The following is a 56,877-nucleotide window of genomic DNA, read 5'->3' as shown; positions in this document are numbered from 1 at the left end:
TCGGCATTCCGTCGTCCGAGGGCCGGTGGCCGTAGCCGTCGTACCCGTCGTTGTGCTGCCGCTCGTCGTGCTGCGGTCCCTGGTAGCGATGCTGCTGCGGCTGCTGGGACTGGTGCATCGGCGGGGCCGGCGGGTTCGGCGGTTCGCCCGCGGAGTCGTCGACCGTGATCGCGATCCGGATCGGCCGGCCGCACTCGCGGCTCAGCGTCTCGCTGATGAGCGGGGCGAGCCGGCCCTCCAGGACGCGCTTGCCCCATTCATTGGGGACGGCGAGCAGGGCGGTGTCGGCGACCAGTGCGAGCGGCTGGCAGCGCTCGATCCACTGCTTGTCCTTCGGCTCGATGCCCTGCTGGCCCTCCCCGAGGAGTTGCTCAAGCACTCGTGGCCACACTGCGGCAAGATCGGCAGGTACGTCAGCCACAAGGCACGCTCTCTCGCTGGTCCCACGAATGTGTGTTTCTCGGGACGTATGGGTCGGGATGGGTGAGGACCGGCAGGCGGGAAGAAAAAGAACCGGGGTTCAGCCACGGTAGGCGGGCCGACCCGTGCGGTTCAAGTCGTTGTCCACAGGCTGTGCACAATGGGGGGTCCGACAGGGTCGGTTTGACCGGATGGCGTAGCCGCGCGTACCGTGACCAGGTCGAGTTGTCGATGGCTGCTGCCGCCTGCCTCCGATGGGCAAAGATCACGATCTGTGATTGTGAAGCGGTGCAACTAGGGCGTTTACGCGAGTCTCTCGTGGGCGCACGGTGACAGCCAGGCGATGTCCCGCCAATACACGATCATTACTGGAGCCCCCGAGTGAGCAAGCGCACCTTCCAGCCGAACAACCGTCGTCGCGCGAAGACCCACGGTTTCCGCCTGCGTATGCGGACCCGTGCCGGCCGCGCGATCCTCGCGTCCCGCCGTGGCAAGGGCCGCGCCAGCCTGTCCGCCTGATCGCGTACAGGTCGTCATGACGTGCTGCCTACCGAGAATCGGCTGAGGCGGCGCGAGGACTTCGCGACCGCGGTACGACGAGGACGCAGGGCCGGCCGCCCGCTGCTCGTCGTCCATCTGCGTAGCGGTGCAACGGACCCGCACGTGACTGGGGAGACTGCTCCCCCGCCGCGTGCGGGTTTCGTTGTCAGCAAAGCAGTGGGTGGTGCGGTCGTCCGCACAGCGGTGAAGCGCAGGCTTCGCCATCTGGTCCGCGAACGGCTCGCCCTGCTGCCCCCCGGTAGCCTGGTTGTCGTACGTGCGTTGCCCGGTTCGGGTGACGCCGACCATGAACAGCTGGCCCGAGACCTGGATGCCGCTCTTCAGCGGCTGCTGGGAGGGGGCGCGCGATGAAGTACCCGCTGCTGGCTCTCATCAAGCTGTACCAGTGGACGATCAGCCCACTTCTCGGGCCTGTCTGCCGTTACTACCCGTCGTGTTCCCACTATGGATATACGGCGATCGACCGGCACGGAGCGATCAAGGGAACGGCGCTGACAGCCTGGCGCATCCTGCGGTGCAATCCGTGGTCACCCGGCGGCGTGGATCACGTTCCCCCACGCAAACGTCCGCGTTGGCACGAACTGCTGCGCAGTGCCATGCGCGGCAGCAAGGGCGGGGACTCCGCCGCTGATGTGCCTCCCGGGGGATCGGTCAACGATCTCCCGAGCTCGGCCGCAGAGACTTCGCCCAATGCTCAAGGAGCCTGATTAGTGGACACGATTGCCAGTCTGTTCAGCTTCATCACGTGGCCCGTTTCCTGGGTCATCGTCCAGTTCCACAAGTTGTACGGGGCGATCTTCGGCCCTGACACGGGATGGGCCTGGGGTCTTTCCATCGTGTCCCTCGTGGTGCTGATCCGTATCTGTCTGATCCCGCTGTTCGTCAAGCAGATCAAGTCGACGCGGAACATGCAGGTGCTCCAGCCGAAGATGAAGGCGATCCAGGAGCGCTACAAGAGCGACAAGCAGCGTCAGTCCGAAGAGATGATGAAGCTGTACAAGGAGACGGGTACCAACCCGCTCTCCTCGTGCCTGCCGATCATCGCGCAGTCGCCGTTCTTCTTCGCCCTGTACCACGTGCTCTCGGCCATCGCGTCGAACAAGAAGATCGGCGTCATCGACCAGTCGCTGCTGGACAGCGCGCGTCAGGCGCACATCTTCGGTGCTCCGCTGGCCGCCAAGTTCATGGACAGCGCGGACAAGGTCGAAGCCCTGGGCGCTTCGCTCACGGATGTGCGGGTCGTCACCGCGGTCATGATCGTGATGATGTCGGCCTCGCAGTTCTTCACGCAGCGCCAGCTGATGACGAAGAACGTCGACCTGACGGTCAAGACGCCGTACATGCAGCAGCAGAAGATGCTCATGTACATCTTCCCGCTGATCTTCGCCGTCATGGGCATCAACTTCCCCGTCGGTGTCCTCGTCTACTGGCTGACCACGAACGTCTGGACCATGGGTCAGCAGATGTACGTGATCAACCAGAACCCCACCCCGGGCAGCAAGGCGCAGGAGCAGTACCTCGGCCGTCTACTGAAGAGCGTCACCACGCACGGCGAGGTGCGCGGCCGGACCCGGCGCAACACCGTCAAGCGGATCGTGTCCAAGGGCCCGGACCGCAATGACATCGAGCGGAAGTTCGTCACGAGCCTCGCCAAGCTCGGCCTCGCTCCCCAGGAGGACGGCTCGGTGGTCAAGAGCGACACCGCCGTGGCCGAGGCCGAGGGTGGAGCGGCCCAGCGCCGTCAGCAGCCCAAGCGCCAGACCAAGGCGAAGCGCCAGACCGGTGCGGGCCACCAGGGCGGAGCCAAGGACGCCGACTCCAGCGAGTCGGAGTCCAAGACCTCCCTGGAGAAGAGCGCCCCCCAGGACGACAAGCCCAAGCCGGCGGCCAAGCCCGCGTCCGGCTCCTCACGCCAAGCCAAGTCCGGACAGCGCAAGGGCCCGCAGCGGCCCAAGCACCCGTCCAAGAAGTAAGAAGGAGTCCATCCGTGACGGAAGGCACCACCTCCACGGCCGCTGAGGGCAGCGACACCTTGACCCGCCTCGAGCAGGAAGGGGAGATCGCAGCGGACTACCTTGAGGGCCTGCTCGACATCGCCGACCTGGACGGCGACATCGACATGGACGTCGAGGCGGACCGGGCCGCGGTCTCGATCATCAGTGAATCGGCACGTGAACTGCAGAAGCTCGTGGGCCGCGACGGTGAGGTGCTGGAGGCACTCCAGGAGCTGACGCGGCTGGCCGTCCACCGGGAGACCGGTGACAGGAGCCGTCTGATGCTCGACATCGGGGGCTTCCGGGCGCAGAAGCGCACGGAGCTCGCGGAGCTGGGTGCCAAGGCCGCGGACGAGGTCAAGAGCACCGGTGAGCCGGTGAAGCTGGACCCGATGACGCCGTTCGAACGCAAGGTTGTGCACGACGCGGTCGCGGCCGCGGGTCTGCGCAGCGAATCGGAGGGCGAGGAGCCGCAGCGCTTCGTCGTCGTCCTGCCGGCCTGACCGGATCCTCTCCAGTCGGCCCCGTCTGTTCGCAGGCGGGGCCGATCTTTGTCAGCCTGATAGTCAGCCACCCATGGTGCGGTAATGCGGTATGGAAGGACGGTTCCCGTGACGGAGGAAGTAGCGCTTCCCCAGGCGCCCGACGAGGCCCGGGAGGTGTTCGGTGAGTGCTTTCCCGAAGCCGTCCGGTACGCGGAACTGCTGGCAGATGCGGGGGTCAAGCGAGGGCTGATCGGCCCGCGGGAGGTCCCTCGGCTGTGGGAGCGGCACCTGCTGAACTGTGCGGTGCTCTCCGAGGTCGTGCCCGAGGGGGTCACGGTCTGCGATGTGGGTTCCGGCGCGGGGCTTCCGGGGATTCCGCTGGCGCTGGTGCGCCCGGATCTGAAGATCACCCTGCTTGAGCCGCTGCTGCGACGGACCAACTTCCTCCAGGAGGTCGTCGAGCTGCTGGGCCTGGAGCATGTGACGGTCGTCCGCGGCCGGGCCGAGGAGGTTCTGGGGACACTTCAGCCGGTGCACGTGGTGACGGCTCGCGCGGTGGCCCCGCTGGACCGCCTGGCGGGCTGGGGAGTGCCGCTGCTGCGTCCCTACGGGGAGATGCTGGCGCTCAAGGGTGATACCGCCGAGGAGGAGATCAACGGCGCACGAGCGGCCCTCAGCAAGCTCGGGGTCGTGGAGACCGAGGTGCTCCACGTGGGCGAAGGCGTCGTCGACCCGCTGTCCACCGTGGTGCGTGTGGTGGTGGGTGAGAGCCCCGGCGGAGTGAGGTTCGCGACGAAGCGAGCCAGGGCCGCGAGGGTCAGCCGGACCCGTCGTCGCCGCTGAGTGACGCGATGACGCTGCGCATCTGACCGTTACGCACCGTTTAGTCCCGGTCTCGGCCATGTGTCAACCAACGAGCTGTACGTACCCCGTGCGGAGTGTCGTGCCCCTGTAGCTACGCTGCAGGGGCATCGTGTTTCACGTGAAACGTCGCTCTCTGCTGCATGGAATCATCGGCCGCGGTCGTGCGGCCGCCACCCCTCGCCATCGCAGGCCCGTTAGGGCTACGGAGTTGTCCACAGAAGTGGATTCATCCACAGAAGAGCGGGCCTCGCTGGTTCACGACCCCGAAACCATGGCAGGCTCTGTTCATTGCGAGCCTGAAGTCGAGGAGAGTGAATCCTTGCGGTCCGACGCCAACATCGCGGGACCGATGACCGATCCGGTCCCCGGTCCCCGATCCGAATCGGCGGGGGACGGTGTTTCACGTGAAACACCGCCGCCGATGGATGACACACCTATTGGCCGTGCGGCCCAGCTGGCGGTGGAGGCCCTCGGCCGTGCCGGTGAGGGGCTGCCGCGGCCTGACCAGACGCGGGTCATGGTGGTGGCCAACCAGAAGGGTGGGGTGGGTAAGACCACCTCGACGGTCAACCTTGCCGCGTCGCTTGCACTCCACGGTGCCCGCGTTCTGGTGGTCGACCTCGACCCGCAGGGGAACGCCTCTACGGCGCTGGGCATCGACCACCATGCCGAAGTCCCCTCTATCTATGACGTCCTGGTGGAGAGCAAGCCGCTCTCCGACGTGGTTCAGCCCGTTCCGGACGTCGAAGGTCTCTTCTGCGCCCCGGCGACCATCGATCTCGCCGGTGCGGAGATCGAGCTGGTGTCGCTGGTGGCGCGGGAGAGTCGACTGCAGCGAGCGATTCAGGCGTACGAGCAGCCTCTCGACTACATCCTGATCGACTGCCCGCCCTCGCTCGGCCTGCTGACGGTGAATGCTCTGGTGGCCGGCGCGGAGGTGCTGATCCCTATCCAGTGCGAGTACTACGCGCTGGAAGGGCTGGGCCAGCTGTTGCGCAACGTCGACCTGGTGCGGGGACATCTCAACCCCGATCTCCATGTGTCGACGATCCTGCTCACCATGTACGACGGCCGGACCAGGCTCGCGTCGCAGGTCGCCGAGGAGGTGCGCAGCCACTTCGGCAAGGAGGTGCTGCGGACCAGCATTCCCCGTTCGGTGCGGATCTCCGAGGCTCCCAGCTACGGGCAGACCGTACTGACCTACGACCCGGGTTCGAGCGGGTCCCTGTCGTACCTCGAAGCGGCTCGCGAGATCGCGCTGCGCGGGGTCGGGGTCCAGTACGAGGCCCAGCATGCCCACACGGGCAGTCGGAACAGCCAGCAGAATACTTCGGAGGGGATCCAGTGAGTGAGCGTCGTAGAGGGTTGGGGCGTGGGCTCGGTGCCCTGATCCCCGCCGCTCCGCAGGAGAAGCAGGTGCCGTCGGCCGGGATGGGTACGTCCACGCCCGGAACACGACCGGTGCTGACGTCCGAGCGGGGCGTGGCCGTCGCGAAGGTGACCACCCTCGGCTCGGGCCCTGTGGTGCCGGAGCCGAGCAGCCCTGTGTCGGTGTCCGACGGGACCGATGGGCCGGCCGAGGTGGCGGGAGCCTATTTCGCCGAGCTGCCCATCGACTCGATCACACCGAACCCTCGTCAGCCCCGCGAGGTGTTCGATGAGGACGCGCTCGCCGAGCTGGTCACCTCCATCAAGGAGGTCGGTCTTCTCCAGCCCGTCGTGGTCCGGAAGTCGGGGACCGGACGCTTTGAGCTCATCATGGGTGAGCGGCGCTGGAGGGCCTGCCGGGAGGCCGAGCTCAAGCAGATCCCTGCGATCGTCCGGGCCACGGACGACGAGAAGCTCCTTCTGGACGCGCTCCTGGAGAACCTTCACCGGGCTCAGCTGAACCCCTTGGAGGAGGCGGCCGCGTACGACCAGCTCCTCAAGGACTTCAAGTGCACCCACGACCAGCTGGCCGACCGGATCGGGCGTTCGCGGCCGCAGGTGTCCAACACCTTGCGTCTGCTGCGGCTGTCGCCGCCGGTCCAGCGCAGGGTCGCGGCCGGGGTGCTGTCCGCGGGACATGCGCGGGCGCTGCTGTCGGTGGATGACTCCGAGGAGCAGGACAAGCTGGCGCACCGCATCGTGGCCGAAGGGCTTTCGGTGCGTGCGGTCGAGGAGATCGTGACGCTCATGGGCTCCAGGCCCACGAGCACCACACGGTCCAAGGGTCCTCGGGCCGGTGGCCGGCTGTCGCCGGCGCTGACCGACCTGGCGTCGCGGCTCTCCGACCGGTTCGAGACCAGGGTGAAGGTCGACCTCGGGCAGAAGAAGGGGAAGATCGTCGTCGAGTTCGCCTCGATGGAGGATCTGGACCGCATCCTCAACAGCCTCGCGCCGGGTGAGGGCCGTGTCTTGGACCGTGCCCCGTCGGAGGAGGAAGCGTCCGAGGACGACGAGAGCTGACGCTCTGAGCGCTGAGGGCGGGTTGTGTTCCGGTCGGTGACGGAGGACAGCCCGCTCTTTGCGTTCCCCCGGTCGCCCTTTGCTTTCTCTCGGTGTCGGCTTGATCCCCGGGTGGATACGATGCGTTCTGGTAGGGCACACCCAATTGATCCACCTCCGTGATCGGAGTGCACCGGCCGTCGCGCGATGCGGTGGGTGAGGGAAGTGAGGAACAGCCTTCATGGGGCGTCGGCTCGTACCGCTCACGTTGGACAACCTGACTGATCTCCCCCGGCGCTGCCGCTCGTGTGTGTTCTGGGAGCTTGACCCGGTGCGTGGAGAGGCCGCGGTCAAGGGCGGGAAGCCCGAGGTGGAGAAGGAGGCCTGGATCTCCGCGGTCCTGCTGGAGTGGGGTTCCTGCGGACGCGTGGTTTACGTCGACGATGTGCCGGTCGGCTTCGTCCTCTACGCTCCGCCCGCCTATGTGCCGCGGTCCACGGCCTTCCCGACGAGCCCCGTCTCCCCCGATGCCGTCCAGTTGATGACCGCCCTGATCCTTCCGGGCTACCAGGGCCAGGGGCTGGGCCGGGTCATGGTGCAGACGGTGGCCAAGGACCTGCTCCAGCGGGGGTTCAAGGCGATCGAGGCATTCGGGGACGCCCGCTGGAAGGAGCCTGCCTGTGTGCTGCCTGCGGACCATCTGCTGGCGGTGGGATTCAAGACCGTACGGCCCCACCCGGTGCATCCGCGGCTGAGGCTTGAGCTGCGTACGACGCTTTCGTGGAAGGAAGATGTCGAGATGGCCCTGGACCGTTTGCTCGGGGCCGTACAGAAGGAGCCCGCGCTCCGGCCGCTGTGAGCCCGAACGTGAAACGGGCCCACCCCCTGCGAGGGGGGGTGCGCCCGTTTCACGTGAAACAACAGGACTGCGGTCCTGACTTATTCGCTGATGAAGCCTTCGAGGTCGCGGAGGATCGCGGCCTTCGGCTTGGCGCCGACGATCGTCTTGGCGACCTCGCCGCCCTGGTAGACGTTCAGCGTCGGGATGGACATGACGCCGTACTTGGCAGCGGTGGCCGGGTTCTCGTCGATGTTGAGCTTGACGATCTCGATCTCGCCGTGCTCGGCCGCGATCGCCTCCAGGGAGGGGGCGATCTGACGGCACGGGCCGCACCAGGCAGCCCAGAAGTCCACCAGTACGGGCTTGTCACTCTTCAGGACGACCTCGTCGAACGAGTCGTCGGTCACGTTCTTCAGGGCGCCGGCCACGGCGGCCTCCTTAACTTCGCGGGGTGTGGGGTAAGGCGTGGATCAGACGGCGGCCGCAGCGGCCTTCTCGTTGTCGGCGAGCGCGGCCAGGAAGCGCTCGGCGTCGAGAGCGGCGGAGCAGCCGGTGCCGGCAGCGGTGATGGCCTGCCGGTAGGTGTGGTCGACGACGTCGCCGGCGCCGAAGACCCCCGTGAGGTTGGTGCGCGTCGACGGAGCGGCGACCTTGAGGTAGCCCTCGTCGTCGAGGTCGAGCTGGCCCTTGAAGAGCTCCGTGCGCGGGTCGTGGCCGACGGCGATGAACAGGCCGGTCACGGGGAGCTCGGAGGTCTCGCCGGTCTTGGTGTTGCGCAGGGTCAGACCGGAGAGCTTCTGCTCACCGTGGACACCGGCGACCTCGCTGTCCCAGGCGAACTTGATCTTGGGGTCGGCGAACGCGCGCTCCTGCATGGCCTTGGAGGCACGCAGGGAGTCACGGCGGTGGACGATGGTGACCGACTTGGCGAAGCGGGAGAGGAACGTGGCCTCTTCCATCGCGGTGTCGCCACCGCCGACCACGGCGATGTCCTGGTCCTTGAAGAAGAACCCGTCACACGTCGCACACCAGGAGACGCCGCGTCCGGAGAGGGCGTCCTCGTTGGGCAGACCGAGCTTGCGGTGCTGCGAGCCGGTGGTGACGATGACGGCCTTGGCGCGGTGCACCGTGCCGACTGTGTCGGTGACCGTCTTGATGTCACCGGTGAGGTCCACGGCGACCACGTCGTCCGGAATGAGCTCCGCGCCGAAGCGCTCGGCCTGGGCGCGCATGTTGTCCATGAGCTCCGGGCCCATGATCCCGTCCTGGAAACCGGGGAAGTTCTCCACGTCGGTGGTGTTCATCAGCGCACCGCCGGCGGTGACGGCGCCCTCGAAGACCAGCGGCTTCAGTGAGGCGCGCGCGGTGTACAGGGCGGCTGTGTAGCCCGCGGGGCCGGAGCCGATGATGATCACATTACGCACGTCACTCACGGGATTCTTCCTCGTCTCTGCAGACTGCCTACTGTCCACGCCTACTGGGGTCGGTTCAACGACTCTCACCCCACCCAACGGATCCTACGGGGGATGCATTCCCGACGTGCCGGGCGGCATCCGGCGTGGTCCTCAGGGGCGTGCGTACGTGTGTGTCAGCAGGAGCTTCCCCTTGGCCGGGGGCTCGGCACCGACACATGCCGCGTCGACGACATAGGCCTGGACCCGGCCGGCGTCCGTGGGGTGGGGCAGCACGACGAGGAAGGCATCAGCACCTTCATACGTGCCGCGCTCCAGGGCGAGGGCGCCGGTGTTCCGGCCGATTCCCTGCTCCACACAGGAAGGGACGCTCACGGAGGGCGCCCGGAGCGGGGACTGCGGCGATGCGGACGTCGTCGACGTGCTCTTCGGCGAGGACTTCGTGCCGAGGGAAGGAGCCTCCTTGTCGCCGCTGCTGTCCTGCGGGCTGGCAGCGTCCGTGTGGGAGCCCAGGAGGTCGTAGACCTGCTCTTCGAGCGTGGACTGCGAGAACGTGTCCGTGCCGGTCTCCGAGAGGGAAGACCCGCGGTCCATGACGGTGTTGTCGTCACTGCTCTGGGACAACTGGACGTTCTGCAGCAGGAAGATGCTCACGCCGACCACGGCAGCGCCGAGGGCTGCACCGAGCACTGCGGTGCGCCGCCGTCGCCGTGCCGGACGACGGCCGGGACCTGTCGCAGCGCGCGGGTGTCCGGCGGGGCGGTCTGTGACCTCCGGGGAGGCAATGGCGGCAGAGGGCTCGGTTTCACGTGAAACATCGGTGGCCGCTTCCGGCACCGCTGTATGTATGGATTGGGCTTCCAGAGCGAGCGCGGCGTCGATGCGGTCTGCGATGTCGGAGGGCATGGGCTCCGGGGCGGGCAGAGCGCCGAGAAGATCGCGGATCTCCACGAGCGATGTGTGCACCTCGGCGCAGAGCTCGCAGCCTTCCACGTGATGCTGGACATGAGCCGTGCGGGACGGGGAGAGCAGACCTTCGGTGAGATCGGAGATCTCCGAGACGTCCGGGTGCCGGGTCGTGTCGGTCGTCGATGTCATGCGTGTCCACCTCCGCCCTTCGCTGCTGCTGGATCAGTCGTCTCTGCGTCTCTCGGTGCCGCTGCCGGTGGGACGGATGTTCTCGGCGTCCGGTTCCCTGCCGTCTCCTGGCCCTGTTCCTGCCCCGGGCTATCGCCGGTTCCGCTTCTGTCGCTGTTTCCGCCGCGGAGATGGGTGAGCAGAGGAGCCAGCCTGGCGCGGCCCCTCGCGCAGCGGCTCTTCACGGTGCCGACAGGCACATCGAGTACGTCGGCGGCCTCGGCCACCGGGTATCCCTGCATATCGACGAGGACGAGCGCGGCGCGCTGTTCGACGGGGAGAGTGGCGAGGGCAGCGAACAGCTCGCGGTGGAGGTCCTGACGCTCGGCCGGCGCCTCGGCGGACTCGTGCGGCTCCATGAGCTGGTCGAGCCGTTCCGGGTCGTCGACCGGTGCGGTCTTCCGGGAGGAGGCCTTGCGGACCCGGTCCAGGCAGGCATTGACCGTGATGCGGTGCAGCCAGGTGGTGACGGCGGACTGGCCGCGGAAGGTGTGGGCGGCGCGGAAGGCGGAGATCAGGGCGTCCTGCACGGCATCGGCCGCTTCCTCGCGGTCGCCCAGGGTGCGCAGCGCCACGGCCCACAGCCGGTCGCGATGACGTCGTACGAGCTCGCCGAAGGCATCGGGTTCACCGGCTACGTGGCGAGCGAGGAGGTCTGAGTCGCTGAGTTGTCCCGACGGCTCGGCGGCCACCTCCCCCTCCCTCCCTCGCTGAATCAAGGTCCGCATGTCTATCACGGTTCAGGTGGGCAGGGGGAGGGCCGGTCAGCCGAGAACGGAGATCTCCGAAATTCCTCCGCGATAGCCACTCCCGGTGTCGTCCTGAGGGAGTTCCGTGACGTGGATCAGGACGTAGCGGGTCCGTACCGGCTTGGCGAGGGATTCCTTGAGACTGCTTCCCGCCGTGGCGAGCGGGGTGAGGCGCTGCGGGAAGTCCGACAGGGACGAGGGTGCGGAGGCGTTCTCGTCGGCTGCCAGCACCTCCGTCTTCTGCCCGCTGCGGTACATGGTGACGTCGATGCCCGAGACGTCCTTCACGCTGCCCAGGTCAACGACTATCCCGCTGCCGTCCTTGCGGGCCACGATGTTGCCGAAGTTCGGGTAGCCCTGGTACCGCGGGGTGACCCACGAGGTGCCCGGCTTGCCGTCGATCGTGTTCGGTACCTGCTCCTGCTTGATCCCTGAACCGCTGGGCATGAACTCCGCGGCGTCGGTGATCTTCAGAGGGGTGGCGGGCGGCTTGGGCTTCGGCTCGTCGCCGTTCTCCGGGTTGGTCTGGGTGGTTCCCGGGTCGCTGGAGCCGTTGTCGCGGTCGAGGAGCGTCTCGGCGAGCTGCCAGCTGCCGAGCCCCAGCGCCGCGATGAGCAGCGCGGACACGGCCCACTTGAGGGCCTTTCCGGTGCGGCTCTGGAGAGGGGCGGGAGGTGTGGCGAGCACGGGCTGAGGGACGCTGCCGCCGGGCCCGGCCGGGCGTCCGTAGGTGCCCTGCTGGTACGTGGTCCGCTGGTAGTCGGGCGGAGCCGTGAACGTGGGCTCGGGCGGGCGGATGCGCGGCATCGCAGCGACGGCCTTCGCGAGCTCGTCCGGTGTGGTGCACGGCTGCTCCTGACGGGAGGCCGTGGCTCCGTCGTTGGCGAGCGCCCGCATGGCGATCTCGGAGAGCCCGCGGTGGACTCCGGCCCGCACCTGGTCGGGTGCGATCAGGCCCACACCCTTGGGGAGCCCGGTGAGGCCGTAGGCATCGCTCTCGTACGGCCAGCGCCGGGTCAGCGCCGCGTACAGAAGGGCGCCGATCGCCTCGGTGTCGGCCCGCTGGGGTCCGTCGGAGGTGATGCCCCGCAGTGCGGCGTTCACCGCAAGACCACGGATGCGGTACTGGCCGGAGGAACTGCGCAGCACCGCTCCGGGCGTGAGCCTCAGATGGGCCAGGCCCTCGCGGTGCGCTGCTGCCATGGCCTGGGAGAGCTGGCTGACGAGCTGATAGGCGTCGTGGGCGTCCATCGGGCCGGCGCCCAGGAGAGCGGTGAGCTCTACGGCGTCCGGAAGCCACTCGTGGACGACGTAGACGAGGTCGTTCTCCTCGACCGCGTCGAGGACCTGCACGAAGCGGGGGTCGCCGAGGAGCGCCGAGGAACGGGCCGCAGCCAGCACCGAGCGGGCCCGTGGATGGTCGGCGGGCAGGAGATGGACGCCCACAGCGCGCCGCAGTTTCTCGTCGACAGCGCGCCAGCTGCTGAATCCGTCCAGACGGGTGACGCACTCCTCCAGCCGGTAGCGGCCGGCGAGTTTGTGCCCGCTGTGGAGATCAGGCGAGGACATGGAGACATCGGAGCCGCCCGGCTCCTCCTCCGCTTCCTCATGGCCTGTGCTCGTCGAATCCTGAGCTTCTGCCGTGCCGTCGGTCGTGGCCTCGTCCGCCTTGGCGGCCAGCGGTTCGTCCCCGCTGTTGTCGGCCACGTCGACGGCAGCCGTGCTACGTTCCGCCACGGTCGTTCCTGCCTCCCCATCCGTTGCGCGATGCCAGCCAGCTCTGCACAGTCACGCCAATTGTGCCCATACTCCGGCACCATGCACGACACGCGGAGACCGGCGATGGTTGTGCGGGCCGGCCATCCTCAGCGGCCGAGCCGTCCTCGGACCATGCCGACCATGCCGTTGATCTCCTCGATCCGCATGCGCTTCGCCGCGACGAAGAACACTCCCAGCAGCATGGCACCACCGCAGATCAGCGCGACGAGCGAGCTGAAGGCTCCGTCGCCCAGCACGTGGAGCAGACCGAATCCCACGACGCCGCCGAGCACGGTGGCGGGGAGAGCGGCGAGACAGAGCCGGGCGTAGGTGCGCACGACATGGGCGCCGTCCAGATCGCCACCGAGGCGGTTGCGAAGCCGCCGCCAGGCGATACCGACGCCGACGGCGTAGGCGAGCCCGTAGGAGGCTGCCATGCCCACCACGGCCCACTGGGCGGGCAGCACGACGTAGCAGATCGCCGAGGCCGCCGCGTTGACCAGGGCGACGATCACGGTGTTGTAGAAGGGGGTGCGGGTGTCCTCGTACGCGTAGAACCCGCGCAGCACCACGTACTGCACCGAGTAGGGGATCAGGCCGAGACCGAAGGCCATCAGGATGAATCCCATGGAGCGGGCTGCCTCGGGGCCGCTGGAGGCGTAGAGCAGGGTGCACATCGGCACGCCCAGGGCGAGGAAGCCGAAGGCGACCGGCACGATGGCCACGGCGGAGTTGCGCAGGCCCTGGGAGATGTCGTCGCGGACCGCGCCCGGGTCGTTGTCGTGGGCGGCACGGGAGATGCGCGGCAGCAGCGCGGCCATGACCGACACGGTGATGATCGCCTGCGGCATGCCCCAGATCAGCTGGGCGTTGGAGTAGGCGAGGAAGCCCGCCCCGTTCTGGCCGGACGCCTTGCCCGCGGAAGTGGCGAGCTGGGTGACGACCAGCACACCGGCCTGGTTGGCGAGGACGAACAGCACCGTCCACTTCGCCAGCCTGACCGTCTTGCCGAGCCCGTGGCCCCTCCAGTCGAAGCGCGGACGGAAGCGGAACCCGGCCTCGCGCAGGTACGGGATCATGGCCAGGGCCTGGACGACCAGGCCGAGCAGCGTACCGATGCCCAGCAGCCGGACGCCTTCCGGCGGGATCGTGTCGACGCCCATGTGGGACTCGTGCGACGTGCCGTAGACCCAGATGAACAGGCCGAACGTGAAGATCATGACGATGTTGTTGAGGACCGGGGTCCACATCATCGCGCCGAACTTCCCGCGGGCGTTGAGGATCTGGCCCATGACGACGTGCACACCCATGAAGAAGATGGTGGGCAGGCAGTACCGGGCGAACGTGGTGGCCACGTTGTTGGCCGCGGGATCGTTGGAGATCGTCGACGACATCAGCCGGATGAGGAAGGGCGCTGCGAAGACCGCGACGGCCACGATCAGGCCCAGCGCGACCATCACGAGGGTCAGCAGCCGGTTCGCGTAGGCCTCGCCGCCGTCCTCGTCGTCCTTCATCGACCGGACGAGCTGCGGGACGAAGACGGAGTTGAGACCGCCGCCCACGGTGAGGATGTAGATCATCGTCGGCAGTGTGTAGGCGATCGTGAAGCTGTCGCCGAGCAGGGCCGCGCCGAGCGCCGCGGTGATCACCAGGCTGCGAACGAACCCGGTGAGGCGTGAGACGAGGGTTCCGGCGGCCATGACCGCACTGGACTTCAGCAGACTGGACGCCCGGCCACCGCCGGACTTCGCCGGGGCGGGTGCGGGAGCAGGCTCCGGCTGGGAGGGGGGCGGGGATCCCGCGGGGCCCTCCTGGTCCCGGAAGAGGTGCGCGAAGGCGTCCGGCTCCTCATTGTTCGTCGACGCCTGCGTGACGAGATCGTCCACACCCACGAACTGCGTGGTCGCGGCGTCGTCCCCGTACGGCAGATGACGCGAAGGACCGTCGGGCTCGGGAGGCGGGGTCTGTGCCCAGATCCGGGGATCGGGCGGGTACGGAGCGGCCGGCGGCTGCTGGTAGAGCGGCTGCGGCTGCTGGTAGGTCCCGGGGGGCGGCGGCGGATGCGCGGCGCGGTCGTACAGCGCCTCGCTCACCGGGTCCTGGGCGGAGAGATCCTGTGCCCGGTAGGGGTCGTAGTCGTACGCCGCCTGCAGATAGGGGTCGGGTGCCTGTGGCACCTGCTCCGGCCCAGGGGGTACCGGTGGTCCGCCGGAAGACCCAGCTCCGCCCGTACCCTGACCGCGGTCACCGTCGTACGGCGCGTTCATCGAAACCCCACCTCATCGTCCCCGGCCGACCGGCCACGACAGACATCGCTCAACGGTCCACTTTCTCACCCGTGCCCGACGGCTCCGTGCTTTCGGGACCGGTGTCCGGCGTCGGGTCACTCGGCTGCTCGGGTTCACTGCCGTCGTCGCCCGCCGCGCCGCCCGCGTTCGCACGCTTGCGATGTGCATACATCCGGATGCCGGCAAGGACCAGCAGCAGCAGTCCGCCGGCGATCACGAGCAGCACGGTCGGAGTGAGTTCGGACACCTTCACGGTGAAGGGCATCGCCGCGCCGTACGGCCTCCCGTCCTCCGTGTAGAGCTGCGCCGTCATCTGCACCTGGCCGTTGATCTTGGCCGCGGCGTCGAACTTCACGGACTGGCTGTGGCCGGCGCCGATCTGGATCGGCTGCTCAGCCACCGCGCCGCCGTCGTTGAGCTCGAGACGCGTCGCGTTCTCCGACCTCAGCCGGAGCACCAGGTGATCGACGTCCTGGAGAAGCCTGTTCTGCACCGTCACGGGGATCGTGGCGCTGCGGCCCGACAGCGTGACGTCCGACTTCGAGATGAGCTGGACCTCGCTGATGAGGCCCTGGAGGTAGGTGCGCACCGAGTCCCGGTACTGCTGCGCCTCCAGGGGCTTGCCCCGCCACGACGTCGACATGGACCGGTTGACGGCGTTGCCGAAGGGGGTCACCACCCGCTCGGGCTGGGTGAGGATGACCTGGAAGTCGTCGAGCGAGGCCTGGGTGGACTTGATGTCCTGGAAGGCCTGGGTGGGCAGCTCCTGGCTGCGGAGCTTCCTGGGGTACTGGGACGCCCGGGGGACCGCCGTGGTGGCCTCTGCGTCGGGCTTCGCCGCCGCGGCCTGGACCAGGGTCCGGGACTGCGTCCAGCGGTCGTCGTCGAGAGCGTGCAGGGCACGGGCCATCGACTGGGCCTGGGCGATCGTCGGCATGCGCTGGGGGGCGACGACGATGTTCCGGTCCTTGTCCGTGTCCTGTTCGGACAGGGCCAGGGTGAGGGCGAGGAACTTCTGCACGGCGAGCGTGGAGTTCCCGGCGTCTGCCATGTCGCCCTGGAAGGCCGTGGAGAGCCGGGCGTCGGAGACCACCGCGGTGGTACCGCCGCCGATCGGCCGGGCCGCGTTCGGCGTGTACGGCAGGCCGGCCGTCTCCTGAAGGCTGTCGCTGCGCGCGATCACGTTGTGAGCGCCGGCGGAGGTGGCCACGTCGACGATCGACGGGTCGATCGCACCGTCGACGGGCCAGGCGAAGTCGGTCGACGGCTTCATGTGGAGGATGGTCTCCACCGTCGTCCCGGCGACCTCACTGGCGGTCTGGAGGTGGCGGAGCGTGCCCGACACGTTCTTGCCGCGGTGTGCGATCGACGCCAGGTCGGGGTCTCCGAAGGGAAGCGCGACGACCTTCCCATCGGCCACGGCCGCTTCCAGCGAGGTGAGCCACTTCTTGGCCACGGTCTGGTTCGTCCCGGCGACCGTGGTGTCACCGGACTTGACCCGGTAACTCTTGGTCATGGCGTCGACACTTGCCAGCAGATCCGGATCGATGACCCAGGTAACGGGCAGCTGACTGCCCAGCGACACCATCTGTTCGAGGCGGCCGCCCGGCGCGATCTCGCCGGCCAGGTCGTCGTCGGCGAACACCGGCGTCTGCTGCTCGTCGGAGCCCGTCTCCGCGGTGAGGTGGGCCGATGCGATCAGCGGCCAGAGGTAGCTGATCCCGGTCTTGGTCTCCCGGTCCTCGCTCTGCCAGGGCAGGAAGGTCCGCTTGATGCCGAGCACCTGGTCGTACTGGGCGTGAGACGTCCGGCCCGTCAGGGAGACGCCCAGCTGGTAGACGCCGTCGTCGCCGAGCTCCAGCTTGCTGACGGGCACGGACAGCGAGAAGTCCTGGCTGATGCCCGAAGGAAGCTTGTTGATCTCGACGGTGTACTTGCCGCCGATCGGATAGGGATCGGTTCCGGGGATGTACCCGGTGCGCCGGGCGGCCGCGTCGATCGAGGTCCTGTTGTACAGCCGCGGACCGACTCGCAGATCGACCTGCGCGTCGGTGACGGTCTCCTTGCCCTTGTTGGTCAGGGTCCCGGAGACGGTGAGTGTGTCCCCCTTCACGGGGGCGCTGGGCGTCAGGGTGTCCAACGCCACGGAAACGGTGCTGGACCCCGTGGGCGGAGCCTTGGTCACCGCGCCGGCCTGCGCCTGCGGGGCGGCCACGCCTGCCAGTACCGCGGCGACGAGCGGAGCCCCGGCGAGCGCGGAGGCTGTGCGCCGCAGCCACCGGCGGGCAGGAGAGGGACTCATCCCCTGGATGTCTGCCGCCTCGGCCACGCGTACCCGTCCCTCGTCATCGTCGGCTGCTGTCGATCGTCGTCCGTTGCTGCGTCCCCGCATGGTAACGATGTGCGCCGTGACCAAGTGCCGGGGAGTGCGCCACATGATCGGGAGAGTCTCGCAGGGCCGACGGAAACCATGACGCCCGGGCCGGTCCGGGCACGTACCCTTTTCTGTTGTGCCGAACGCCAACGAAGACAACCCCAGCGCCCTGACCCAGGTGCAGCTCCGCGCAGTCAGTGAACTGCTGCGGGTGTCCCCGGTCGCCGATGATCTCGCCCGCCGATTCCTGGATGCCGGATTCAGTCTCGCGCTGGTCGGCGGTTCGGTCCGGGACGCGCTCCTCGGCAGGCTGGGGAACGACCTGGACTTCACGACCGACGCCCGCCCCGAGGACGTGCTGAAGATCGTCCGGCCCTGGGCGGACTCGGTGTGGGAGGTCGGGATCGCCTTCGGCACGGTGGGTGCCCAGAAGGACGGTTACCAGATCGAAGTCACCACATACCGGTCCGAGGCGTACGACAGGACCTCACGGAAGCCCGAGGTTTCCTACGGTGACTCCATCGAGGAGGACCTCGTCCGCCGCGATTTCACGGTGAACGCGATGGCTGTCGCACTGCCGGAGAAGGAGTTCGTCGATCCGCACGGCGGCCTCGACGACCTGGCGGAGCGCGTGCTGCGCACCCCCGGAACGCCCGAGGACTCCTTCTCCGACGACCCTCTTCGGATGCTGCGGGCCGCGCGCTTCGCCGCGCAGCTCGACTTCGAGGTGGCCCCGGACGTGGTCGCCGCGATGACGGAGATGGCGGGCCGGATCGAGATCGTCTCCGCCGAGAGGGTCCGGGAGGAGCTCAATAAGCTCCTGCTGTCCTTGCACCCCCGCAAGGGTCTGGCCCTCCTCGTGGACACGGGACTGGCCGAGCAGGTGCTCCCCGAGCTCCCCGCACTCCGGCTGGAAAGTGACGAGCATCACCGTCACAAGGATGTGTACGAGCACTCCCTGACCGTCCTGGAGCAGGCGATCGCGCTGGAGGAGGACGGACCGGACCTCGTTCTGCGCCTCGCGGCGCTGCTTCACGACATCGGCAAGCCGAGGACCCGGCGGTTCGAGAAGGACGGGCGGGTCTCGTTCCATCACCACGAGGTGGTCGGAGCGAAGATGGTCAAGAAGCGGATGGCCGAGCTCAAGTACTCCAACGACATGGTCAAGGACGTCTCGAAGCTCGTGGAGCTGCATCTGCGCTTCCACGGATACGGGGACGGGGAGTGGACCGACTCCGCGGTCCGTCGCTATGTGCGTGATGCCGGGCCCTTGCTGGAGCGGCTCCACAAGCTGACCCGCTCGGACTGCACCACGCGGAACAAGCGCAAGGCCAATGCCCTCTCACGGACCTACGACGGGCTGGAGGAGCGCATCGCCCAGTTGCAGGACCAGGAGGAGTTGGACGCGATCCGGCCGGACCTGGACGGCAACGAGATCATGCAGACCTTGGGCGTCACGCCGGGCCCTGTCATCGGCAAGGCGTATGCGTTCCTGCTCGAACTGCGGCTGGAGAACGGGCCGATGGAGCATGACGCCGCAGTCGCCGAACTCAAGAAGTGGTGGGAAACGCAGAGCCAGGACCGTTGAGGTCCGCTCTGCCTGGAGAGCCGGCGGTCATGTTTCACGTGAAACATGACCGCCGGCGGCTGTACCGAGGGCGCTGTTTCACGTGAAACAGCGCCCTCACTCCTGCCTGCGCCACCGGAACAGCTTCACGGCCACGAGGGCATAGAGCACCGCCACCCCGATCACCACGACGGGCGATCGGCCATCGGGCGGCAGGAGCAGGGCGGAGGCCGCCGCAGCGCCTACGAAGGCCACGTTGAACAGGACGTCGTACAGCGAGAACACCCTGCCGCGGAACGCGTCGTCCACCGCGGTCTGCACCACCGTGTCCGTCGCGATCTTCGCTCCCTGCGTGACAAGGCCGAGCACGAACGCGGCGACGAGCATCGGCGCGGGCCTGAACCACAGACCCAGAGCCGGTACGAGTACAGCGGCTGCCGCCGCGCACACCACCATCCAGCGGAACCTGCCGAGCCGTCCCGCGGCCCAGGGGGTCAGCACGGCCGCGGCGAAGAATCCCGCACCGGACGCGCCCACCGCCAGGCCCAACAGGGCCAGCCCGTCGGAGTCGTTGTCGGCCCAGGCGTACCGGCACAGCATCAGGACCATGACCGTCAGAGCCCCGTAACAGAAGCGGATCACCGTCATGGCAGCGAGCGCCCGTGCGGCGTTCTTCCGCTCCGCCAGATGGCGCACCCCATGGACCAGCCCGCGGGCGGTGGTGGCCAGAGCCGTGCGCAGCCGCAGGCGCTTGTCTTTCCGGTCCGGCCCCAGCAGCCCGGAGGCGAGGCTCAGGGACGCCAGTGCCGAGGCGAGGTAGAGCCCGGCACCCAGGAGCACCACCGCGGCATCGGAATCCGCCAGCAGCAGGCGGACGGCGAAGGCGAGGCCGCCGCCCGCTGTGGCGGCGAGGGTGCCGGCGGTCGGTGAGAGCGAGTTGGCCAGTACCAGCAGGTCCCGGTCGACCACACGCGGCAGCGCTGCGGAGAGGCCGGCCAGGACGAACCGGTTGACCGCGGTGACGCAGAGGGCCGAGGTGTAGAAGAGCCAGTCGGGGGCGGAGCCGAGGATCAGGAGCGCGGTGCAGCAGGCGAGTGCGGCGCGCAGCAGATTGCCGTAGAGAAAGACCTGGCGGCGTGGCCAGCGGTCCAGCAGTACCCCGGCGAACGGGCCGATGAGCGAGTAGGGCAACAGCAGGACGGCCATCGCGGAGGCGATGGCGCCGGCGGACGCCTGTTTCTCCGGGGAGAAGACGACGTGTGCCGCGAGGGCCACCTGGTAGACGCCGTCGGCCGACTGGGACAGGATCCGCACGGCCAGCAGGCGGCGGAAGTTCCGAAGGCGCAGGAGTACGCGCAGGTCACGCACGACGGGCATGGGAGCAAGGGTCACATACGTTGAGGGTCCCCGGGCGGATTGCCCGGGGACCCTCAATGGTGCGGGAGTCGAGGAGTGTTGCCGCTCCTCACTGCGCCGCGCCGACGCACCGTGTCAGGTGACGTTACTCGGAGACCTCACCGCGGATGAACTTCTCGACGTTGTCGCGCGCCTCGTCGTCGAAGTACTGGACCGGCGGGGACTTCATGAAGTACGAGGACGCGGAGAGGATCGGGCCACCGATGCCGCGGTCCTTGGCGATCTTCGCGGCACGGACGGCGTCGATGATGACACCGGCCGAGTTCGGGGAGTCCCAGACCTCGAGCTTGTACTCCAGGTTCAGCGGAACGTCACCGAAGGCGCGGCCCTCGAGGCGCACGTACGCCCACTTGCGGTCGTCCAGCCAGGCCACGTAGTCCGACGGGCCGATGTGGACGTTGTCCGCACCGAGCTCGCGGTCAACGATCTGCGAGGTGACGGCCTGCGTCTTGGAGATCTTCTTGGACTCCAGGCGCTCACGCTCGAGCATGTTCTTGAAGTCCATGTTGCCGCCGACGTTCAGCTGCATCGTGCGGTCCAGGACGACGCCCCGGTCCTCGAACAGCTTCGCCATCACGCGGTGCGTGATGGTGGCGCCGACCTGCGACTTGATGTCGTCGCCGACGATCGGGACACCGGCCTCGGTGAACTTGTCCGCCCACTCCTTGGTGCCGGCGATGAAGACCGGGAGAGCGTTGACGAACGCGACCTTGGCGTCGATGGCGCACTGCGCGTAGAACTTCGCAGCGACCTCGGAACCGACCGGCAGGTAGCAGACGAGGACGTCGACCTTGCGGTCCTTGAGGATCTGGACGATGTCGACCGGGGCCTCGGTGGACTCCTCGATGGTCTGGCGGTAGTACTTGCCCAGGCCGTCGTGGGTGTGGCCGCGCTGGACGGTGACACCGGCGCTCGGCACGTCGCAGAGCTTGATGGTGTTGTTCTCGCTGGCGCCGATGGCGTCCGAGAGGTCGAGGCCGACCTTCTTCGCGTCGACGTCGAAGGCGGCGACGAACTCGACGTCCGACACGTGGTACTCGCCGAACTGGACGTGCATCAGACCGGGCACCTTGCCGGCCGGATCGGCGTCCTTGTAGTACTCGACGCCCTGGACCAGCGAGGCGGCGCAGTTGCCCACGCCGACGATGGCTACGCGAACCGAACCCATTCCGGTTGCTCCCTGTGTGTAATGGATGTTCCTGATGAGGACCCCGCGGATCTGCGGGGAACTCACTTGGCGGTGTCGCCGGACGGATCCGGCGGGTTGTTATCCCGCCGGGGCAGGCCGTCCGGCTCTCCTGCGGTGTTCTGCTGAGCTGAGCCCTCGGGCGAGGATCGTCGCTGATCCCGTCCCGACCGCTCGCTCTCGATGAGCTCGTTCAGCCAGCGCACTTCGCGCTCCACGGACTCCATGCCGTGTCGCTGCAGCTCAAGTGTGTAGTCGTCGAGGCGCTCGCGGGTGCGGGCCAGAGAGGCGCTCATCTTCTCCAGGCGCTCCTCCAGCCGGCTGCGACGGCCTTCCAGCACCCGCATCCGCACGTCGTGCTCCGTCTGCCCGAAGAAGGCGAACCGAGCAGCGAAGTGCTCGTCCTCCCAGGAGTCGGGGCCGGTGTGCGAGAGCAGCTCCTCGAAGTGCTCCTTACCTTCTGCCGTCAACCGGTAGACGATCTTGGCGCGACGCCCTGCCAGTGAGGAGGAGGGGGCGACCGCCCGGCCGGGGCCGGGCGGAAGGTCTGCCGGAGCGTTTCCCGGTTCCTCGATCAACCAGCCGTTGGCGACCAGCGTCTTGAGGCAGGGGTAGAGGGTTCCGTAGCTGAACGCACGGAAGATCCCCAGTGAGGTATTGAGGCGCTTGCGCAGCTCGTAGCCGTGCATCGGGGACTCGCGGAGCAGTCCGAGGACGGCGAACTCGAGGATGCCTGAGCGTCTGCTCAACCTCGCCTCCTCCTTCTCCGAATGCTCTCGCGTGGCCCTGTGCCGAACAGTATGCCGAGCCGATGTACCGAGCTGATGTATCGACTCGATACATCAGCACGATAGATCGGACTCCGCCCCGCGACAAGGGCGGCCTTAGTGAGCGGTGTCACATCGGTAATTCGTAGCAACCGACTTGCGTAATTTGGGGTGAAGTTCGGCCCCGGGAGGGTTTTGACCGTGCGTAGTCTGTGCGGCATGCAGACCACCGGGAACCGTGTGACGTCCGAGTGCGTCAGTTTTCGCGGACTGACCGGATGCACTGCGGATGAGCCTGTCGCAGGGCTGGTCCGTAATTCGGGGGGACCGGATCTCAACTGCCGCTTCCAGGCGATCTCGCCTGCCCGAGGAGTAGTCGTTCGATGAGCGAGCACCGTCGCAAGATGCCGCAACCGCAAGGTGGCGGGCGTGCCGCGGCCAGACGAGCCGCCCAGCAGCCAACCGGACGCCGCGCGGCACCGTCACGCGGAGTGACGTCCGAATCACCTTCCGGTTCTTATGGTGAGGAAGCCCCGTACGGCGGCCGTGCCGCGGCCAGAAAGGCCGCACAGCGCGGCGGCGCAGGCCGTGGCGGTTCCGACGGCGGCGGCGGTGGCCGTCGCCGTGGAGGCGGTGGCGGCGGCCAGGAAGGCCCCGGCCGGGGCCGCGGCCGCGCCGGTCAGCGCCCGGCCAAGAAGCGCTTCATCGACTACCCGCGCGCCGGCCGGTCCGGCCTGCGGCGCTGGGTGCCGTCGTGGAAGCTGGTCTCCAGCCTCTGTATCGGCTTCCTCGGCCTTCTGATGGGCCTTGCGGGGCTCGCGTACGCGATGGTGGCCAAGCCCGAGGTCCAGGCGGCCGCGAAGGCGGAGAACAACGTCTACTTCTGGAAAGACGGCACCCAGATGGTGGCCACCGGCGGTGATGTCAACCGTCAGGTCATCGATTACGCCCAGATTCCCGAGGCGATGCGCAACGCCGTCATCTCGGCGGAGAACAAGTCCTTCGACCACGACCACGGCATCGACCCGATGGGTATCGCCCGGGCCGTGTTCAACATGGCCAAGGGCGGCCAGACTCAGGGTGGCTCGACGATCACCCAGCAGTACGTGAAGAACTCGCGGCTCTCCCAGGAACAGACCCTGAGCCGTAAGTTCGAGGAGCTCTTCATCACGCTGAAGGTCGGCAGCGAGATGGACAAGAAGGAGGTCATGGCCGGGTACCTCAACGTCTCGTACTACGGCCGCGGCGCCTCCGGTATCCAGGCCGCGGCGCGGACGTACTACAACAAGGACGCCAAGGACCTGAACCCGAGCCAGTGCGCCTTCCTGGCCACCCTGCTCAAGGGGGCCAGCTACTACGACCCCGCGGGCGCCACGGAGGTCGACCCGGTGCAGGCGACCCCGCAGAAGAACAGGGAGCGGGCCGAGAAGCGCTGGAAGTGGATCCTCGACGAGGAGGTCAAGGACGGGCGGCTGGAGCAGTCGGTACGAGACAAGTACACGAAGTTCCCGATGCCGCTGAAGCCGAAGAAGGACGCTCAGCTGGGCGGCCAGATCGGCTACCTCGTCACGACGGCCAGGACCGAGTTCCTCACCAGCCACAAGGAAGTCAGCCGCGATCAGCTCGACCAGGGCGGCTACGAGATCCACACGACCTTCGACAAGAAGAAGATCGCTCAGCTCAACAAGGCCGTCAAGAAGGTCTACGACGAGAGGATCGACCCCAAGAAGCGCCCGACGAAGGACACCCACGTCCAGTTCGGCGGCTCTTCTGTCGACCCCAAGACCGGTGCCATCGAGGCGATCTACGGTGGTCAGGACGCGACGAAGCACTACACGAGCAACGCCGACCCGACCGGCGCCGCGGTCGGATCGACCTTCAAGCCCTTCGTGCTGGCGGCCGCGATGGAGTACGGCAAGCGCGACCCGACGGGCGGTGCGGACCAGGGCGAGTCCGAACGTACGAAGGTCTCGCCCAAGAGCATCTACAACGGCGACGACAAGCTGAAGATCAAGAAGTACAACGGCGACATCTGGACCGACGAGAACGGCGACGAATGGCTCCAGGCCAACGACGGCCACGAGTCGCTGGGCCCTGTCACCCTTCGCGAGGCGATGCGGGTGTCCGCCAACTCGCCCTACGTGCAGCTGGGCATGGACGTAGGCACCGACAAGGTGAAGGCGGCTGCCATCGCGGCCGGCCTGAAGGACGACAAGTACATGGCGAACGCCAACGTTCCGTCGTTCTCCATCGGTACCTCCTCGCCCAGCACGACCAGCATGGCGGGCGCCTATGCCACGTTCGCGGCCAGCGGCCAGCAGCGTGACCCCTTCTCGGTGACGGAGGTGAAGAAGCGCGGCGAGGTGATCTACCGCCACGAGGTGGTCACCAAGAGCGCCTTCTCCAACGTCATCGCCGACAACGTGACCGACGTCCTCAAGAACGTCGTCGACAAGGGAACCGGTACCCCGGCCAAGCTTCCCGGGCGGGATGTCGCGGGCAAGACGGGTACGACGGACGACAACCTGTCCGCCTGGTTCGTCGGCTACACCCCGCAGCTGTCGACGGCGATCAGCATGTACCGGCTGGACGACGACGACAACAACAAGAACCGCAAGTTCGAGAAGATGTACGGCACCGGCGGTGAGGAGAAGATCCACGGAGCCTCGTTCCCCGCCCGGATCTGGCACGACTACATGGCCGAGGCGATGGAGGGCCAGGACAAGGTGTCCTTCCCGAAGCCGGAGCCGATCGGTGACACGGTCTACGGTGGCGGCGCGCACAGCCCCACCCCCACGCCCACGCCGACGCCGACGCCGACGCCCACGCCTTCCGAGACGCCGAGCAGCACGCCGTCGCCGACGCCGGACCTGCCCACGCCCGACCCGTCCCAGACCTGCGGCACATGGGGCTGGGACTGCCAGGACAACGGCGGCAACGCCAACGGCGGGGCCGACGCGGGTACGGACGCCGGCACGACGGACGGCACCACGAGCGGTACGGACGCAGGCACCACGGCCGGTGACGGGGGTACCAGTCCCTCGCCCGACACGGGTGGCAACGGGAACGGCAATGGCAATGGCAACGGGAGTCTCTTCGGCGGCGGGGGCGGATAGCTCCCCCGGCCGGCAGCACACCGCGCGCGTCCGACAGGCCCGCGCGGGGTGATCCCGGACAGGATGACGAGGGCCGCCGCACCACGGGGTGCGGCGGCCCTCGTCGTTTCCACAGACCGGTACGGCAGGATGTGCGGCATGCCAAGCGCAGAGGACACGAGCGTGCACCAGGAACGGTCCGTCGTACGGCCCACGCACCAGGACGAGATCGCCGCGGCCGGCAGCGAGCTGATCGGCGGGAGGTCGGAGCGCTGGACGCGGCTCGGCAGCACCGCGCTCACCCCCGTCGGCGCCGTCGCGCTGGTGGCGCTCGGGATGTTCGCGCTCGGCATGGTGCAGAAGCTGCCCTGCTACAACTGGGCCTGGTTCAGAGGAGCCGGCTCCCAGTACACCCATGCCTGTTACTCCGACATTCCGCATCTGTACTCAGGACGCGGCTTCGCCGAGGGCCTGGTGCCGTACTTCGACCGGCTGCCCGGCGACATGCAGTTCCTGGAGTACCCGGTCCTCACCGGTGTGTTCATGCAGGTCGCCGCCTGGCTGACCCCGGGCGGCTCCATCCAGGAGCAGGAACAGGCCTACTGGATGGTCAACGCGGGCATGCTGATGATCTGCACCGCGATCATCGCCGTCTGTGTCGCCCGCACGCACCGGCGCCGCCCCTGGGACGGCCTCCTGGTGGCGCTGGCGCCCGCGTTCGCGCTCACGGCCACGATCAACTGGGACCTGCTGGCCGTCGCCCTCACGGCTGCGGCGATGCTCATGTGGTCCAGGAGCCGCACCCTGGCGTTCGGCATCCTCGTCGGGCTGGCCACGGCCGCCAAGCTGTATCCGGTGCTCCTGCTGGGCCCCGCCTTCGTGCTGTGCTGGCGGGCCGGGAAATGGCGGGAGTTCGGGGTGGCGGCGCTCGGCACGGCCGGATCCTGGCTGGTGGTCAACCTGCCGGTGATGGTGTTCGCCCCCGAGGGCTGGAAGAAGTTCTACACCTTCAGCGAGGAGCGCTCGATCGACTTCGGGTCCTTCTGGCTGGTCATCACCCAGCGCACCGGCGCCCCCATCGAGGTCTCCACGGTCAACACCGTCTCCACGCTGGCGACTCTCGTCCTGTGCGCCGCCATCGGCGCACTGACGCTGACGGCCCCCCGCAGGCCGCGGTTCGCGCAGCTCGCCTTCCTCGTCGTCGCGGTGTTCATCCTCGTCAACAAGGTCTACTCACCGCAGTACGTGCTGTGGCTGATCCCCCTCGCCGCGCTGGCCAGGCCGCGCTGGCGGGACTTCCTGATCTGGCAGGCGTGCGAGGTCATGTACTTCCTCGGGATCTGGATGTACCTCGCGTACACGACGAGCGGCGACAAGCACCAGGGGCTGCCGACGGAGGGCTACCAGCTCGCGATCGTCCTGCATCTGCTGGGCACGCTGTACCTGTGCGCCGTGGTCGTACGGGACATCCTGATGCCGGAGCGCGACGTGGTGCGGCGCGACGGCTCCGACGACCCGTCGGGCGGGGTGCTCGACGGTGCGGAGGACGTCTTCGTCCTGGGACACGCGGCGGCGCATCCGCCGCGCCACGCGGCACTCACGGTCGCGGGACCGCGTGTGGAGTGGGGCACGGCGGGCACCCCGGCCGCCGACTGAGGACCGGGGCCGGCCGGCGGCTCAGCGGTCGACGAGCCGGTCGAACTGTGTGGTCGTGTGGCGCAGATGGGCCACCAGCTCGTCGCCCACCCGCGGTTCCTCGGCGTCCGAGGGCACGAACAGGATCGACACCTGCATGTGCGGCGGCTCGGCGAACCAGCGCTGCTTGCCGGCCCAGACGAACGGCGACAGGTTGCGGTTGACGGTGGCCAGACCTGCCCGGGCGACCCCCTTGGCGCGCGGCATCACGCCGTGCAGGGCCTTCGGGGCCTCCAGGCCGACGCCGTGCGACGTACCGCCCGCGACGACGACCAGCCAGCCGTCGGATGCGGCCTTCTGCTGCCGGTAGCCGAACCGGTCGCCCTTGACGACGCGCGTGACGTCGAGCACGGCACCCCGGTACTCCGTCGCCTCGTGGTCGCCGAGCCACAGCCGGGTACCGATGCGGGCGCGGAACCGGGTCTGCGGGAACTGCTGCTGCAGCCGGGCCAGTTCCTCGGCCCGGAGGTGGCTGACGAACATCGTGTGCAGCGGCAGCCGGGCCGCCCGGAGGCGGTCCATCCAGGCGATGACCTCTTCGACCGCGTCCGAGCCGTCCGTGCGGTCCAGCGGCAGGTGCAGGGCGAAACCTTCGAGGCGTACGTCCTCGATGGCGGCGTGCAGCTGCCCGAGCTCCTCCTCCTTGACGCCGTGGCGCTTCATCGAGCTCATGCACTCGATGACGACCCGGGCGCCCACCAGGGCGTGCACGCCGTCCACGGAGGACACGGAACGGATGACGCGGTCCGGCAGCGGCACCGGCTCCTCGCCCCGCCGGAACGGCGTGAGCACCAGCAGATCACCGCTGAACCAGTCCTTGATGCGGGCCGCTTCGTAGGTCGTGCCGACCGCGAGGATGTCGGAGCCGAAACGGATCGCCTCGTCGGCCAGCCGCTCGTGGCCGAAGCCGTACCCGTTGCCCTTGCAGACCGGTACGAGACCGGGGAACTGGTCGAGAACGGATTTCTGGTGCGCCCGCCAGCGCGCGGTGTCGACGTACAGGGAGAGCGCCATGGCCGGTCCGGAACCTTTCTGGTGGCTGCGGTGTATCAGAGGTGTGCGGAGCTACTCGAAGAGCCCATTGAAACGAATGAAGCCGGTTTCGTCAGCCTTGCGCCGAGGATCGGCGGCGCGGCGGACGCATGGATCAGCGGCGCGACATATAGATGTCGAGCGCCTTGTGCAGCAGCTTGTTGAGCGGGAAGTCCCACTCACCGAGGTACTCCGCGGCCTGGCCGCCCGTGCCCACCTTGAACTGGATCAGGCCGAAGAGGTGATCGGTCTCGTCCAGGGAGTCGGAGATGCCGCGCAGGTCGTAGACGGTGGCACCCATGGCGTACGCGTCGCGCAGCATCCGCCACTGCATCGCGTTCGAGGGCCGGACCTCACGCTTGTGGTTGGCCGATGCGCCGTAGGAGTACCAGACGTGTCCGCCCACGATCAGCATGGTCGCGGCCGCGACGTTCTCCCCCTCGTGACGCGCGAAGTACAGCCGCATCCGGTTGGGGTCCTCGTTGTTCAGCGCCGTCCACATGCGCTGGAAGTAGCCGAGCGGGCGCGGGCGGAAGTGGTCGCGCTCCGCCGTGATCTCGTACAGCCGCTGCCACTCGGCGAGCTCCGCGTAGCTGCCCTGGACGACCTCGACGCCGGCCTTCTCGGCCTTCTTGATGTTGCGCCGCCAGAGCTGGTTGAAGCCCTTGTGGACGTCTTCGAGGGAACGGTTGGCCAGCGGCACCTGGAAGATGTAGCGGGGCTGTACGTCACCGAATCCGGCGCCGCCGTCCTCGCCCTGCTGCCAGCCCATCTTGCGCAGCCGGTCGGCGACCTCGAAGGCGCGCGGCTCGATGTGGGTGGCCTCGACGTCACGCAGGCGCTTCACGTCCGGGTCCTGGATGCCGGCCTTGATGGCGGCGGCGTCCCAGCGCCGGATGACGACCGGCGGGCCCATCTTCACCGAGAAGGCGCCCTGCTGCTTGAGGTGCGTCAGCATCGGCTGCAGCCAGTCGGCCAGATTCGGGGCGTACCAGTTGATCACCGGGCCCTCGGGCAGATAGGCAAGGTAGCGCTTGATCTTGGGCAGCTGGCGGTAGAGCACCAGACCGGCTCCGACGAGCTGACCGTCCTTGTCGAACCAGCCCAGGCTCTCCGAGCGCCACTCGGCCTTCACATCCGCCCATGCCGGGACCTGCATGTGACTGGCCGCGGGCAGACTCTGGATGTACGCCAGATGCTGCTCTCGGCTGATGGTCCTCAGGGTCAGGCTCATGCGGGGCGCTCCTCGGCAGGTGTGTCCCCATCGGTCAGGGGCTCCGGCTCTCGCGCCGAAGCCTACTGTGACCGGGAAGCGCGCGGTCTGGCCCCGTCGTACCTGTGCGGTCCGGCACGGTCCGCGAGGCGGCCCCGTCCGTGGACGGCACCGCCCCGCACACCGCCGGGCCGCTGCTGCGGCGCGGTCAGCCGACCACGCCGCCGAAGAGACCGCCGTGGGCCATGCCGAGGAAGAACCCGAGGGCGGCCGCTCCCATACCGAGGATCAGCGGGAACCGTTCCCGGGTGGTCACGGAGATGTACTGCCCGTACGCACCCGTGATGATCCCGATCAGCCCGGCCCACGAGCTGATCAGATGCAGGCTGTGGAACATCGCCGTCACGAACGCGAGGGCGCCGAGCACCACCGTCACCGCCACCAGGGTGTCCTGGAGGGGGTGGGGCCTGCCGTCGGTCGCGAAGAGGGAGACGGAGGAGCGGGATCGCATTGCTTGTGCCATGGAGTACCTCCTGGCCGAAAGGCGGCGCATCGTGGCGCCGCTCACACCCGATGTGTACAGATTGCGTCTCCTGACCACCGGATTTCAACCGGAAGCCGGTCTACAGGTACTCTGTACGGTCTGCACCGGTGTCTGCCCAGGCCAGCACAGTCAGCCCCTCCTCGAGGGAGGGCGTTGTCAGTGGCGGCTGTTTTACTCGGAGACACTGATGCTTCACGCATCACGACCCTCCTGCCACGGAACGACCGTGGCCGCTGAGTCCAAAGGAGGTGGGTTCCACATGCGTCACTACGAGGTGATGGTCATCCTCGACCCCGATCTCGAGGAGCGAGCAGTCTCCCCGCTGATCGAGAACTTCCTCTCCGTCGTCCGTGAGGGCGAAGGAAAGGTTGAGAAGGTCGACACCTGGGGCCGTCGTCGGCTCGCTTACGAGATCAAGAAGAAGCCCGAGGGCATCTACTCGGTCATCGACCTGCAGGCCGAGCCTGCGGTCGTCAAGGAGCTCGACCGCCAGATGAACCTGAACGAGTCGGTCCTCCGGACCAAGGTCCTCCGTCCCGAGATCCACTGAGCTTCTAGCTCAGTGGTCATCGGGTTCGAGTAGCAGCAAGCAGCCAGAAGCAATCCCCGCCGAGAGGTTCATCCATGGCAGGCGAGACCGTCATCACGGTCGTCGGCAATCTCGTCGACGACCCCGAGCTGCGCTTCACCCCGTCCGGTGCGGCGGTCGCGAAGTTCCGCGTCGCGTCCACTCCCCGCATCTTCGACCGGCAGACCAATGAGTGGAAGGACGGCGAAGGCCTGTTCCTCACCTGCTCGGTCTGGCGTCAGGCGGCGGAGAACGTCGCCGAGTCGCTCACGCGAGGCATGCGCGTTGTCGTGCAGGGCCGGCTGAAGCAGCGGTCGTACGAAGACCGCGAGGGCGTCAAGCGCACGGTCTACGAGCTGGACGTCGAGGAAGTCGGCCCCAGTCTCAAGAGCGCCACGGCCAAGGTCACCAAGACCACCGGTCGTGGTGGCCAGGGCGGCCAGGGTGGATACGGCGGCGGCCAGCAGGGTGGCGGTAACTGGGGCGGCGGTCCCGGTTCAGGTGGTCAGCAGGGCGGTGGCGGTGCTCCCGCCGACGACCCGTGGGCCACCAGCGCGCCGGCCGGCGGCCAGCAGGGCGGGGGCCAGCAGAGCGGCGGAGGCGGTTGGGGCGGAAGCTCCGGCGGTTCCGGCGGTTCTTCTGGCGGCGGCTACTCGGACGAGCCTCCCTTCTAGGGCAGCTCGTACCCCCACTTCTTGATCACACAGGAGAAACACCATGGCGAAGCCGCCTGTGCGCAAGCCTAAGAAGAAGGTCTGCGCGTTCTGCAAGGACAAGACCCAGTACGTGGACTACAAGGACACGAACATGCTGCGGAAGTTCATTTCCGACCGCGGCAAGATCCGTGCCCGCCGCGTTACGGGCAACTGCACTCAGCACCAGCGTGACGTCGCCACGGCAGTGAAGAACAGCCGTGAGATGGCGCTGCTGCCCTACACGTCCACCGCGCGATAAGGGAAGGGTGACCGAATCATGAAGATCATCCTCACCCACGAGGTCTCCGGCCTCGGTGCTGCGGGCGACGTTGTAGACGTCAAGGACGGGTACGCCCGTAACTACCTGGTCCCGCGTGGCTTTGCCATCCGCTGGACCAAGGGTGGCGAGAAGGACGTGGCGCAGATCCGCCGCGCCCGCAAGATCCACGAGATCGCCACCATCGAGCAGGCCAACGAGATCAAGGCCAAGCTCGAGGCCGTGAAGGTCCGTCTGGCTGTTCGCTCCGGCGACGCCGGCCGTCTCTTCGGCTCCGTCACCCCGGCCGACATCGCTTCGGCGATCAAGGCCGCCGGTGGCCCGGATGTCGACAAGCGTCGCGTCGAGCTCGGCTCGGCCATCAAGACGCTCGGCGGACACCAGGTGTCCGTGCGTCTGCACCCCGAGGTCGCTGCGAAGCTCGGCATCGAGGTTGTTGCTGCCTGAATAGGCCGCACCTCAGCAGAACAGTGAAGGGCCGCACCCCCAGGGGTGCGGCCCTTCGCCGTGGGCGGTCCGGTTCCCTCTGCCCTCTGCCCTCTGCGGCTCACCGTGTCCCGTTTCACGTGAAACGGGACACCGTCTGTGGGCTGGACTGGGCCGGGCTGTGGAGAAATCCCGCGTCAGCGGGTCGCGCCGGTGACCAGCCACTTGCCGGAACGGGCGCGGAGCCAGAGGGTCGCCATGCGCACCAGCATCATCAGCGCCATCGCGCACCACAGGGCGGTCAGTCCCCCGCCGAGGGCGGGGACCAGCAGGGCCGCGGGGGCGAAGACCGCCAGGGTGACGAGCATGGCCCAGGCGAGATACGGGCCGTCCCCGGCGCCCATCAGGACACCGTCCAGGACGAAGACGACTCCGGCGACCGGCTGGGTCAGCGCCACCACCAGCAAGGCCGGGAACAGTGTGTCCTTCACCGCTTGATCGCTGGTGAAGAGCGGTACGAACAGGGGGCGGGCGAGAACGATCAGCACCCCGAACACCACACCTGAGGCGATGCCCCACTCCACCATGCGGCGGCAGGCCTCGCGCGCTCCCTTGGTGTCGTCGGCGCCCAGGTAGCGCCCGATGATGGCCTGGCCCGCGATGGCGATGGCGTCCAGCGCGAAGGCCATCAGGCTCCACAGCGAAAGAATGATCTGGTGCGCGGCGATGTCGGTGTCGCCCAGCCGAGCGGCGACGGCCGTGGCGATGAGCAGGACGGCACGGAGCGAAAGCGTACGGACCAGGAGGGGCACGCCTGCTTGGGCGCTGGCCCTGATGCCGGCGACGTCGGGCCGCAATGAGGCCCCGTGCCGCCGGGCGCCGCGGACCACCACGACGAGATAGGCGACCGCCATCCCGACCTGCGCGATCACCGTGCCCCAGGCCGAGCCGGCGATGCCCAGCCCGGCGCCGTAGACGAGTCCCGCGTTGAGGGCGGCGTTGGCGGCGAATCCGCCGATGGCGACGTACAGCGGTGTGCGGGTGTTCTGCAGGCCCCGCAGGACACCGGTCGCGGCAAGCACCACGAGCATCGCGGGAATGCCGAGGCTGGAGATCCGCAGATAGGTGGTGGCGTAGGGGGTTGCGGTGTCGGAGGCGCCGAACACCCCCACGAGCCAGGGAGCCAGGGGGAGGGTCACGGCGATGACGGCGAGGCCGAGCAGTATCGCCAGCCAGATGCCGTCCATGCCCTGGCGGATCGCGGAGGCCAGATCCCCGGCGCCGACCCGGCGGGCGACGGCCGCGGTGGTGGCGTAGGCGAGGAAGACGAAGATGCTCACGGCGGTCGTCAGCAGGGCTGCGGCAACGGCGAGGCCGGCCAGTTGCGGAGTGCCGAGGTGGCCGACGATCGCGCTGTCGACCATCACGAAGAGGGGCTCGGCCACGAGCGCGCCGAAGGCCGGGACGGCGAGCGCGATGATCTCGCGGTCGTGCCGACGGCGACGAGACGGCGGGGTCGCCGGTGCCTGGATCATGGGTGCCAATCTAATCTTCCACAGGTAATAGATGCAAGACCTTAGTGATCCTTACATTGGCCGCAGGATGGCGTTCTGTCATGGGCCGGTTGCCGGGATCTTGTGCCGACTGTGAAAGTTTTTCTCCCCCACAGCCCGTGGATGGAGAAAGTGCAGGTCAGGACGGCGATAGAAAGGTCGCTATGAGTTTGTCCACAGTGCTGTCCCCCGGTCCGTGCACAGGTTCTGGAGGGTTCTCCACAGCATCTGGTCCGTCGTCCACATGCCCTGTGGATAACCAGATTGGCTGACGGTGCGGGGCGGCCTACCGTGGTCCGGCGCCCCCACCTCGTTTCGGCCCCGAAACCCGCAGAACCCGACACACCGGAACCGGAGTCGGGCGTCTTGTTTGTCGGTGCCGTGCCGTAAGAAAGAGTGGCACGGCTAGGTCCGCACAGCGGACGGGAGGAGGTGGCCGGATGAGCATTCCCGAGCCTTTGGACGACCCCTGGGCCGACACCGGTCCCAGCGACCGTCTGCCTGTTTCCCGCCAGCGTCGGGGCGAGGGCAGGGACCGCGGGGAGCAGCACGACCGCGGCCGGGAGAGCAGCAGCTGGGAGGGTGGTTCCCCCGGTTTCGAGCGGGTCCCTCCCCAGGACCTGGACGCGGAGCAGTCCGTCCTGGGTGGCATGCTCCTGTCCAAGGACGCCATCGCCGACGTCGTCGAGATCATCAAGGGCCACGACTTCTACCGCCCGGCGCACGAGACCGTTTTCCAGGCGATCCTCGACCTCTACGCCAAGGGCGAGCCGGCCGACCCCATCACGGTCGCCGCCGAGCTGGTCAAGCGCGGCGAGATCACCAAGGTGGGTGGAGCTCCGTATCTGCACACCCTGGTCCAGTCGGTGCCGACCGCGGCCAACGCCTCGTACTACGCGGAGATCGTTCACGAGCGCGCCGTTCTGCGGCGGCTCGTCGAGGCAGGCACGAAGATCACGCAGATGGGATACGCGGCCGACGGCGATGTCGACGACATCGTCAACTCCGCCCAGGCCGAGATCTACGCCGTCACCGAACAGCGGACCAGCGAGGACTACCTGCCGCTGGGCGACATCATGGAGGGCGCGCTCGACGAGATCGAGGCGATCGGTTCACGCAGCGGTGAGATGACCGGTGTACCGACCGGCTTCACCGACCTCGACGCATTGACCAACGGCCTCCACCCCGGCCAGATGGTCGTGATCGCGGCCCGTCCCGCCATGGGTAAGTCCACCCTGGCGCTGGACTTCGCCCGGGCCTGCTCGATCAAGAGCAATCTGCCCAGCGTGATCTTCTCCCTCGAAATGGGGCGGAACGAGATCGCGATGCGTCTGCTGTCCGCCGAGGCCCGGGTGGCGCTGCACCACATGCGCTCGGGCACCATGACCGACGAGGACTGGACGCGGCTGGCGCGGCGCATGCCCGACGTCTCCGCGGCCCCGCTCTACATCGACGACTCCCCGAACCTCTCCATGATGGAGATCCGGGCCAAGTGTCGCCGTCTCAAGCAGCGCAACGACCTCAAGCTGGTGGTCATCGACTATCTGCAGCTGATGCAGTCCGGCGGTTCCAAGCGGGCCGAGAGCCGCCAGCAGGAGGTCTCGGACATGTCGCGAAACCTCAAGCTGCTGGCCAAGGAACTCCAGCTGCCGGTCATCGCGCTCTCCCAGCTGAACCGTGGCCCCGAGCAGCGCACGGACAAGAAGCCGATGGTGTCCGACCTCCGTGAGTCCGGTTCGATCGAGCAGGACGCCGACATGGTGATCCTGCTGCACCGCGAGGACGCCTACGAGAAGGAGTCGCCGCGTGCGGGCGAGGCGGACCTGATCGTGGCCAAGCACCGTAACGGTCCGACGGCGACGATCACCGTCGCCTTCCAGGGCCACTACTCGCGCTTCGTGGACATGGCGCAGACCTGATCCGGAAGCGCACAGCGCCCGCGACCGGGGAACGACCGTTGACGGGCTCCCGGCCACGAGCGGCCCGCGACCGGCTCGCCCCGAAGGTTCCACCGCCCTCCCCGGCCGGGCAGGAGGCAGCGGCCTGGGGACTCCGTTGCCACTCCCATGATCGTCCCGCAGGCAGTAGCGTGCGCCCATGACTTGGCGGGGACCGACCTATCGGATGGTGGACGGAGAGAGGATCGACGGGGCCTGGTGCCACGTCTGGCGGCGGTATCGACCGGACGGTGAGTACTACCTCGACGACCTGGTCGTCTTCGCTGACGGAGCGATCAGCTGCGGAGAACGTACGGACCTCGCCGGCCTCGTGAAGTGGCTGGCAACGGGCCGACTGGCGGCGACCGATCCTGAGGCTCCGCCGCTTCCCGACGAGCCGTCGAAGTGGGCCTCTCGGTGCGGCGAACCGCTGACGCCGGAGGGGTTCCTCCTGGAAGTCGCTGACCGCATCGAGGAACTCAATGAACGGCCAACAGCCGGGCAGCGTTGCTGGGATGCGATCCGGCGCTTCCAGCGGGAGCCGGACGAGTCCAACCGGGCACTTCTCCGGGCGGCGTATCTGTCGGTGCCACCGCATCTTCGGATCTATGTCCTCGGAGACATGGACCGCCAGGACCGTCCCTTGCGGATCCTGCTCACGAACGTTGGCGAGGCCGTCGGCGGCGACGGTCCGGTAGTGACAGCGGAGATGCATCAGGGCGTCCTGGACTACTTCGGCCGCGGAGACGAGGGAGTCGAGAGCGAGCAGGAACAGCGAGCCGTCCGGCATTCCGACGATCCTTCAGAACCCGGCCGACCGGCTCTCGTCTCGCACGAGACCGTGTACCCACAGGGGTGGCCCGAGCAGCCGGGTCTGTTCATGCTCCGCAACGACTTCCCTGCCTGGATCGTGTTCGCCGGCGAGTCCTATGCGTCCGTACTGCACGGGTACTGGGCGCTGTCGGCGGCGGACGCCTCCGACAGAGGCAGGATCCGGGACGCGGCCTCCGGCAGAGAGGCGCATGACCTGGGTGGCCGGGCAGCGCACCGGAGCGACTGGCCCGACGTCCGGCTCGCGGTGATGGCAGGGCTCGTCCGTGCGAAGTTCACCCAGCACCCTGAACTCGCCGAGGTCCTCGTCTCCACAGGGGACGCCAGGATCAGCTACACCGGCCTCTCGGACTCACCATTCTGGAGAGACGCTCCCGACGACCGGGGACGCAACTGGATGGGGCGGTTGCTCGAACTGACCCGTTCGGAGCTCGTCGCCCGGCGATTGCTCCGGCCCGAGGAGACCCCCGCGTCCGGGCGACGGTAAATGAGGTCGCCGTGCGCCGGTGGGGGAGGTACTTGTTGACGATGACTTCTCCCGCTGAACCATTGCTTCCCGGTACGCGGCGCGCGCTGCTGCACCGCATCGCCACCGCCCAGGCCCAGGGGCGCTCGCCCTCGGTGGTCGCTGCCGTACAACGACAGGGGCGGATGGTCTGGGACGGCTCCCGCAGCTGTGTCGACGGCCATGCACCGGATACGGACACCCAGTTCAGGATCGGTTCCCTCACCAAGACGTTCACTGCCGTTCTGGTCCTGCGGCTGCGGGACGAGGGTCTGCTGGACCTGGCCGATCCGCTGGAGAAGCACCTGCCCGGCACCGGCGTGGGTGACGTCACGATCCATCAGCTGCTCGGCCACAGCGCCGGGCTGGCCGCGGAGTCGCCGGCGCCGTGGTGGGAGCGGACTCCCGGGAGTCTGCGTCCGGAGCTGGCGGACGTGCTCGGCGAGCAGACCAGGATGCACCTTCCGGGCCGCCGGCATCACTATTCGAACCCGGGCTACACACTGCTCGGAGCGCTGATCGAAGCGGTACGCGGAGCATCGTGGGCGGAGGTGCTGCGCACCGAGATCCTGGAGCCGCTGAGCATGCTCCGGACGACCCCGCAGGAGCAGGCCCCGCACGCCGGCGGCTGGGCCGTCCATCCGTGGGCGGATGTCATGCTGCCCGAACCGGCCGAGGACCTCGGGCTGATGGCGCCGGCCGGGCAGCTCTGGTCCACCACCGCAGACCTTCTCCGCTTCGCCGCCTTCCTGGCCGAGGGGGACGACCGGGTGCTCGCCGCCGCGTCCGTGGCGGAGATGAGGGAGCCGTCGGCTCCGCCCGAGTCGGGGGACTGGGACGGGCACTACGGTCTGGGGCTGCAGGTGATCCGCAGGAACGGCCGTACGCTCGTTGGGCACACGGGCTCGCTCCCCGGTTTCCTGGCCGCTCTCTGGATCAGCGTCGAGGACGATGTGGCGGCTGTCATGTTCGCCAACATCACGTCCGGGCTGCTGGTCGGTGAGGTGGCCGCCGAACTCGTGGACATCGTCGCGGAGGCCGAACCCCGTATCCCCGAGCCATGGCGCCCGCTGCCCGAAGTGGATCAGGATCTGCTGGCGCTGACCGGCCCGTGGTACTGGGGCACGCGTGCCAACGTCCTCCGGCTGACTCCCGACCGTGGGCTGGAACTGCAGCCCCTGAACGGCCGGGGCCGGGGTGCGCGGTTCACCGCTCGTCCGGACGGCAGCTGGATCGGGCTGGACGGCTATTACGCGGGGGAGACGCTGCGGCTCGTACGGAACGAGGACGGCAGCGTGAGCCATCTGGATCTGGGGTCGTTCGTCTTCACGCGTGAGCCGTACGATCCGGCGGCGGCCGTTCCGGGCGGAGTGGACCCGGACGGCTGGCGCGGGCTGGGCAGTTGAGCATCCGTTTCACGTGAAACAGGCGCGGCGGCTCAGGCCGTCAGCTCCCGTTCCAGCGGGGTGCGGAAGCGGGGTGTGATCCGCGCTTCCCCCACCCAGCCCGCCAGCCGGGACGCCTCCGCCTCGACCGCCGCGGAGGCGTCCCGGCCGGCGTCGGTGAGCAACCGCCAGACCGGCTCCCCGGTGGCTCGCTGGGCCCAGCCGCCGATGATCTGCCCGTTCCACCACACGGTGGGCCCGATGTTGCCGGAGCGGTCGAAGAGTGCCGCCCGGTGCTCGGCCGGGAGGTGGAAACCACGGTCGGCCCATCCCATGGCGCTGGGGTCGAGGGCGGGCAGCAGCGCCGCCCAGGGCTCGGGCTCCGGGTCGGGCGCGACGTCCTGTGGTGCGACCCATGCCGTGGCGCCACTGTCGAGGAGTACCTCTTCCGCTCCCGCGGCCGCCAGCGCCTTACGGACCTGGCCGAGCCCCCAGCCCGTCCACCACTTGAGGTCGCTCTCGGATGCGGGGCCGTACGCGCGGAGCCAGCGCAGTGCCAACTCCGCCTGAGCCCGGCCGGGTTCCTCGACGGGCCGGGGCTCGGACGCCGTCCAGCGGAACTGGCTCGACGTCCAGGAGCCGCGGGGCCGGTCCCGGCGGATCCGCCCTTCGGCGGCGAGGACACGGATGACGCGCGAGGCCACGCCCTGCACCGCCTCCTGCTTCTTGCCGGGGAACAGCGTGATCTTGGTGCGCAGGGCGGGTACGGCGGCGGAGAGCTCGCTGCCCGTGGCGGACCCCCGGGCCGTCAGAACCGCGAGGGCGGCCTTCTCGGTGCCGGCCAGCCACTGCTCGTCGAGCCCGTTGCCGTCCTCCGCCAGGTGCTTCAGGAGGTTCCGGCGTTCCTTGGCGGCGACAGCGCGCGCATTCGACGCCTCGACGTGCGGGGCCGCCTCGGCCGACACGACGAACAGGGTGTTGCGCATGGAGAGCAGCCGGACCAGCGAGACGTCCTCGTAGAGGCATGCCTCCACGGCGACGGCCCCGGGCGCCCGGAGCCGTGCGCAGGCGGACAGGAAGACGGTGGCGGCGTCGGTGGCGTGCAGGGCGACGACGGCGTCGGCCACGGCAACGGGGGACTCCGACCGCACGGAGGGGGCCAGGAGGTGGCGCCGGCCGATCCTGATGCGGCGCTGTTCGTCGCTGATGCGGTGCACAGTCGACTCCTTGGAGGCGGGGCTGCGGTCAGAGGGTGAGCTTGAAGCCCACATGGCTGGCGACGAAGCCGAGCCGTTCGTAGAAGCGATGGGCGTCGGTCCGGGTCGTGTCGGATGTCAGCTGGACCAACTGGCATTCCTGGCGCCGGGATTCGTCCACTGCCCACTGGATCAACCGGGTGCCGAGACCGCTGCCGCGTTCGTCCGCGTGGACGCGGACGCCCTCGATCACGGAACGGGTCGAGCCGCGCCGGGAGAGGCCGGGGATCACTGTCAGCTGCAGCGTCCCGACGACGCGGTCCGCGCGCACGGCGACCATCAGATGCTGGTGGGGATCGCCGGCCAGCCGCCTGAACGCCGCGAGGTAGGGGCTCAGGTCGTCCGGCGACTCGCGTTGGGCACCCAGCGGATCGTCGGCGAGCATGGCCACGATCTCGGCGAGATCACCGGTGGCCGCGGGGCGTATTTCCAGATCGCTCATGATCGACAGCCTACGCCGCGGGTTCACGGCAGGGCCCTTACACGGGGACCTTCAGCTCCTCGACCGTCCGGACGAGCGGGGCCAGTTCGGGGTTCTTGGCGGCCTCGTCCAGCGCAGCGCGCAGCGCGGTGTCGTTGGTGGGCCGGGCCTCGGAGAGCAGGGTGAGGCCGGCCTCGGTGACATCGGTGTAGATGCCCCTGCGGTCGGTGTCGCAGAGGTACCGGGTGAGCAGCCCCCGGTCCTCCAGGCGGGTGACCAGCCGGGTGGTGGCGCTCTGGCTGAGCACGACGGCGTCGGCCACCTGCTTCATCTGCAGATGTCCGCCCGGCCCGTTGTGCTGCCGGCTCAGGACGTCCAGCAGGGAGTACTCCCGCACGCTCAGGCCGTGCCCGGTCTGGAGGGCTCGCTCGATATGGGCCTCGATCTTCCCGTGGAGCAGGGAGAGCGCGCACCAGCCCTGGGAAAGGGCGGTCAGTGCCGGGTCCGTCGCTGTCATGGGTCTCTCCTCCGTGGCGGAGCTGCTTGCGTCCAGGATAGGCGACGACCGCAATAGCCCGCGCTTGCAATTAGCCCGCGTCTGCAATTATTGTGGACGCTCGTAAGGCGCAGACGCAATCTCCAGGGAAGGTAGAACCCATGCCGCTCGCGCTCCTCGCCCTCGCCATCGGGGCATTCGGTATCGGAACCACCGAGTTCGTGATCATGGGGCTTCTCCCCGAGGTGGCTGCGGACTTCCAGGTCTCGATCCCCACCGCGGGGTTCCTCGTCACCGGCTACGCGCTAGGTGTAGTCCTCGGAGCCCCGCTGATGACCGTCCTCGGCACCAGGGTCAGCCGCAAACGCATGCTGATGATCCTCATGGGCCTGTTCATCATCGGCAACGTCGTCTCCGCGACCGCCCCCGTCTTCGGGGTGATGCTCGCCGGCCGGGTGATCGCCTCGCTCGCCCACGGTGCGTTCTTCGGCATCGGCTCGGTGGTGGCGGCCGGACTGGTCGCCCCGCAGAAGAAGGCCGGCGCCATCGCCATGATGTTCACCGGCCTCACCGTCGCCAACGTCGTCGGTGTGCCGCTGGGCACCTACATCGGCCAGAACGCCGGATGGCGGAGCACGTTCTTCGTCGTCGCCGCGCTCGGTGTCATCGGTCTGCTCGGTGTCGCCAAGCTCGTACCCGAGCAGCCCCGCCCCGAAGGCGTCCGGATCCGCCACGAGCTCGCGGCCTTCCGCAACGTGCAGGTGCTGCTCGCCATGGCGATGACCGTGCTGGGCTTCGGCGGAGTCTTCGCCGCGATCACCTACATCACGCCGATGATGACCGAGATCGCCGGCTACTCGGCCTCCTCCGTCACCTGGCTGCTGGTGCTCTTCGGACTCGGCATGGTCGGAGGCAACCTGCTCGGCGGCAAGTTCGCCGACCGCCATCTGATGCCTCTGCTGTACGTGTCGCTGGGCTCCCTGGCGGTCGTCCTGTCGCTGTTCACGCTGACCGCCCACAACAAGATCGCGGCAGCCGTCACCATCGTCCTGATCGGCGGCCTGGGCTTCGCGACCGTGCCCCCGCTGCAGAAGCGCGTGCTCGACCAGGCGGCCGGCGCTCCGACGCTCGCCTCCGCGGTGAACATCGGTGCCTTCAACCTCGGCAACGCCCTGTCCGCATGGATCGGCGGCATCGTCATCGCCGCCGGACTCGGCTACACCGCACCCAACTGGGTCGGCGCGGCACTCGCCGCCTCCGCCCTGGTGCTCGCCGTCGTCTCCAGCACCCTGGAGCGCCGGACGGCCACCCGCGGCCGTCTCGTGGCCGCCCACGTCCCGGAGCCTGCCGCCGTACCCGCGGCCCGGCACTGAGCACCCCTGATCCCCCCACTCCCCTTCCCACGCACCACATCTAGGAGCAACCCCCATGAGCACCCTCTCCACCGCCGTAGCCCCGCTGACCACGCAGGACGCGGAGGCGCTGATCGAAGCGGCCCGTACCGCCGCCGAGACCGCAGGCGTCGCGGCAGCCGTCACGGTCCTCGACGCGGGCGGTCACCTGCTGGCCTTCCGCCGCGACGACCGGGCCGTCCTGATCGCAGGCGAGACCAGCACCCGCAAGGCGTACACGGCGCTTCAGCTCAACGCCCCCACGGCCGACCTCGTCGACGCGGTTCAGCCGGGCGGCCTCTTCCACACCCTGCCGACCGCACTCGACCGGCCGCTGCTCTTCATCGCCGGTGGCGTCCCGGTCCACCGCGACGGCCGCCTGATCGGCGCGATCGGGGTCGGTGGCGGCGCTCCCGAGCAGGACCACGGGTTCGCGACGACCGCCGTCGCCGGTCTCCTCTGAGGTCCCGTCCGCCCTGCACGCAGGGGTAATTCGCTGGTGTCAGCTCCCATGTGGCCGGAGAATCTCCGCACATGGGAGCTGACATTCACGGGTTCGTCGAGTGCCGGACCCGATGGGCGGATCCGGCGGACGCGTGGACGGCGGCCGTCGATCTCGACCTGCTGTACATGGGCCGGGACTACGACGCGTTCGGCTGCCTGTTCGGTGTGCGCAACCACGCCGGCTTCGCTCCGCTCGCCGCGGACCGGGGGCTGCCGGGGCAGATCTCCGGCGCCGCTCGCGCGGAACTCGATGACTGGGGCGCCGACGCCCACAGCCTCAGCTGGATCTCGTGGGGCGAAGTGAAACGTGTCGACTGGGACGAGCCGGCCGAGACCACGGACCGGCGGGTCCACGCGTACGAAGTCGTGGACGGCGCATGGGCTCTTGTCTCCAAGGCGGTCTGGAGTGCCCGCTTCGCGCGGGTCGCCGGACTGCCGGCCGATCCGGTGACCGACGCGAGTGAGGGTGACGGCCGCGAGGACTGGCCGGAGGGAACCGAGTGGTGCGACGGTGACCGCCTCTACCGGGTGGAGCGGATGACCCGGCGCGAGGCGGTGCGGCCTGACGGCGAGTGGAAGCCGGTGTGGTCCGTGATGGAAGCCCTCGCCGCCGTCCACGGGGACGAGAACGTCCGGCTCACCGTGTGGTTCGACAACTGAGCGAGGGCGTTCCCCCGAGGGTCCGCGGCCGGACGGTTCGGATCGAACCCCTGCCCGGCGTCAGCCCGTCGCCACGCTCAGCGGCGCGAAGCGGCGTGCCCGGTCCCCCGGCAGCTCCGATGCCCCGAGGATCATCACCGTGGTCGCCGAGCCGGACTCCAGCCCGCACTCCTTGAACCAGTCCAGCAACTCCTTGTGGCGGGCGTCGATGTCCGCACGCAGCGGCCGGTCCGTCGCCCCGGCCAGTGACGCCACGAGCAGCTTCGCCGTGGCGGTGTCCCGCGCGATCAGCGGGCCGACCGCATGGCTCTCCGCGCTGGGCCAGAGTGCGGCGTAGCCGATCAGTTCCCCGCCGTCCTCGGCCACTCGAAGATGGTCGGCGAAAGCGGGGAGACGGGCCAGGATGTGCGTCCGGTCGAGGCCGAAGGCATCCGCGTCCAGGCGGAGCATGGCCTGCAGGTCTCCGGCCGATGCGGGGCGAACCGTCGGCCCCGCACCGCCTGCCGGGCCGGGAGGCGTCGCCCCCGTGGGCCGGAACAGCCCGCTCACCCGCTCGGTCCGGCCCACGGCCAGGAACCCGAGCTCCTCGTAGAGCGGCCTGCCCGCATCCGTCGCGTGGAGGCTGAGGGGGACGTCCCCGGCCGATTCGATCACCTTCTGCATCAGGTGCCGCCCGATGCCCTGCCGGGCGTGGCGTCCGGCGACGAGCAGCATGCCGATGGCCGCCATGCGGGGCCCGTACGGGGTCACCACACACGTCGCCATCAGGCCTCTGCCCTCGGGATCGTCGATGCCGTAGACCGTGCTCGCAGCCAGCAGCAGGCCCCACCGGTGCTCATCGCGCGGCCAGCCGCGGTCCTCGCTGAGATCGGCGCACGGGACCAGATCGTCCCGGGTGAGGCGCCGCAGGGGCAGATCGGCGAGCGGGCGGGGCAGTGAGCGGGACATAGGGGTCAGGCTGTCCGACGCAGTGATCGCTCGTCCACCGCTTTAACGGATCTGGCCGAGACGCGTAGCCGTCGGCCGCGCCGGGTCGGCCCCCATGGCTTCAGCACGGAGATCGCTGTCATGAAGAGATAGGCCGCCGTGGCCACCGACGGAGCGGCGACCATGCTGATGTCGGCAGCTCCGCGCTGCGCGGCTTCGTTGATGCCGGGTCGCAGTGAGAAGACCGTCAGGCCGGTCGTCACCAGAGTGAGCCAGAACTTCGTCCAGACCCAGCGGTGCCTGGCCAGCCCCCAGGGGGTGCCGAGCGAAAGGATCAAGCCGCTGACCAGGGTGGCCAGCGCGATCGGGATGACCAGCCAGTCACCGAAGATCTTCATGGCCCGGGTGGCGGCCCGCGCGGTTTCGGGATCTCCGGTGGAGAAGGCGGTGATACCGAGGGCCAGCAGACCGACGGTGAGACCGAGCCAGCTGACGGATACCGACACATGGGCGACGAGGAGGCCTCTGCGGGTGTGGCGCTTGAGTGGTTTCACGTGAAACACGGTGCCGGGGGCCGGGTGCCGGGTCATCTGACGAGGGGAGTATCCCCGCGTACTGGCTTCGGCGTACGGCCAGCGCGCGAAGCCGGCCCGCCCAGGCGATGTGGGCGCCACAAGGCCCGTCTGAAGCCTGCCCGTCACGCCGAATGAGGCCCAACCGGGCCCGCGGACCACCCTGAACCGGGCCCGCGGATGGAGCCGCGGATCAACCCAGGTCAGGTGCGTGCATCGCGCGGACGCCCTCGATGTTGCCGTCCAGGTAGTGCCGCAGCGACAGCGGCACGAGGTGCACGGCAGCGATCCCGACCCGGCTGAACGGCACGCGCACGACGTCGTACTCCCCGCAGGGGTCGTCGATCTCGGGGCCGTGCCGCAGGGAGAGGTCCATCGACTCGAGCCGGCAGACGAAGAAGTGCTGGACCTTGACGCCCTTCACCCCGCCGCCCTCGATGTGTTCCACCGTGTCGACGAAGCAGGGCACCACGTCAGTGATCTTGGCGCCGAGCTCCTCGTCCAGCTCGCGGTGCAGGGCTTCGACGACGGTGGCGTCCTCGGGCTCGACCCCGCCACCCGGTGTGAGCCAGTACGGGTCGACCCCAGGCTTGGTGCGCTTGATGAGGATGAGGTCGTTGCCATCGAGCAGGACGGCGCGTGCGGTGCGCTTGACCACAGGACGTTCGGTCATGGCAAGAGAGTGGCCCGCAGAACCGCTTCTGAAACACCAAGGGGCTGCTGGGCCCTCCTGCGGTCACCAGTCGGCCGCGGAACGCAGCAGCAAATCGTGCGCCCGAGCGACATGCGGCAGCGCGAGCGTGCCGGTGCGCGCGGCGAGGAAGTAGGTGCGCAGCGGTGGCACCGGCGGATCGAGGAGCGCCACCACCTCGCCCCGCTCCAGTGCCTCCTCGCACAGGTAGCGCGGCAGCACGGCAAGTCCGGCCCCCGCCGCCGCGCATTCCAGGACCGCCCGCAGATCCGGCGCGATGACGGCTCCGGCCGCCGCGGGCCGGCTGTCGAAGACCGCCGCCCAGTAACGGGAGACGAGCGGCAGGCTCTCGTGCACCTCCACCACCGGCAGCTGCTCCAGGACCACCGGGCCGTTGCGCCGCAGCGTTCCCGGCCCGAGGCGCCCGGCCCAGCGCGGTGCGGCGATCAGGACGTGCTCCTCGTCGCAGAGCGGCGTCGCGGTGAGCAGTTCGCCGCGCGGCCGGGCCGTCACGATGGCCAGGTCGTGGTGGCCGGCGGCCAGGCCCTCCAGCGTCTCGTCGGTGTCCGCCGAGAACGAGGTGCGCAGAGAGAGGCCCTGGGCGATGAGCGGAGTGAGGGCGGGCAGGGCCCGCAGCGAGGTGAACTCCGGCGGTCCCGCCAGATGCAGCGTCCGTACGCCGGACTCCTCGTCGAGCTCGGTCTCGGCGATCTCCACCAGCGCGTCCAGATGCGGAGCCGCCCGGTGCGCGAGCTCGTCGCCGATGGTGGTCGGGGTCACACCGCGGGCCCGGCGGAGGAAGAGCGGGCGGCCCAGCTGCCGTTCCAGCGTACGGATCTGCGAGGTCACGGCGGGCTGGGAGAGGCCGAGGAGTGCGGCGGCGCGGGTGAACGAGCCGGCCCGGTGCACGGTGACGAAGGTACGCAGCAGGGCCAGATCCATCTCTTGTCCCCTCACCCTCGCGGCACCCCGGACCCGGACAACTATAAATATGTCGATAGGTCGCTGTCGCTACTGTGATTGGACACTGACGCAGAGTCAACTAGCCTTGTCGAGGCGGTTCTTCACACGGCGAACGCGTGGACGCTGAACGCCGCGGACGCGGCGGACGCTGCACGCGGCGAAAGCGAAGAGCCGGGACGGTCCGAGCCACGAGGGGGGAGGCTCGGACCGTCCGTACCGCACCGGGGCCTTTCCGGCGGTCCACGACCCCTTCGGCAGGGGCTCTCAGCGGGCGGTGACGGCCTCGGCAAGAGCCCGCTCGACATCGGCCACCAGGTCCGAGGCGTTCTCGGCGCCGACGGAGAAGCGGATGAAGCCTTCCGGTACGGCGTCGCCGCCCCATCGGGCCCGGCGTTCGGCGGTGGAACGTACGCCGCCGAAGCTGGTCGCGTCCTCGGCGAGGTGCAGCGCCGAGAGGAAACGCTCGGCGGTCCCCCGGTCGGCGAGGACGAACGACACCACGGAGCCGAAGCGCCGCATCTGCCGCACGGCGTTCGGGTAGGAGGGGTCGGTGGGCAGCCCGGGATAGCGCAGACCGCTCACCTCCGGGTGTGCGGCAAGGGTCTCGGCGAGGGTCAGGGCGTTCGCGCACTGCCGCTCGATCCGGAGTTCCAGCGTGGCCAGGGAGCGGTGGGCGAGCCAGGCCTCCATCGGCCCGGGGATGGCACCGACCACCTTGCGCCAGCGCCGCACCCCCGCAGCGAGCCCGGAATCGCGGCAGGTCACATGGCCGAGCAGGATGTCGCCGTGGCCGGTCATGCCCTTGGTGTCACTGGCCACCGAGAAGTCGGCGCCGAGCTCCAGCGGGCGCTGGCCGAGCGGGGTGGCGAGGGTGTTGTCGACAGCCACCAGTGTGCCGCCGGCGTGCGCCGCCTCGACGAGCCGCCGCACGTCGCAGACGTCGAGCCCGGGGTTGGACGGGGTCTCGATCCACAGGAGCTTCGCCCCCTCCAGGAGGGCCAGCTGGGCATCACCGCCCGTCGGTGCGGTCCGCACCTCGACGCCGTACTCCTCCAACTGCGCACGTACCAGCGGGAGGGCCTGGTAGCCGTCGTCGGGCAGGACGACGACGTCCCCGGTGCGCACCTGGGACATCAGCACGGCGGAGACCGCCGCCATGCCGGAGGCGAAGACCGTCGTCTCGACGCTCTCGCCCGGTGCTTCGAGCTCACCGATGGCCCGTTCCAGATGGGTCCAGGTCGGATTGGTGTCACGGCCGTAGGTGTACGGGCCGGTCGGCTCTCCCGACAGGTGGAAGTGCGCGGCGAAGACCGGACCGGGGAGAGTGGGCTCGTACTGCTGCGGTTCCGGCAGGCCTGCCCGTACCGCGCGGGTTCCGTCGCCCATGCTGCTCATGCTGTTGTCCTCGCTTCTCTCCCCGGTCGGTCACCGGTCCTGCCTGCACTGTTTCAGGTATCCGGGAATCAGTCCTCGTCGGGCAGGACCACGTTCAGCGCCCAGGAGACGATCGAGATGATCAGACCGCCGAGGACGGCGGTCCAGAAGCCGTCGACATGGAAACTCAGGTCCAGTACATCGGCCAGCCACGAGGTCAGCAGCAGCATCAGGGCGTTCACCACCAGGGTGATCAGCCCCAGGGTGAGGATGAAGAGCGGCAGTGTGAGCAGCTTCACCACCGGCTTGACCAGGAAGTTGACCAGACCGAAGATCAACGCGACCACGATCAGGGTCACCGTCTTGCGGCCGGTGCTGCCGCCGGTCAGCGTGATGTCCTGGAGCAGCCAGATGGCCACGGCCAGCGCACCCGCGTTGGCGATCGTCTTGACTACGAAATTCTTCATGTGTCTGATCGTGGCAGACATGATCGGTGGCGGACACCGGCTGGGCAGAGGCAAGGGGCGGACGGGCCATGAAGGCATTCAGACTGGACGAACTGGAGGCGGAACGAGCCGCCAACGACGGGGCTTATCTCCAGTTCGTCCGCGAACGCAACATGTCCGTCGGGCTGTACGCACTGGACGCGGGTGAACTCGACCCGCAGCAGCCCCACAACCAGGACGAGGTCTATCTCGTCGTCAGCGGCCGCGCGTCGATCACCGTCGGCATGGAAACCACTCAGGTGGGCAGAGGAAGCGTGGTGTACGTACCCGCCGGAACCGCCCATAAGTTCCACCACATCACGGAGGATCTGCGCGTGATGGTGGTGTTCTCGCCGCCCGAGGGCTGAGCCGCCCCCCGGGGATCCCTAGGGGACGGATCAGGGGAGTTCAAGGGATCCGGAGGCCCCGCAGGCCACCCCCGCGCCTCTAGCATCGAAGCAGGAACTCACAGAGACGAGGTAAGGACGATGGCCGTGCGGGAGATATACGCGGGAATGCCCTGGTGGGTGAAGTGGATCGCGGTGCCCGTCATCGCGATCGTCGTGTTCGGGGGCCTGATCGCCAGCGTCGTCGGCTTCGTGATCGGCCTGCTGTTCAAGGTCCTGGTCTTCGTGATCCTGGTCGGCGGTCTCGTCTTCGTCGTACGGAAGTTCATGTCGTCCTCCTCCTCGCGAGGCGACTGGTAGCCGCGAAGGCCCCGCGCACGACCGGCCGCCCGATTAGCCCAGCTGAGCTAAGCGGAATGCGAAACGGCACCCCGTCCGGATGCTCCCGATACAGTGGCAGTCCGCTGCCGCCGCCTGGGAAAGCACCGTCATTCGCCACCCTGACCAGTGGTTTGTACGGCATCCGGCCTTAGGGCCCCAGGCCTGCGGCAGATCTGTGGGGGCGGCCCCCACAGGCGGGCTGACCGCCCGTCACCATGCCTGGGGGTGACCGTTGACCACGGCATCGAGTACCGCCGTCCCGACGCTGATCGGATCGGTGCAGCGGGCGCTGAGGCTGCTGGAGGCTGTGGGCACCCATCGCGACGGGGCGCCGGCCAAGCAGCTCGCGAGGGAAGCGGGGCTTCCTCTTCCCACCGCCTACCACCTGCTGCGCACGCTGACGCACGAGGGCTATCTGCGCAGGGAGAACGGGGTCTTCCTGTTCGGCGCCGCCGCGGAGCGGCTGGTGGACGACGGCGCGCTGCAGAATCGTCGCAGCAGAATGACCCGCTCCCTGAGCCACTGGCGCGACATCATCGGCGCCCCGGTGTACTGCGCCGTCTACCGCGAGGGCGAGATCGAACTCGTCGCGGTCGCGGACACCCCCGCGATGCCGGCGGTGGAGGAGTGGGCCGCCTTCGGGGAGACCGGGCATGCCCACGCGATCGGCCAGTGTCTGCTGAGCCAGCTCGACGACCAGGCGCGCGAGGATCACCTCGACCGGCATCCGGTGGGCCCGCTGACGCGCTACTCGGTACGTGACCGCCCGGCACTCCTTGAGCGGCTTCGGTCACTTGAGCGTACGGAACCTGTCATCGAACGACAGGAGTACGCGCTCGGGACGGTCTGCGCGGCCATCCCGATCACGGCCGGATTCACGGCCGCCGCGATGGCCATTTCGGTCCCTCTCGACCAGGAAGATCGGTTGCTCCCCGCAGTCGAACGACTACGTGGCGAAGTGGCCAGCCTCTTGCGTTCGTTCGTGTTCTCTATCAGTATCTGAAAAATCACTCCTTGTGATCTGCTATCGCGTGCACCACGATGGCGTCAATAGGGCCATGGGGGATCATTCCTGGCCAGATTCATCTACTGCGGGGTTGAACGATGCGCGAGTCGGTTCAAGCTGAGGTCATGATGAGCTTCCTCGTCTCCGAGGAGCTCTCATTCCGTATCCCGGTGGAGCTCCGGTACGAAGTGTGCGATCCGTACGCGATCCGGATGACCTTCCATCTGCCCGGCGACGCCCCCGTCACCTGGGCTTTCGGCCGTGAGCTGCTGCTCGACGGTCTCAACAGCCCCAGTGGCGACGGCGATGTGCACATCGGGCCGACCGAGCCCGAAGGGCTGTCCGACGTCCACATCCGGCTCCAGGTGGGCGCCGACCGAGCGCTGTTCCGGGCCGGCACGGCGCCCCTTGTGGCATTTCTCGACCGGACGGACAAGCTCGTCCCGCTCGGACAGGAGTGCACGCTGGGTGACTTCGAGGGCAATCTGGAAGAGGCCCTGGGGCGGATTCTGGCCGAGGAACAGAACGCGGGCTGAACCGGGCCGTGCCCAGGACCTGCGTGCCGGTCGAACAGCACACCTGCCGAACGGGTGAATCGCTCTCCGTGTCCGGACCCTCAGGCCTTCACCCGCCGACGGCGTCCCCTGCCGCCCCGTACGGGTGCAGGAGCTCCGGCTTCCGCGCCGAGCCCTGTGCGGTCGGCGGAGACGACCAGCGCCGCGAGTGCGGTGGTCACCGGCACCGACGCGACCAGTCCGATCGAGCCGATCAGTGTGCGCACGATCTCCTCCGCCACCAGCTCGCTGTTGGCCACCGTCCCCACGCTGCTCTGGGCGATCGAGAACAGCAGCAGCAGCGGAAGCGCGGCGCCCGCATAGGCGAGCACCAGGGTGTTGACCACCGAGGCGATGTGATCGCGCCCGATTCTGATCCCTGCCCGGTAGAGCTTCTTCGCACTCATCGTCGGGTCCGCCTGATGAAGTTCCCAGACCGCGGATGTCTGGGTGACCGTCACGTCGTCGAGCACCCCCAGGGAGCCGATGATGACGCCGGCCAGCAGCAGACCGCTCATGTCGATGTGCGGATACAGGCCGTGGATGAGGCCGGTGTTGTCGTCGGTGTTCCCGCTCAGACTCGCCCAGCCGATGAAGAGCGAGCCGAGCAGCCCGATCAGCAGCAGTGAGATCAGGGTGCCGATGACGGCGACCGAGGTGCGGGCGGTCAGCCCGTGGCAGATGTAGAGCGCGATCAGCATGATGGCGCTGGCCCCGACCACCGCCACGACCAGCGGGTTCGAGCCCTGCAGGATAGCGGGGAGGATGAACAGGGTCAGTACGGCGAACGACAGGGCGAGCGCGACGAGCGCCATCACCCCGCGCATTCTGCCCACGGCCACCACCACCAGCGCGAAGATGCCGGCCAGCAGCATCAACGGGAACTTCCGGTTCACATCGGTCACGGAGTACTGGAGATCGTGGGGCGCGTCGGGGGCGTACGCGACGACGACGCCTTGTCCCTCGCGCAGTTGCCGGGGCGCGTCGGGCTGGACGACCTCGACGAACTTGCGGCCCTCGTCCTGACCGCTCGTGACCTCCACCGTGGCCTTCTCGCAGAGGCCGGCCCCGCCGCCCTGCTCCCCTGTCGGCGGTGGGGTCTCACCGCTGACCGGCACCTGGGAGGCGTTCACGTCCTTGCAGTCGACCTTGGCGACGCTCACCACCCGGCCCTGCTGGGTCTGCCGGTCGAACCCGACACCGGTGCGCTCGTGCGCCGGCGCACCTCCCGGCCAGAGCACCACGAGCCCGACGACGACCGCGGCCGCGAACGGGATCAGCACGGCGGCGATCACCCGGCGCAGATGGGTGGAGACGGGTGCGGCGGGGCCGTGGCTGTGCGTGTGGGAGTGCTGATGACCCTGCGTTTCGGAGGCGCTATGAGGGGACGTCACCGGCCGATCATCCCAAGAAGGGAGGAGGCCCTCTGTTCAGCTCGCCCACGGGGGCGCTAGCGTGGTGGCACCTTTGCACACGCGGGAGCTCGGAGCACCGGGCTGAGAGGGCGCTGATTCTCCGTACAGCCGTACGGGACAGGCTGCGCCGACCGCCGAACCTGTTACCGGGTAATGCCGGCGTAGGGAGTAGGTCTCATGACCACATCGGACGCACGCACGCCTGCCTCGAATCAGAGCGACGAGGCCGGGAAGTCCATCGGCTGGCACAAGGGGTACGTCCAGGGCTCACGCCCGGACCTCCAGGTGCCGGTCCGTCAGGTGCACCTCACCAACGGCAAGGACGTGACGCTGTACGACACGTCGGGGCCGTACACCGATCCCGCCACGGAGACCGACGTCCGCCGTGGCCTGGCGCCTCTGCGGGAGAACTGGATCATCGCCCGCGGCGACACCGAGGAGTACGCGGGACGCCCCGCGCGCCCCGAGGACGACGGGCTCAAGCACACCTCACCGCGCGGGGGACTGCGCAACCTCGACGCGGTCTTCCCCGGCCGCCCCCGGCAGCCGCGGCGCAGCCGGGACGGCCGGCCGGTCACCCAGCTCGCGTACGCCCGCCGCGGCGAGATCACCCCGGAGATGGAGTACGTCGCTATCCGGGAGAACGTCGAGCCCGAGGTGGTGCGCGAGGAGATCGCGGCCGGCCGGGCCGTGCTGCCCGCCAACGTCAACCACCCGGAGATCGAGCCGATGATCATCGGCAAGCGGTTCCTGGTGAAGGTGAACGCCAACATCGGCAACTCCGCGGTCACGTCCTCCATCGAGGAGGAGGTGGACAAGATGACCTGGGCGACCAAGTGGGGCGCCGACACGGTCATGGATCTGTCCACCGGCCGCAATATCCACACCACCCGTGAGTGGGTTCTTCGCAACTCCCCCGTGCCGATCGGCACCGTGCCGCTCTACCAGGCCCTGGAGAAGGTCGACGGTCGGGCCGAGGAGCTGACCTGGGAGATCTACAAGGACACCGTCATCGAGCAGGCCGAGCAGGGCGTCGACTACATGACGGTCCACGCCGGCGTGCGCCTGCCGTACGTGCCGCTGACGGCCCGCCGCAAGACCGGCATCGTCTCGCGGGGCGGCTCGATCATGGCGGCCTGGTGCCTCGCGCACCACAAGGAGTCGTTCCTCTACGAGCACTTCGAGGACCTCTGCGAGATCCTCGCCTCCTACGACGTGACGTACTCCCTGGGCGACGGGCTGCGGCCCGGTTCGATCGCGGACGCCAACGACGAGGCACAGTTCGCGGAGCTGCGTACGCTCGGCGAACTGAACACGGTCGCCAAGCGGTTCGGCGTCCAGACGATGATCGAGGGCCCGGGGCACGTCCCCATGCACAAGATCAAGGAGAACATCGACCTTCAGCAGGAGATCTGCGAGGAGGCGCCGTTCTACACGCTCGGTCCGCTGACGACCGATGTGGCTCCGGCCTACGACCACATCACCTCGGGCATCGGCGCCGCGATGATCGCCTGGTGGGGGACGGCGATGCTCTGCTACGTGACGCCCAAGGAGCACCTCGGACTGCCCAACCGGGACGATGTGAAGACCGGGGTCATCACCTACAAGATCGCGGCCCATGCGGCGGACCTCGCCAAGGGGCATCCGGGGGCGCAGGAGTGGGACGACGCGCTGTCGGACGCGCGGTTCGAGTTCCGCTGGGAGGACCAGTTCAACCTGGCCCTCGACCCGGTCACGGCACGGGAGTTCCACGACGAGACGCTTCCGGCCGAGCCGGCCAAGACCGCGCACTTCTGCTCGATGTGCGGGCCGAAGTTCTGCTCGATGAAGATCAGCCAGGACATCCGCCGCGAGCACGGCGGGGACCTCGACGCCGGTGAGATCGAGGCGGGCATGGAGGAGAAGTCCAAGGAGTTCGCGGCCTCGGGCAACCGGGTGTACCTGCCCCTCGCGGAGACGGGCGGCAGGACGGCCGGCTGACCCGCTGTCTCAGCGGAGGTGGGCCCGCCAGGCCACCAGTCCTGGCCGGTCCGCCTCCGCGAAACCCACCGCGAACGGCTTGTCGCCGTCGTCCGTCACCAGGTGGACGCTGCACTCCGTCACGCTGTCGCCCGGTGCGACCAGCTGGGTGAGCCAGTCGGACGGGCAGTCGGGGATCTTCGTGTGGAGGCCGAAGGGGGCCTTCCCGGGGATTCGCCGGCCGCCCTCGGTGAGCAGGCGGACATCGTCGGCCTGGCCCGGGTAGAGGTCGTTCGGCCCGGGGTTGGTGTAGGTGACCAACACGTAGTACGGGACGCCGCGCCGCTCGTTCTCGTTGAGGTCGAGGTCCAGGCGTGCGAGGTCGGCGGCCTTGCCCCGGCGCACGGACACCAGCGCGGCGGGCAGGTCGAGGGTGCCGTCCTCAACGTCGTTCCACTGGACGGGGATGACATCGCCCGGCTTCGCCAGCCCGGAGTTCGCCGCCTCCAGACCGCCTTCGACGGGCCAGGCGGCCATCGCGCCGCCCTCGTCGAGGTAGCCGTCGGCGTTGTGCGTGAGTGACAGCACGCCGATGCCCTCGGGCAGTGCGTAGGTCAGGCAGGTGGTGTACGAGTCGCCGGGCGCCAGCGTCTTCGGCGCGGTGTCCTCGCAGGGCCGGTCGCTCCCGTCCGGCTTGCCGCCGCTGATCCAGACCTGCTCCCCGCGTGTCCAGTCGGTGCCGTTCAGGGTGAATTTGCTGGACACCATGTAGGCGGAGGGGATCGTCTTCCGGCTGAGGTTGGTGACCTCGAAGGTGAGGTAATGGGGGACCGTGCCCTTCAGCTCCTTGTCCACGCGCGCGCCCCGCATGTCCCCCTCCGAGCCCCGGATCAGGCTCTTGACCGTGATCCTGACCTCGTACGACCGGTCCTGGGTATCCGTGTGGGTTACGTCCTGTGCGCTGGTCAGCACAGGGAGGTCCGTCCAGTACGCGGGCCTCTCCACAGCTCGCTCCGCGACCCCGCCCGCGCCCTGTCCCCCTGCGCACCCGGCGAGGAGGGATATGACCGCCGTACCCATGGCGGCCTTCCTGATGTAGCTGGACAGGCGCATGGATTTCCCTTGCCGCGACATGATCCGGATCCGCCGGAGGACTGACGCATCGTAGGTCGTCACAGCGGGCGGCGGGGCGGCGGAGGGCCCGGGACAGCCGGAACCGCACTCCGGTACCGGTGTCCGTCCGCCCCTGGGGCCGGGGCCGACGGCACGTCAGGATGTCGATATGACAAACGAGTCGAGGACCCCGCGGAGTATCGCCGACAGCCATCTCGACCAGGTGGCCGCGCACGACCCGCTGACCGCCGCGTGGCTGGGCCTGAACCCGGGCGACGACCGGCAGCCGGACCTCTCGCCGGACGGCTTCGAGGCCCACGCCGAGCTCGCCCGCCGCACTCTCGCCGCACTCGGCGCCGCCCCGGCAGCGGAAGACCCCGCTGAACAGGCCTGCGCCCGGCTGCTGCGCGAACGCCTCACCGCGGAACTCGCGATGCACGACACCGGCGAGAACTTCCGGCAGCTGCGCACCGTCGGAGCGCACGTCGACCAGGTGCGGGCGATCTTCACGCTGATGCCCACCACCACCGACGAGGACTGGGCGGCGGTGGCGGGCCGGCTGCGCAACCTGCCCGGAGCCCTGGACGGCTACCGGGCCACCCTCACCGAGGGGATGAGGCGGGGCCTGCTCGCCGCTCCCCGGCAGGCCGCCGGGGTGATCGGGCAGCTGTCCGACTGGACCGGGGGACAGCAGGCGGGTGCGGGCTGGTTCGCCGACTTCGCCGCGAAGGGGACCGACCGGCTGCGGCCCGGGCTGGACGCCGCAGCCCGGTCGGCCACCGGCGCGGTGTCCGAGTTCCGCGACTGGCTGCGCGACACCTATCTCCCCGCCGCGGCGGGCACCCCGGACGCCGTCGGAAGGGAGCGCTACCTGCACGCCGCCCGCCACAACACCGGGGCCGAGCTCGATCTGGACGAGGCCTACGCCTGGGCCTGGGACGAGTTCCACCGGACGCTCTCCGAGATGCGCGCCGAAGCCGGGCGCGTCCTGCCCGGCGCCCCGCTCCTCGAAGCCATGCACCACCTGGACGAGTACGGCCACGCGGTCAAGGGCGAGGAGGCCGTCCGCGACTGGCTTCAGCAGCTCATGGACGAGGCGATCGACGCCCTCGACGGCAGCCACTTCGATCTCTCCGGACCGATCCGCACGGTCGAGTCCCGGATCGCGCCCGCGGGCAGCGCCTCGGGGCCGTACTACCAGGGTCCGAGCCTCGACTTCAGCCGCCCGGGCCGCACGTACCTGCCCACCCTCGGGCAGGACTCCTTCCCGACCTGGCAGCTCGTCAGCATCTGGTACCACGAGGGCGTTCCCGGCCACCATCTCCAGCTCGCGCAGTGGGTCGCGGTCGCCGACCGGCTCAGCCGGTACCAGGTCACCGAGGGCATGGTGAGCGCCAATATCGAGGGCTGGGCCCTGTACGCCGAGCGCTTCATGGACGATCTGGGCTTCTTCGCCGAACCCGCACGCCGCCTCGGCTTCCTGGACGGGCAGATGCTGCGCACCATCCGGGTGATCATCGACATAGGCATGCACCTCGAACTAGCCGTCCCCGCGGGCTCGGGCTTCCACCCGGGTGAACGCTGGACCCCGGCGCTCGCCGCGGAGTTCATGGCCACCTACAACGGCAGCCCGGCCGCCCGCCGCAACGCGGAGATCGACCGCTACCTCGGCTGGCCCGGCCAGGCCATCGGCTACAAGCTCGGCGAACGTGCCTGGCTGCAGGGCCGGGATGCCGCCAAGCGCCGGCAGGGTGCCGCCTTCGATCTGAAGACCTGGCACATGAAGGCTCTCTCGCAGGGTTCGCTGGGGCTCGACGACCTGGTCGGCAGTCTCGCGGCGCTGTAACCCGGGCGCCGTCGTCTGCCGGGAGGCCCGGGGGCGGGCCTCCCGGGGGCGGTTCGCCGGGTCCGGGCCTTCCGGCCTCCTGACCGGTTACTCCGGTTCGTGGTCCGGGCCGCCGAAGTCGGGGCTGGTGAAGTCCGGGCTGGTGAACGTCGGGCGCGGGGCGGCGGCCGGGCCGTCGTCCGGGCTGGAGAAGTCCGGCCTGCTGTAGCCGATCTTCGGGATGCGGTTGGGCGAGCGGTGCGGGGTGCGCGCGGCGGGCGCGGCGCCCGGGTCGGCGAGGGCGTCCCGGAGGAACGGCAGGATGCCGCGTTCCAGCAGGGCGTGCCGCCAGGCCTCCCTGGCGCGTGCCACGTCCTCCGGAAGTTCCTCGCCGTGTTCCTCGGCCGCGAGCGAGGTCGAGCCGTTGCGCAGGGCCGTGACGAGGAGCACGACGGCGGCGACGAGGATGGCGGCCGCGGTGACCGCCGCGAAGAACCAGCCGGCCCCGACCATGCTGCCCGCGAAGGCCGGCGGC

At 68.8% G+C, this 56,877-nt stretch carries 55 protein-coding genes and 1 riboswitch (2 of these 56 only partly in view); of the genes, 28 read left to right on the top strand and 27 right to left on the bottom strand.

Annotated elements, in window-relative coordinates:
- A protein-coding gene (gene dnaA / locus OG521_20075) for a chromosomal replication initiator protein DnaA (protein WUW22962.1) crosses the window boundary here: on the bottom strand, window positions 1-421 show its beginning. It extends 1,382 nt beyond the left edge of the window; only the first 421 of its 1,803 coding nucleotides appear in the window; its start codon is at window positions 419-421; its stop codon lies off the left edge, out of view.
- Window positions 422-801: 380 nt separating this feature from the next.
- On the opposite strand from dnaA, the gene rpmH reads away from it, so the two are divergent.
- From rpmH to OG521_20030, 9 genes are all read left to right on the top strand, one after another.
- A complete protein-coding gene (gene rpmH, locus OG521_20070) occupies window positions 802-939 on the top strand; it encodes a 50S ribosomal protein L34 (protein WUW22961.1) in 138 nt (45 codons plus the stop codon).
- 21 nt (window positions 940-960) lie between these two features.
- The gene (gene rnpA / locus OG521_20065; protein ID WUW22960.1) at window positions 961-1,332 is read left to right on the top strand and encodes a ribonuclease P protein component; all 372 of its coding nucleotides are present in this window, start codon (window positions 961-963) and stop codon (window positions 1,330-1,332) included.
- Window positions 1,329-1,688: a membrane protein insertion efficiency factor YidD gene (gene yidD / locus OG521_20060; protein ID WUW22959.1), complete on the top strand. Its 360-nt coding sequence runs from the start codon at window positions 1,329-1,331 to the stop codon at window positions 1,686-1,688. The genes rnpA and yidD overlap by 4 nt, the downstream gene beginning before the upstream one ends.
- Before the next feature lie 3 nt (window positions 1,689-1,691).
- Entirely contained in the window at window positions 1,692-2,954 is a 1,263-nt protein-coding gene (gene yidC, locus OG521_20055; protein WUW22958.1) for a membrane protein insertase YidC, read from the top strand.
- Between the two features lie 14 nt (window positions 2,955-2,968).
- Window positions 2,969-3,478 carry a single-stranded DNA-binding protein gene (locus OG521_20050; protein WUW22957.1) on the top strand — a complete coding sequence of 170 codons (510 nt, stop codon included), beginning with the start codon at window positions 2,969-2,971 and terminating at the stop codon, window positions 3,476-3,478.
- A gap of 108 nt (window positions 3,479-3,586) precedes the next feature.
- Window positions 3,587-4,303 (top strand): 16S rRNA (guanine(527)-N(7))-methyltransferase RsmG, encoded by a 717-nt coding sequence (gene rsmG / locus OG521_20045; GenBank protein WUW22956.1) that lies wholly within the window; start codon window positions 3,587-3,589, stop codon window positions 4,301-4,303.
- 370 nt (window positions 4,304-4,673) lie between these two features.
- The gene (locus OG521_20040) at window positions 4,674-5,672 is read left to right on the top strand and encodes a ParA family protein (GenBank protein ID WUW26737.1); all 999 of its coding nucleotides are present in this window, start codon (window positions 4,674-4,676) and stop codon (window positions 5,670-5,672) included.
- Window positions 5,669-6,772: a ParB/RepB/Spo0J family partition protein gene (locus OG521_20035; protein WUW22955.1), complete on the top strand. Its 1,104-nt coding sequence runs from the start codon at window positions 5,669-5,671 to the stop codon at window positions 6,770-6,772. Before OG521_20040 ends, OG521_20035 begins: the two co-directional genes overlap by 4 nt.
- 220 nt (window positions 6,773-6,992) lie before the next feature.
- A complete protein-coding gene (locus tag OG521_20030) occupies window positions 6,993-7,610 on the top strand; it encodes a GNAT family N-acetyltransferase (protein WUW22954.1) in 618 nt (205 codons plus the stop codon).
- 80 nt (window positions 7,611-7,690) lie between these two features.
- Here the strand turns inward: OG521_20030 and trxA are convergent, their stop codons facing one another.
- The 7 genes from trxA to OG521_19995 form a co-directional block, all read right to left on the bottom strand.
- Entirely contained in the window at window positions 7,691-8,020 is a 330-nt protein-coding gene (gene trxA, locus OG521_20025) for a thioredoxin (protein WUW22953.1), read from the bottom strand.
- Between the two features lie 42 nt (window positions 8,021-8,062).
- On the bottom strand, window positions 8,063-9,025 hold the full coding sequence (gene trxB, locus OG521_20020; protein ID WUW22952.1) for a thioredoxin-disulfide reductase: 963 nt from the start codon (window positions 9,023-9,025) through the stop codon (window positions 8,063-8,065).
- Window positions 9,026-9,157: 132 nt separating this feature from the next.
- Window positions 9,158-10,102, bottom strand: coding sequence for a hypothetical protein (locus OG521_20015; GenBank protein ID WUW22951.1), 945 nt, complete (start codon window positions 10,100-10,102; stop codon window positions 9,158-9,160).
- The gene (gene sigM / locus OG521_20010) at window positions 10,099-10,869 is read right to left on the bottom strand and encodes an RNA polymerase sigma factor SigM (protein ID WUW22950.1); all 771 of its coding nucleotides are present in this window, start codon (window positions 10,867-10,869) and stop codon (window positions 10,099-10,101) included. Before sigM ends, OG521_20015 begins: the two co-directional genes overlap by 4 nt.
- A 36-nt stretch (window positions 10,870-10,905) precedes the next feature.
- A complete protein-coding gene (locus OG521_20005) occupies window positions 10,906-12,627 on the bottom strand; it encodes a protein kinase family protein (protein ID WUW22949.1) in 1,722 nt (573 codons plus the stop codon).
- Window positions 12,628-12,755: 128 nt separating this feature from the next.
- Window positions 12,756-14,915: a murein biosynthesis integral membrane protein MurJ gene (gene murJ / locus OG521_20000; protein ID WUW22948.1), complete on the bottom strand. Its 2,160-nt coding sequence runs from the start codon at window positions 14,913-14,915 to the stop codon at window positions 12,756-12,758.
- 49 nt (window positions 14,916-14,964) lie between these two features.
- Window positions 14,965-17,265 carry a DUF6049 family protein gene (locus tag OG521_19995; GenBank protein ID WUW22947.1) on the bottom strand — a complete coding sequence of 767 codons (2,301 nt, stop codon included), beginning with the start codon at window positions 17,263-17,265 and terminating at the stop codon, window positions 14,965-14,967.
- A 181-nt stretch (window positions 17,266-17,446) separates the two neighbouring features.
- On the opposite strand from OG521_19995, the gene OG521_19990 reads away from it, so the two are divergent.
- The gene (locus OG521_19990; protein ID WUW22946.1) at window positions 17,447-18,898 is read left to right on the top strand and encodes a CCA tRNA nucleotidyltransferase; all 1,452 of its coding nucleotides are present in this window, start codon (window positions 17,447-17,449) and stop codon (window positions 18,896-18,898) included.
- 96 nt (window positions 18,899-18,994) lie between these two features.
- Here the strand turns inward: OG521_19990 and OG521_19985 are convergent, their stop codons facing one another.
- The 3 genes from OG521_19985 to OG521_19975 form a co-directional block, all read right to left on the bottom strand.
- On the bottom strand, window positions 18,995-20,254 hold the full coding sequence (locus tag OG521_19985) for an MFS transporter (protein ID WUW22945.1): 1,260 nt from the start codon (window positions 20,252-20,254) through the stop codon (window positions 18,995-18,997).
- Window positions 20,255-20,378: 124 nt separating this feature from the next.
- Window positions 20,379-21,461 carry an inositol-3-phosphate synthase gene (locus OG521_19980; GenBank protein ID WUW22944.1) on the bottom strand — a complete coding sequence of 361 codons (1,083 nt, stop codon included), beginning with the start codon at window positions 21,459-21,461 and terminating at the stop codon, window positions 20,379-20,381.
- Window positions 21,462-21,523: 62 nt separating this feature from the next.
- A complete protein-coding gene (locus tag OG521_19975; protein WUW22943.1) occupies window positions 21,524-22,228 on the bottom strand; it encodes a PadR family transcriptional regulator in 705 nt (234 codons plus the stop codon).
- A 401-nt stretch (window positions 22,229-22,629) separates the two neighbouring features.
- On the opposite strand from OG521_19975, the gene OG521_19970 reads away from it, so the two are divergent.
- On the top strand, window positions 22,630-25,362 hold the full coding sequence (locus OG521_19970; protein WUW22942.1) for a penicillin-binding protein: 2,733 nt from the start codon (window positions 22,630-22,632) through the stop codon (window positions 25,360-25,362).
- Between the two features lie 138 nt (window positions 25,363-25,500).
- A complete protein-coding gene (locus OG521_19965; GenBank protein ID WUW22941.1) occupies window positions 25,501-26,997 on the top strand; it encodes a glycosyltransferase 87 family protein in 1,497 nt (498 codons plus the stop codon).
- Window positions 26,998-27,018: 21 nt separating this feature from the next.
- On the opposite strand, the gene OG521_19960 is transcribed toward OG521_19965, so the two are convergent.
- From OG521_19960 to OG521_19950, 3 genes are all read right to left on the bottom strand, one after another.
- Window positions 27,019-28,050, bottom strand: coding sequence for an alanine racemase (locus tag OG521_19960; GenBank protein WUW22940.1), 1,032 nt, complete (start codon window positions 28,048-28,050; stop codon window positions 27,019-27,021).
- A 133-nt stretch (window positions 28,051-28,183) separates the two neighbouring features.
- Entirely contained in the window at window positions 28,184-29,302 is a 1,119-nt protein-coding gene (locus OG521_19955) for a peptidoglycan bridge formation glycyltransferase FemA/FemB family protein (GenBank protein WUW22939.1), read from the bottom strand.
- Window positions 29,303-29,489: 187 nt separating this feature from the next.
- Window positions 29,490-29,804, bottom strand: coding sequence for a hypothetical protein (locus OG521_19950; GenBank protein ID WUW22938.1), 315 nt, complete (start codon window positions 29,802-29,804; stop codon window positions 29,490-29,492).
- A gap of 280 nt (window positions 29,805-30,084) precedes the next feature.
- Between OG521_19950 and rpsF the strand changes: the two genes are divergently transcribed.
- The 4 genes from rpsF (at window position 30,085) to rplI (ending at window position 31,812) form a co-directional block, all read left to right on the top strand.
- Window positions 30,085-30,375 carry a 30S ribosomal protein S6 gene (rpsF, locus tag OG521_19945; protein WUW22937.1) on the top strand — a complete coding sequence of 97 codons (291 nt, stop codon included), beginning with the start codon at window positions 30,085-30,087 and terminating at the stop codon, window positions 30,373-30,375.
- 74 nt (window positions 30,376-30,449) lie between these two features.
- Window positions 30,450-31,067 carry a single-stranded DNA-binding protein gene (locus OG521_19940; protein ID WUW22936.1) on the top strand — a complete coding sequence of 206 codons (618 nt, stop codon included), beginning with the start codon at window positions 30,450-30,452 and terminating at the stop codon, window positions 31,065-31,067.
- A gap of 43 nt (window positions 31,068-31,110) precedes the next feature.
- Window positions 31,111-31,347, top strand: a complete 237-nt coding sequence (gene rpsR, locus OG521_19935) for a 30S ribosomal protein S18 (protein WUW22935.1) — start codon at window positions 31,111-31,113, stop codon at window positions 31,345-31,347.
- 18 nt (window positions 31,348-31,365) lie between these two features.
- Window positions 31,366-31,812, top strand: a complete 447-nt coding sequence (gene rplI, locus OG521_19930; protein WUW22934.1) for a 50S ribosomal protein L9 — start codon at window positions 31,366-31,368, stop codon at window positions 31,810-31,812.
- Window positions 31,813-31,988: 176 nt separating this feature from the next.
- Here the strand turns inward: rplI and OG521_19925 are convergent, their stop codons facing one another.
- Window positions 31,989-33,326 (bottom strand): MATE family efflux transporter, encoded by a 1,338-nt coding sequence (locus OG521_19925; protein WUW22933.1) that lies wholly within the window; start codon window positions 33,324-33,326, stop codon window positions 31,989-31,991.
- 458 nt (window positions 33,327-33,784) lie between these two features.
- On the opposite strand from OG521_19925, the gene dnaB reads away from it, so the two are divergent.
- From dnaB to OG521_19910, 3 genes are all read left to right on the top strand, one after another.
- Entirely contained in the window at window positions 33,785-35,263 is a 1,479-nt protein-coding gene (dnaB, locus tag OG521_19920; GenBank protein ID WUW22932.1) for a replicative DNA helicase, read from the top strand.
- Between the two features lie 205 nt (window positions 35,264-35,468).
- Window positions 35,469-36,599 carry an NADAR family protein gene (locus OG521_19915; GenBank protein WUW22931.1) on the top strand — a complete coding sequence of 377 codons (1,131 nt, stop codon included), beginning with the start codon at window positions 35,469-35,471 and terminating at the stop codon, window positions 36,597-36,599.
- A 41-nt stretch (window positions 36,600-36,640) separates the two neighbouring features.
- Window positions 36,641-38,023, top strand: a complete 1,383-nt coding sequence (locus OG521_19910) for a beta-lactamase family protein (protein ID WUW22930.1) — start codon at window positions 36,641-36,643, stop codon at window positions 38,021-38,023.
- Window positions 38,024-38,055: 32 nt separating this feature from the next.
- Here OG521_19910 and OG521_19905 read toward each other — a convergent pair whose 3' ends face one another.
- The 3 genes from OG521_19905 to OG521_19895 are packed head-to-tail and all read right to left on the bottom strand — an operon-like array spanning window position 38,056 to window position 40,196.
- Window positions 38,056-39,219: a winged helix DNA-binding domain-containing protein gene (locus OG521_19905; GenBank protein ID WUW22929.1), complete on the bottom strand. Its 1,164-nt coding sequence runs from the start codon at window positions 39,217-39,219 to the stop codon at window positions 38,056-38,058.
- A gap of 28 nt (window positions 39,220-39,247) precedes the next feature.
- The gene (locus tag OG521_19900; protein ID WUW22928.1) at window positions 39,248-39,700 is read right to left on the bottom strand and encodes a GNAT family N-acetyltransferase; all 453 of its coding nucleotides are present in this window, start codon (window positions 39,698-39,700) and stop codon (window positions 39,248-39,250) included.
- A 37-nt stretch (window positions 39,701-39,737) separates the two neighbouring features.
- The gene (locus tag OG521_19895; GenBank protein ID WUW22927.1) at window positions 39,738-40,196 is read right to left on the bottom strand and encodes a MarR family transcriptional regulator; all 459 of its coding nucleotides are present in this window, start codon (window positions 40,194-40,196) and stop codon (window positions 39,738-39,740) included.
- A 140-nt stretch (window positions 40,197-40,336) separates the two neighbouring features.
- Between OG521_19895 and OG521_19890 the strand changes: the two genes are divergently transcribed.
- The 3 genes from OG521_19890 to OG521_19880 all read left to right on the top strand — a co-directional run bounded on the left by OG521_19890 (window position 40,337) and on the right by OG521_19880 (window position 42,730).
- Window positions 40,337-41,548 (top strand): MFS transporter, encoded by a 1,212-nt coding sequence (locus tag OG521_19890; GenBank protein WUW22926.1) that lies wholly within the window; start codon window positions 40,337-40,339, stop codon window positions 41,546-41,548.
- Window positions 41,549-41,603: 55 nt separating this feature from the next.
- Window positions 41,604-42,029: a heme-binding protein gene (locus OG521_19885; GenBank protein WUW22925.1), complete on the top strand. Its 426-nt coding sequence runs from the start codon at window positions 41,604-41,606 to the stop codon at window positions 42,027-42,029.
- Between the two features lie 71 nt (window positions 42,030-42,100).
- Entirely contained in the window at window positions 42,101-42,730 is a 630-nt protein-coding gene (locus tag OG521_19880) for a hypothetical protein (protein ID WUW22924.1), read from the top strand.
- 60 nt (window positions 42,731-42,790) lie between these two features.
- Here the strand turns inward: OG521_19880 and OG521_19875 are convergent, their stop codons facing one another.
- From OG521_19875 to OG521_19850, 6 genes are all read right to left on the bottom strand, one after another.
- Window positions 42,791-43,678: a GNAT family N-acetyltransferase gene (locus OG521_19875; protein WUW22923.1), complete on the bottom strand. Its 888-nt coding sequence runs from the start codon at window positions 43,676-43,678 to the stop codon at window positions 42,791-42,793.
- A gap of 5 nt (window positions 43,679-43,683) precedes the next feature.
- Window positions 43,684-44,211, bottom strand: coding sequence for a DUF2269 domain-containing protein (locus OG521_19870; protein WUW22922.1), 528 nt, complete (start codon window positions 44,209-44,211; stop codon window positions 43,684-43,686).
- Window positions 44,212-44,422: 211 nt separating this feature from the next.
- Window positions 44,423-44,902 (bottom strand): NUDIX hydrolase, encoded by a 480-nt coding sequence (locus tag OG521_19865; GenBank protein ID WUW22921.1) that lies wholly within the window; start codon window positions 44,900-44,902, stop codon window positions 44,423-44,425.
- Between the two features lie 63 nt (window positions 44,903-44,965).
- Window positions 44,966-45,862, bottom strand: coding sequence for a LysR family transcriptional regulator (locus tag OG521_19860; protein ID WUW22920.1), 897 nt, complete (start codon window positions 45,860-45,862; stop codon window positions 44,966-44,968).
- Between the two features lie 285 nt (window positions 45,863-46,147).
- Window positions 46,148-47,278, bottom strand: a complete 1,131-nt coding sequence (locus OG521_19855) for a cystathionine gamma-lyase (protein ID WUW22919.1) — start codon at window positions 47,276-47,278, stop codon at window positions 46,148-46,150.
- Between the two features lie 68 nt (window positions 47,279-47,346).
- A complete protein-coding gene (locus OG521_19850) occupies window positions 47,347-47,724 on the bottom strand; it encodes a phage holin family protein (GenBank protein WUW22918.1) in 378 nt (125 codons plus the stop codon).
- Between the two features lie 68 nt (window positions 47,725-47,792).
- Between OG521_19850 and OG521_19845 the strand changes: the two genes are divergently transcribed.
- The 4 genes from OG521_19845 (at window position 47,793) to OG521_19830 (ending at window position 50,012) form a co-directional block, all read left to right on the top strand.
- Entirely contained in the window at window positions 47,793-48,110 is a 318-nt protein-coding gene (locus tag OG521_19845) for a cupin domain-containing protein (GenBank protein WUW22917.1), read from the top strand.
- A 126-nt stretch (window positions 48,111-48,236) separates the two neighbouring features.
- Complete coding sequence (locus OG521_19840) at window positions 48,237-48,449, top strand: DUF5326 family protein (protein WUW22916.1); 213 nt, start codon at window positions 48,237-48,239, stop codon at window positions 48,447-48,449.
- Between the two features lie 328 nt (window positions 48,450-48,777).
- Window positions 48,778-49,473, top strand: a complete 696-nt coding sequence (locus OG521_19835; protein WUW26736.1) for a helix-turn-helix domain-containing protein — start codon at window positions 48,778-48,780, stop codon at window positions 49,471-49,473.
- Between the two features lie 101 nt (window positions 49,474-49,574).
- On the top strand, window positions 49,575-50,012 hold the full coding sequence (locus OG521_19830) for an SsgA family sporulation/cell division regulator (GenBank protein WUW22915.1): 438 nt from the start codon (window positions 49,575-49,577) through the stop codon (window positions 50,010-50,012).
- 80 nt (window positions 50,013-50,092) lie between these two features.
- Here the strand turns inward: OG521_19830 and OG521_19825 are convergent, their stop codons facing one another.
- Complete coding sequence (locus OG521_19825; protein ID WUW22914.1) at window positions 50,093-51,424, bottom strand: YibE/F family protein; 1,332 nt, start codon at window positions 51,422-51,424, stop codon at window positions 50,093-50,095.
- A 71-nt stretch (window positions 51,425-51,495) separates the two neighbouring features.
- A riboswitch (TPP riboswitch) is annotated at window positions 51,496-51,630 on the top strand.
- On the opposite strand from OG521_19825, the gene thiC reads away from it, so the two are divergent.
- Window positions 51,623-53,425: a phosphomethylpyrimidine synthase ThiC gene (gene thiC, locus OG521_19820; protein ID WUW22913.1), complete on the top strand. Its 1,803-nt coding sequence runs from the start codon at window positions 51,623-51,625 to the stop codon at window positions 53,423-53,425. Its footprint overlaps the riboswitch before it by 8 nt.
- 9 nt (window positions 53,426-53,434) lie before the next feature.
- Here the strand turns inward: thiC and OG521_19815 are convergent, their stop codons facing one another.
- Window positions 53,435-54,517: a hypothetical protein gene (locus OG521_19815; GenBank protein ID WUW22912.1), complete on the bottom strand. Its 1,083-nt coding sequence runs from the start codon at window positions 54,515-54,517 to the stop codon at window positions 53,435-53,437.
- Window positions 54,518-54,686: 169 nt separating this feature from the next.
- On the opposite strand from OG521_19815, the gene OG521_19810 reads away from it, so the two are divergent.
- Window positions 54,687-56,363, top strand: a complete 1,677-nt coding sequence (locus tag OG521_19810; protein WUW22911.1) for a DUF885 domain-containing protein — start codon at window positions 54,687-54,689, stop codon at window positions 56,361-56,363.
- Between the two features lie 87 nt (window positions 56,364-56,450).
- On the opposite strand, the gene OG521_19805 is transcribed toward OG521_19810, so the two are convergent.
- A protein-coding gene (locus OG521_19805; GenBank protein WUW22910.1) for a hypothetical protein crosses the window boundary here: on the bottom strand, window positions 56,451-56,877 show its 3' portion. Its footprint extends 410 nt past the window's final position; the window shows 427 of its 837 coding nt (coding positions 411-837); its start codon lies beyond the right edge, outside the window — the gene reads right to left on this strand; its stop codon occupies window positions 56,451-56,453.

Source organism: Streptomyces sp. NBC_01463, assembly GCA_036227345.1.
GTDB lineage: Bacteria > Actinomycetota > Actinomycetes > Streptomycetales > Streptomycetaceae > Streptomyces.
Note: the sequence above shows the minus strand (reverse complement) of the source record. Positions and strands in the feature narration are given on the sequence as shown.

Coding starts and splice junctions, on each gene's coding strand:
- yidD (WUW22959.1), top strand. CDS start 1,329: ATGAAGTACCCGCTGCTGGCTCTCATCAAGCTGTACCAGTGGACGATC.
- OG521_20040 (WUW26737.1), top strand. CDS start 4,674: ATGACCGATCCGGTCCCCGGTCCCCGATCCGAATCGGCGGGGGACGGT.
- OG521_20030 (WUW22954.1), top strand. CDS start 6,993: ATGGGGCGTCGGCTCGTACCGCTCACGTTGGACAACCTGACTGATCTC.
- OG521_20015 (WUW22951.1), bottom strand. CDS start 10,102: ATGACATCGACGACCGACACGACCCGGCACCCGGACGTCTCGGAGATC.
- sigM (WUW22950.1), bottom strand. CDS start 10,869: ATGCGGACCTTGATTCAGCGAGGGAGGGAGGGGGAGGTGGCCGCCGAG.
- murJ (WUW22948.1), bottom strand. CDS start 14,915: ATGAACGCGCCGTACGACGGTGACCGCGGTCAGGGTACGGGCGGAGCT.
- OG521_19985 (WUW22945.1), bottom strand. CDS start 20,254: ATGCCCGTCGTGCGTGACCTGCGCGTACTCCTGCGCCTTCGGAACTTC.
- OG521_19980 (WUW22944.1), bottom strand. CDS start 21,461: ATGGGTTCGGTTCGCGTAGCCATCGTCGGCGTGGGCAACTGCGCCGCC.
- OG521_19970 (WUW22942.1), top strand. CDS start 22,630: ATGAGCGAGCACCGTCGCAAGATGCCGCAACCGCAAGGTGGCGGGCGT.
- OG521_19965 (WUW22941.1), top strand. CDS start 25,501: ATGCCAAGCGCAGAGGACACGAGCGTGCACCAGGAACGGTCCGTCGTA.
- OG521_19960 (WUW22940.1), bottom strand. CDS start 28,050: ATGGCGCTCTCCCTGTACGTCGACACCGCGCGCTGGCGGGCGCACCAG.
- OG521_19955 (WUW22939.1), bottom strand. CDS start 29,302: ATGAGCCTGACCCTGAGGACCATCAGCCGAGAGCAGCATCTGGCGTAC.
- OG521_19950 (WUW22938.1), bottom strand. CDS start 29,804: ATGGCACAAGCAATGCGATCCCGCTCCTCCGTCTCCCTCTTCGCGACC.
- rpsF (WUW22937.1), top strand. CDS start 30,085: ATGCGTCACTACGAGGTGATGGTCATCCTCGACCCCGATCTCGAGGAG.
- OG521_19940 (WUW22936.1), top strand. CDS start 30,450: ATGGCAGGCGAGACCGTCATCACGGTCGTCGGCAATCTCGTCGACGAC.
- rpsR (WUW22935.1), top strand. CDS start 31,111: ATGGCGAAGCCGCCTGTGCGCAAGCCTAAGAAGAAGGTCTGCGCGTTC.
- rplI (WUW22934.1), top strand. CDS start 31,366: ATGAAGATCATCCTCACCCACGAGGTCTCCGGCCTCGGTGCTGCGGGC.
- OG521_19925 (WUW22933.1), bottom strand. CDS start 33,326: ATGATCCAGGCACCGGCGACCCCGCCGTCTCGTCGCCGTCGGCACGAC.
- dnaB (WUW22932.1), top strand. CDS start 33,785: ATGAGCATTCCCGAGCCTTTGGACGACCCCTGGGCCGACACCGGTCCC.
- OG521_19915 (WUW22931.1), top strand. CDS start 35,469: ATGGTGGACGGAGAGAGGATCGACGGGGCCTGGTGCCACGTCTGGCGG.
- OG521_19910 (WUW22930.1), top strand. CDS start 36,641: ATGACTTCTCCCGCTGAACCATTGCTTCCCGGTACGCGGCGCGCGCTG.
- OG521_19900 (WUW22928.1), bottom strand. CDS start 39,700: ATGAGCGATCTGGAAATACGCCCCGCGGCCACCGGTGATCTCGCCGAG.
- OG521_19895 (WUW22927.1), bottom strand. CDS start 40,196: ATGACAGCGACGGACCCGGCACTGACCGCCCTTTCCCAGGGCTGGTGC.
- OG521_19890 (WUW22926.1), top strand. CDS start 40,337: ATGCCGCTCGCGCTCCTCGCCCTCGCCATCGGGGCATTCGGTATCGGA.
- OG521_19885 (WUW22925.1), top strand. CDS start 41,604: ATGAGCACCCTCTCCACCGCCGTAGCCCCGCTGACCACGCAGGACGCG.
- OG521_19880 (WUW22924.1), top strand. CDS start 42,101: ATGGGAGCTGACATTCACGGGTTCGTCGAGTGCCGGACCCGATGGGCG.
- OG521_19875 (WUW22923.1), bottom strand. CDS start 43,678: ATGTCCCGCTCACTGCCCCGCCCGCTCGCCGATCTGCCCCTGCGGCGC.
- OG521_19865 (WUW22921.1), bottom strand. CDS start 44,902: ATGACCGAACGTCCTGTGGTCAAGCGCACCGCACGCGCCGTCCTGCTC.
- OG521_19860 (WUW22920.1), bottom strand. CDS start 45,862: ATGGATCTGGCCCTGCTGCGTACCTTCGTCACCGTGCACCGGGCCGGC.
- OG521_19855 (WUW22919.1), bottom strand. CDS start 47,278: ATGAGCAGCATGGGCGACGGAACCCGCGCGGTACGGGCAGGCCTGCCG.
- OG521_19850 (WUW22918.1), bottom strand. CDS start 47,724: ATGAAGAATTTCGTAGTCAAGACGATCGCCAACGCGGGTGCGCTGGCC.
- OG521_19845 (WUW22917.1), top strand. CDS start 47,793: ATGAAGGCATTCAGACTGGACGAACTGGAGGCGGAACGAGCCGCCAAC.
- OG521_19830 (WUW22915.1), top strand. CDS start 49,575: ATGCGCGAGTCGGTTCAAGCTGAGGTCATGATGAGCTTCCTCGTCTCC.
- thiC (WUW22913.1), top strand. CDS start 51,623: ATGACCACATCGGACGCACGCACGCCTGCCTCGAATCAGAGCGACGAG.
- OG521_19815 (WUW22912.1), bottom strand. CDS start 54,517: ATGCGCCTGTCCAGCTACATCAGGAAGGCCGCCATGGGTACGGCGGTC.
- OG521_19810 (WUW22911.1), top strand. CDS start 54,687: ATGACAAACGAGTCGAGGACCCCGCGGAGTATCGCCGACAGCCATCTC.